Origin of the sequence: Peribacillus sp. NPDC096540 (assembly GCF_050278525.1) — a bacterium.
GTDB lineage: Bacteria > Bacillota > Bacilli > Bacillales > DSM-1321 > Peribacillus.
In genome coordinates this window covers 1-57,671 of sequence record NZ_JBNNTG010000032.1, presented here as the reverse complement: position 1 = coordinate 57,671, position 57,671 = coordinate 1, and the positions used below count along the sequence as shown (strand labels likewise).

Below are 57,671 nucleotides of genomic sequence, written 5' to 3'. Positions count from 1 at the left end.
CCCCCACTTCAGCATAATTAACTCGCATATTCCCCATTAAACCCAAATAGACTTATAAAGATATCTTCTTTCTTTGAGGTGAAGCAATGAATCTAACATTAATCGGACTACTCATTTCTTACAGCATGGCTCTTTACTTATTTTGCACTGCTTATTATGAAGCCATAACGTTCAGTAGGGAAAAAGGGAAAGTGAATGGTACAACGTTTTTATTTAGCTTTACATTTGCTTTGATTTTTACACGGATGACCTATTTGTTCTATCCCTATTAAATAAAAGCAGTAAGTCGGGTTCGACTTACTGCTTTTATTTGGAGACTGCATCTTTTTTCTGCACCTTACTTTTCTTTTCATCCTTTAGGAATATCATCAAGCCGACCAATATGATGGTACCTCCTAAGATTTGCGTCCAGAGTATGGGTTCACCAAGAATGAAGTAAGCTAGAATTGTTGCTCCAATCGGTTCCAGCAGGATTCCCATAGAGATTGTTGAAGTACTTAACCACTTCAATGACCAGTTGAATAACGAATGCCCTAATAGAGTCGGGAAAATGGCAAGCAAAACGAAATAGATCCAGTCGACAGTAGGATATGGTCCAAGTGGCTCTCCCTTAAGGATTACGTAGAAAAACAAAGTAGCTGCACTAATTGCATACACCACAAATGTGTATGTTATAGAAGAGATACGTTTCCGAACATTTTGACCAAATAGTAAATAACCGGTTACTAATGCACAAGCGACAAGGGAAAGAATGTCTCCCCAAAGCGCCATACCACTGATTTTAAAATCTCCCCAGCTGATGACAAGGCTGCCAGCTATCGCGATGATCCCGCTTAATATTGCCTTCATTGAAAATCGTTCTTTAAAAAACAAGTAGGCCCCTGCAAACGCAAATAACGGCTGAAGGGTGACAAGCACAGTTGAACTCGCAACTGACGTGTAATTGAGCGATTCAAACCATAATATAAAATGAAAAGCCAGGAACACACCAGCCGCAATCGAACACAACCAATCCTTTTTCTCAATGAATTTAAGTTCATGGCGGTATTTTATTAAGAAAACCGGCAACATAAGCAGAACGCTAAATAATAAACGATAAAAGGCTATAACACCCGATGGAGCAGATGCTAATTTAACAAGTATGGCCGAAAATGAAACGGATGCCACACCTATCGCCAATGCAAAATAAGGATTAATTTTTGGTATTTGCATTCTTGTTCCTCTTTTCATGTCGAATTACATATCATTGTACTTTATTTTACTATGGTAAAATTATTATAGTGAGTTATTTGAAAAAACGGGTATATTGCACCAAATCATATAATTCTCGATATTCTTTCGGAAGTGGTGAACATAATGGAATGGACATTCGATCCTCAATCAGAACTGCAAATACTTATTAAACTGGGAATCTCAGCTCTCCTAGGATTAATTATCGGGCTAGAGCGAGAAATGAAACGAAAACCCGTTGGATTAAAAACAAGCTTGGTCATTTCCATCGTCAGCTGTTTATTAACGGTTGTTTCCATGGAGTCAGCTTATAAATTCCCTGGAAGTGACGATGTAAATATCACAATGGACCCCTTACGTCTTGCCGCACAGATTGTTTCTGGCGTCGGCTTTATCGGGGCCGGCGTTATTCTTCGCCGTGACAATAACAGCATCTCCGGTTTAACCACCGCTGCCATCATCTGGGGAGCTGCCGGTATCGGAATTGCTGTTGGAGCTGGATTCTTTCTCGAAGCAATTGCCGGGGTCATTCTATTAATCATTAGTGTCGAATTGGTACCCGTGGTCGTCACCTGGCTTGGCCCGATGAAATTACGGCAAAAGGAAATCTTTCTGCAGCTAGTGGTAAAAGATAAAGATGACATCGCTTTAGTTCTCAAAAAAATCAAAGAAGAAAAGATTTTCATCAAAAACCTAAGAATCAAAGATGTTGTAGAAGGCCACCACCTCTTAACACTTAAAGTTTTGGTAGATCATAAAGTTAGAACATCGGAAGTTTATTACACAGTCTCCAACCTTAAAGAAATTGCGCGGGTAGAAATCGAGAATGTTTAAGCGAAAAAACCGTTTGATCCCATCAAACGGTTTTTTCTTACTATTTTGCAAATTTTTTAATTTTATTATTGACTTTCCCTGAAATTTCGATAAAATAATTATTGTACCTTAAATCGGGGCATTAGCTCAGCTGGGAGAGCGCTACGCTGGCAGCGTAGAGGTCAGCGGTTCGATCCCGCTATGCTCCATATAAAAAACCCCACTAGACACAAGGATTAGCGTTGTCTAGTGGGGTTTTTATTTAATTACAATTTTCTTTAATTACGTAATGGTCACATCTTATCTTTTTTTAGATTTTTTTGGGGACAATAACTTTACTAGTATGTTTAGGGAAAAGCATAACTTATTCCAAAGTTACCTAATTATTTTGCTCTTCACCAAACAACATATCTCCGTATTGCTTAGCGGTCTTTTTATAAACATTTGGTAAGACATAATGTGGTATTCTTCATGAGGGCACCTCTTCTATAGTTTGTTAGTCTGCAAACTACATTCTACAAGAAGGGTGTCCTTTTCGGTATGTTTTTTGTTGGATTTTATTGGCTAATCAACACTCGTGTAATTTTATGTAAAAAAAGTTATTTTCATTATTGTAAATCGATTTCTTTTTTAAATAGTAAACCCATAACAATTTGTACAGCAATTGCATCGTCTAGATAGCCGATCGGAAAAATGTAATCCGGAATAACATCTACTGAGATAATAAAATACAACAGAGAACTTCCAATTAAAGCCAGTTCACCCGGAGTACCCTTCCCCTGGAGAAACCTCTCAAATAATTCCTTCAATTGATTAATAAATGGACCAATACTGCCCGTTTTTTGAAGCTTCTCCTCAAAACTCTCAAGAATGCTTTTCTTCCCCTCTTCTGTTTGCGAATATTGTCCATAATTATCCAATTGCTGTTCAACACTTGTGATTGAAAATTTTTTATCATATAAATTAGAGGATTCGAGGAAATTTTTAATCATGTCAACAGACGTATGAATATCTGATTGCAGCTTTTCTTCCTTCTGTTCAATAGGATACCCAGCAGCTACAAATAACTCTGCGATAGGAACGCCAAGACAGTCAGCAAATTTTTGTAAGTGTTCTGGATTTGCTTTTCGTTTCCCGTTTATGATCCTTGAGATCGTAGCTGTGTCGATTGCAGTAAGCTCACTAAGCTTCCGCATGGATAATGACCGTTCCTTCAATAATTCTTTTAACATCAAACCAAGATTTTTTTTTTTATTCCTTCAGACATATTCAATTCTCCTTTCTATTATTAATAAATGAGAATTGTTACAGTTGTATCAAAGCGAAATGAACATACACCCCTAATAAAATTCACATTAATAACCGAGCTATAGAATTTAAATTTATTTTCCGAAAAAAATTGTATAATATTTCCATATAGTTAGAAATTAGGTGTTATAAAAATAATATATATAAGACCATTTTAACATGAATATACTAAATAAAAATGAAACATCCGATTTAATTTACAAATGCGGGGTCCAACTCCACCGTCTTTAGACGGTATACGCTTTTAGCCTTTAACTTATGCGTCCATACTTGAAGTGTGAGGGGAAAGTATGGACGGCTAAAAGTAGTCATGCAGTATATGACATCAAGTTTCATGTTATATGGGTAACAAAATATAGGTATAAAGTGTTGCGAGGCCCAATCGCAGTTAGGGTGAGGAAGTTAATCAGGCAGGGGTGCGAAGCAAGAGGGATCACAATCATGCAAGGAAGTGTCGGAAAAGATCACATTCACTTATTGCTACCATGTCCACCGAGTTTAGCTCCGAGTAAAATCCTACAGTACTTAAAAGGAAGATCATCAAGGTTGCTGCAGGATGAATTTCCCAAGCTCAAGAAAAAATATTGGGAGCAGCACTTATGGGCAAGAGGATATTTTTGCGCCACAGTTGGAACGGTGACGGAAGAAATCATTAGAAACTATATAGCTAACCAATTTAGTGAAGAAAAGAACGACATATTCAAGATTGAAGTGTGAGTTTAGTCTAAATTAGAGTATGCTTCAGCTTACGTGCTTTGAGAAGAACTTCAGTCTTAAAGAACGACTTTAGTCGTAGACATTTATGTCAAAATCCACCTGATTTAGCAGGTGGTCGTTTAACCTTTACCGAGGTTAAAATCGAATTTTCACTGAATAGGAAATTATAGATTTGTAATTTGTGTATAACTTTGTGAGTAATTTATCTGTATCCAGCTCCAGCACCTAGCCCCTCGAAGGCACAAGCTTGTCTAGTTGTGGCTCCTAGGGACTCGATCAAGGCGATTGCGCTTTTGTTCCTGTATCATTTTCATTTCAGTTTGTTCGCATGATTTCCTTAAGGGTTGTGATTATTCGTGTGTTCTGTCCCACAGGGAATTAGGAATGTGACATTTTAAGGTTGTCAATTATATATTTCACAAAATAGCGGAGTAAGAGCAGGGGAAGAATTTTCTTTCAATATTGCTGAAATTCTGAAAAAAAGAATCTAATCCGGCTGTTCTCCCAGCCATTTTCCCAATAAGAAATAGAGGCTTGCGCCAAAAAAATAGGAACTAATGAAGATGATAACTGCGGCTAGATATGATTTGTGGAGGGAGGTGGTCATCAAAGTCAGCATTAAAGACCAGAAAAACAAATCTACTAAAATAAAGTGTCCTGAACATAAAACACTTTTTAGTATTTCTAAATCATCCTCAAGCCCGCGATAATTTGATCTTTTATAAAGAAACCTCATGACAGTTCACCGTCCATCCATAGTACTCAAAATATATGCTGGATAAAGAAGAAATGTAAAAGTTCGCATTCAGGAAGAAGCTGTTGCTCCAACAGCGAAAATACAAATCTCATCATTGAAACTTTTTTTCGAGTTTTTTTCATTGACACTTTGTCAACATTCGGTATCTATGTATCAATACTGTATTATTCTTTCAATATTTTATATAAGACCTTTGTTATAGGTGCTTTTCTTAAAATTTGTTTTTTTAATACCTAAAAGAATGTTCAAAAGTATAAATGTTTAGAAAACATTCATTTTTTAAGAAAAGATGCTCTAGGGGCTTAAGTAATTTCGGAATTTTTAACACCTTCAAATAGCAACTGGTACCATCTTGCATCTTGTTGGTACTAATATTTACGAAAACAGCTTTTCATATGAATATTGTTGTTAAAAAATCCGACTTAACCTTTAGATTAAGTCGGATTTTCAATTGTATCATTTACATTTTCAGTTTGACTAAAGGTCGAATTAATCAAAGAATGCGGCAAATGCGATGACTAATAGTAAAGCTCCACTTATAAGTGTACCGAATTGTCCTACACTAAACTTGCCAATACGAACATTTGCAACTTTTCTTCCTAAAGCAACTCCTACCCAAACTGTTACGAAACTACCGATTGAGGCCGCTATGCATATTGCTATTGGGTTCAAACCAAGCAAACCACCACCTAATCCGTTTGTTAGGGCATTTGCTGAAAGGCCAATACCGAGAAGAATGGATTCTACAAATCCAACACTACCTGATTTTCCAAAGTTTGATGGTTTTTTTATTTTGCTCTTTACATCTGTCTCTGTTGCTGCTTCTTCATATTCGGCTCCTTCTACAGAAGCTTTATATTTACGAGGGACCGCTAATAAAATGATCCGCAGACCAATAACTACCAATAAAAAGGAGCTAATAACAACAGGCATGATTCCTGGTAGAATTTTAGAGAGCCATAGTCCAAAGTATATTCCAACGACACTAAAGAGAAAACAAATAACCGAAATCATCAAATTGGAACGGTGACTAATGCGAATATTACGAATTCCATAAGAAATACCCACACCTATATTATCAATACTAGAAGAGACTGTTAGCGCTAATACCATCAACCACGCTGTCACTTGCAATCATCCTTTCACATTTATCAACACAGTACCTTAGAATATTGTGTTGCATTTTAGTAAAGACATCACGGCATCCAACAACTAATTCTTTAGAAGAGGTAAGCTCATAAAGTGTGTATATGTATGAGAAAGGGAGTTTAACCCACTCCCTTTCTTTTTACCGCATCTTTTTCGGGCTGTATGATTAGCGTTTCATGTTGTGTAAGCAAAGATGACAGCCAACCTGAGCACGATTGGCTCATACTTCTCATCAGCAGGAAATTAAGACCACTCTCTGATTGAAATTCTTTTTTTAAAAACGTGGTAGAGTAAACCATTTCATTAAATTCATTCGATTGGCCTTTCCCTTTTCACGAACGGAACGAAAGATTTCACCTGTAAAAGATCCCATTTTATTAGAAATCTCCTTCTGAATCACTTTATCTTGTGATGCCATTTTTACACTTAGGTCCAATGCCTGTTCAAAATGTTCTAGTGCTTTTTCTAAATGATAGTCAACATCATTTTCAACGATTTTAGGAATCACTTTTTATTTCCTCCTTGTTGTCAAATTCTAGTTCAGAAGTGGGTTCCACTTCACTCGTTACCTCTTGCTCATTCGTGATCTCCTGTGTGCTTGATGGTTCCTGCTCACCCAGGATGTCCTGTTCTACATCGGAAAGTTGTTTATCAAATTGTTTTTGCATTCTGTCCATTTTCGCTTCAACAATAAGATCTTCTACTTCTTCCTTGATTGTTTCAAAGGTAGATTTAACACTTTTTACTCCCGTATCAACAAGAGGAATTAGTTTATTTTTTGCGGCAGGAATTAAAGCGATTGTTGATCTTTTTCTTTCCGCCGTTTGATTTATTTCTATATCGCTCTCAGCAAGTTCTTTTTCAAATTGATTTTGCATTCTTTCTAGTTTAGCTTCAGCAATAATATCCTCCATTTCCTCTTTGATCGTTTCCAAGGTGGATTTAGCGCCCTTTACCCCTGTCGCCACAAGAGGACGAACTGTATTTCTAACTACGGGGAGTAAAGCGGCAGTTGCTAATGCTAATGTAGATCCTATAACAATTCTCCGTATCATTTTCTTACTCCTTTATACTGTTTTTAGTAATGCAGATTCATTAATTACTGGTAGTACTGAATCAGTCGTCTTACGAGAGACTACATTAATAATAGGTTTTGAAAGCTTAGATACCGTCCCTGCTACAAGAATGATAGGTATCCATTGTGTGAATGTTAATGGAACGGTATGGAATACACGAGCTAAAGGTGTAACATAGATGGTCGATAATAAGACGAGCCAGGAAACTACTAGGCTTGAGACAAAAAAGCGATCTTTCGTCCACTCACGAACGGTTTCTTCTGATCCTTCCTGTCTCCAAGAGAAAGTCTGAATGAGTTGGCCTGCAACTAAAGCAGCAAAAGCTGATGTTTGTGCCACAGCAAGAGGAACTCCGGCTGCTAAACTCATGCCAAATAGAGTTAGTGAACCCGTTCCAAGCAGAATTCCACGTGTAACAACCTTTTTATATAATTCCTTATCGACAATATCTTGTCGTTTTGTTTGCTTTGTTTTATTACCAGGATTGACAGCCAAAATCATGGCAGGTAAAGCATCCGTGATAAGATTCATCAATAGAATTTGAATCGGAACTAATGGGATTGGTAAACCAGCAATAACTGCAGCACTAGTAACGAGTACTTCTGCTAAATTACCTGTTAATAGACATCCAACTGCTTTACGGATGTTGCCGATGATCGTTCTGCCTTCTTTTACACCTTTGACAATCGAACCAAAATGGTCTTTTTTTAGAATCATATCTGCTGCTTCTTTTGTTACTTCTGTTCCTGTTTGCCCCATCGCAATACCGACATTCGCTTTTTTAATAGCTGGCGTATCATTGACTCCATCCCCGGTCATTGCAACAATTTGCCCGCCACTTTGAAAGGCAGTAACAATTCGTAATTTGTGAGCAGGAGTCACACGGGCGAAAACAGTTGTATCCTTTACCACTTCATTTAAGTCTTCATCGGTCAGTTGATCGATTTCCGGTCCTGTCAAAACTTTGTCCTGACTATTCCAAATGCCTATTTGTTTCGCAATAGAAATGGCAGTAATTGGGTGGTCACCCGTAATCATTACTGGTTTCACGCCTAATTCAATGGCTTCACGAATACTTTCTTTTACTTCGGGTTTCGGCGGATCGATCATTCCGACCAATCCAACAAAGATTAAATCGTCATCATACACTTTATTTTGTTCCGAATGATTCTGACTGTATGCAAAACCTAATACCCTTAGTGCGCTTTTAGCGAACTCCTCGTTTTGCAGTAAAATCACTTGTTTTTCCTTATCGGATAACGGATAAATTTGGCCGTTATCTTGATACCATTTACAACGGTCAAGAATAGCCTCTACAGAACCTTTGGTAAGCTGGTAAAAATCTTGGTCCAAATTCGTATCTTTACAAACGACACTCATGATTTTCGTCTCAGAATCAAACGGTTCCTCGTGACTTCGCTCCCAGGAGGTCATATCTTCTCGTGATAATCCCGTTTTGGCAGCCAAGCTTAATAAAGATCCCTCTGTTGGATCACCTTTAACGATCCACTTACCTTCTTCTTGCTCTAATTTACTATTATTACAGAGGACACCAATCTGAAGGATACGTGCTAATTCAGGATTTTCTAATGGATTATTTACCTTCTCATTAGAAACGATATCCTCTATTTCTGTATATAAGGCTGCCGCCTCATGAGAGGTCATCTCAGCAACGGTTCCAATTGGTTCATATCCATTCCCTGATACGCTCCATAAACGATTAGGTGTAGCAATGACCTTTACCGTCATTTCATTTTGCGTGAGGGTTCCGGTTTTGTCTGAGCAGATTACTGTTGTTCGACCAAGTGTTTCTAAGCTTGAAAGCTTACGAACAATGGCATTTTGTTTTTGCATACGGAAAATACCAGCACTTAAGGCAATCGTAATCATAATAGGTAGACCTTCAGGGACGGCTGAGGCCGTAATCGTAATCGAAGTCGCGATCATTTGGGCAATCGGCAGACCTCGGAGTAAACCAGCTACGAGTACAAGTCCGCCCGCGACAAATGCCCCCTTGATAAACATTTTACTAATGGAAGTCACCCTTTGCTGTAAAGGAGTGGCCTCCATTTCTTCGCCTTTCATCAAGGAAATCATGTACCCCATTTCTGTACGCATGCCCGTTGTTACTACAACGGCAATGGCTTTTCCACGGGTCACAGACGTACCCATAAAGAGCATATTTTTACGCTCTGCTAATGCACAATCTTGCGGGGGAACATCGGTTGTCTTTTCTACAGGCAGGGATTCACCTGTTAAAGTTGCTTCGTTAATCTCTAAGTTCCAAGAACGAATGATGCGAAGATCAGCAGGTACGCGATCCCCGGCTTCTAGACAAACGATATCGCCTGGAACGAGTTCTGTACCCGGTATTTCTACTTCCTCTTCTCCTCGTATTACTTTACAAATAGGAGCTTGGAATTGATTAAGAGCCTCCGCCACTTTTTCGGCTTTACGTTCCTGGAGCGTTCCAATGACGGCATTCGCAATAAGGATTGATCCCATTGCTAATCCATCGAACACACCTCCGGTAAAGACAGATAACCCAGCTGCCCCAAGCAGAATAAGTGATGTGAATTCTTTAAATTGCCCCATAAACGAAACAATCCAAGGGATGGGCTGTTTAGGCTCGATCTGATTGATCCCGTATTGGTTTCTTAGCACTTTTACTTGGGTCTCATTTAATCCTTGTTGCTCTTGGACTTTAAATAGACTCATAACTTCTTCTTCGGTCATTGCATACCATGGCGTATTCTCCACCATTTTGGCAGGAAGATCTTTAGATGTCCCATCAACCTCAATTAATTGCGAGTCCATCTTTTTCGACAATTCTTTCTGTGAAAAGAGTTTTTCACTTATTCTCTTCGTCCTAGATAAGAATGTTAATGAAAGTGCGTTTGCCATTAAGGCAATAACAGGCGCCGTGAAAACAGACCATACGGCTAAGGTCTCCCCGATCACATTCCACATCTTAGTCATGCGAAAATGTTGATGCACCAACCCATTTATTCGATTGGCATATACCGTAGATTGACGGATACCTGTGACATTATTAAAAGAAACGGTAGGAACTTGGAATGGGAGTGTATCACTAAATTGACTGTTATTCTCTGTTACGAATAACACTTCTTCTCCCCGTGATCGGATGGCTTCTACACGCTCTGATACGAGCCCATTAAGCCAACCTGCATCCACACCACGGTTAGAAAGGGTCTTGCTGCTAATATTTAAACTATTTTGCAAGACACCCACGTTCCACTTGTTCTCAGATAACCAATCAGCTATTTTCATAAATTCAGAGGTGAATTCGACTCTCGATCCAATCAACAAACCCAGGCACTTTTTATCCTTGGCGACGAATTGGACGATGAAACCTTCCTTCTCCATTCTCTTTGCTTCAAGATCATACTCACCGGTATCCACACCGTTTTGCTGAACAAAGCTCTTGCTTCCGGAATAAAACTTGACACCTTGAATTTCACCTTCAATGCCTTGTTCTTCTTCTTCAACACAAAAAGCATTCCGCAATGTTCGTCCTGTATGTTCTGCCTTTTTCATTACTTCTTCTTTCCATGTATGGTCACTCTTCTTCATTAGTGAAGCAACTGTACACCATACTTGATCTTCGCTTCCTTCATGGGAGATACAGTGAATCTCTTTCGTTTCCGCTTGAAAAATACGAGATGTATCATCAAATAAAATCGTTTTTGTCCGAGACAATTGGGATAATGACCCGTCGTTTGGTATCAGGTAACCTCTTTCCTTTGATATAAGGTCAGCCTGACCCCACGCATATTCCGCAGATGTAACAGCTGGTTTCGGATTAGCTGCCAACAGAACAGCCATTCCACGTAGAGGGTGCCTCGTTAAAGCCCAGGTTGCTCCTCCGAGAATCATTCCCCATTTCGATTGTTTCTCACTATACGATTTAATTTCTGGTGAAAGTTGCTGTACTTTGTTATCGCCATTTCTTGCATTCAAGTTGGTCTGACTTTGTTTCCAATTCAGATAGTTTAATAGGCTAAGCCCAGCCAACACAAGGATATTCTCCCGAACGAGAGCCAGAGCAAGTGTACCTACACCAAGCATTAAATCGGGATTCAACTTTTTATTAGCAAACAATTGTTGAAAACCACGTTTTAGAAAGGGGTATCCTGCCAAAACGGATAAAGATCCAGATAAATAAAAGAGACCAGGGCTTCTTGCTAAGACGGATCTACCCATAAATAGTTGTTTGATACCCAAAGCGCCTAACCCAACGACAGAGAGTGTTAAGGGAAGGGGGACCCGATCTTTTGTTGTCTTATCATCCATGTCTTTAAGGATGAATTGGGAATTAACAGGAATTTCTCTAGTGATCATACTAGGTGATTTATTTATTAATTCCCTATTTTCAGTTATTTCAACGGAGGCGGCTATTTCGTTTGCCACTTCTTCATCGGTATGAACAGTCATTCCGCCCGTCACTTGTTCCTCAACAGACTGAATGATTTGGCATATTTTATGTAAAGACGTCTTGCTTTCATCAAAAGTAATAAGAGCTCTTCCAGTATCTATAGAAGGATTCACCTCATAAATTCCTTCTACTTGTCTAAACTGATCCAAGATTAAATTCGCCATGTTCATGTTGTGTTTGAGTCTATAGATTTCAATTCGAATCCTTCCAGATAAGGACCGAATAAATCTAGTTTTGAATGGTTTAGTCTGCATCTTGATTCTCCTTACCGTAAATTAAGGAAATAAATTGATTAATCATTCATTTGCTTAAGCGAACTGCTAGAAGAACTTTCGAAAGCTATCGCTTCCTCCGAATAGTGTTTGTTTTCACCAGAAACCCACTTTTCTCGAAATTCAGAAATGGTATTTTGAACAGCTTCTACGATACCTAAAATAGGTGCAACCGTTTTGACAGCTACTTTACGTACAGCTTCTTTAGCTTTAGGTAATTGTTCTTTCAATTCAGAACCTGCATCCCGGACCTTCTCTTCCTTACCTAGAACGGCCGATATGGTTTTCACAGCTATTTTACGAATACCCTTTCTTGCTTTAGGTGATCCGATAAGAACTGCTGCAACACCAATTGCAATACCAATAGGGGATTTAATAAATCGAAACATCATCATTTCTCCTCACATGAATAATTTTTTGTTTTAGGATTTTTTAAACATTTGAAACCTGCTACTAAACTTGTTGGTAACGACACTTGACATGAGTGTCCATCAAATCAATTTGGACAACACCCCCAAACACCCTTTTTTTGTAAAAAAAGGATAATTATGAATATACTCCTTTATTGACATTTATTCAACACTTTATTTCCATTTTGTAAATTTCATGTTAATATTTTTGCGATTTTACATGTTAAAACAGACACAGTTGTTGAGCATACAAAATAATATAAAAAGAATGTCAGAGAGTATTTACCAATAGTGGATCTTATAAACATAATCATTTCTCACCACATGGGTAAATGGCTACATTTATTAAAATATACAAATATTGATAATCGCATCCATTTTATGTAAAAAAGTATAGTTATAAATATAGACCAATGTTGACACTTATTCAACACCTTATTTCTTTATCGTCAATTTTATGTTATTATTTTTTCAAATTTGTATGTTAAGACAGTCACAGTTATTAAGCAATCTAATACAATATTAAAAACTGTCAAGGAGTGTTTAATATGAGGTTCATGAAACGGGGCTCAATTATGCCTAAAATCAAGTGGAGATCCTTAATGACGTCGGAATTCACCAAGGGTTTGATTAGTATTGTGCCAACACTTGTTGCAACAATCTTAGGAGAAATTGTTATTCTATTATTTCAAGTTTATCTAGTGAAAAGATTCTAAACTGCTAAATTGATAACAATTCTTAAATAAAAATAGGAGGTGAAAAAATACCTACGGAGGTGAAACATAGATGAATAAAGATACAAAGCACGGAATCATTTTTACAGCGATTCATACTGTCTTTTTTTTGAACTTAGCATTTAATTTTATATATTTTTATTAAATCGATACAGTTTATCTTTAAATTAACCATATAATGAGACCACATCCTTTCCTCACTAATCAAAAGAGGAGATCTCTTTGAAAGGCTGGGAGGGTTCATTTTTTGCGCTTCCAAGTTTCCTCTTTATTCGTTCCTCCAGGAAAAAACAACAAACTAATTTGTTCCCAATGGTTTTCTAGCTCGGTGATTGCCAGCAGTCTATATAGCAGTCAGGAGTTCCTTTAGGACTACTGAAAAATTAAATAGAAAAGACAGTAGGAAAAAGGTCATATGTTCAATATCCTTATTCAGGTTAATGAACATATGACCTTTCATTTATTTCCCTTAATATCAATCGCCTATTTATTTATGCCTGATTAAATTAATTACGTAGTTTGAAAGTGAGCTTCCAGGCTGTTGGATGAATCTAACTTTTAATTGAATCTATACGCTTTATTTTCAACTGTTTTTTATAAGATTGACAAGAAGAAAATCGCTTTTTATTTCCTTTTAGCATACTGGCCATCTTTTTGTCGTAATATATAGAAACATTAGAATTACATTATGAGCATGTGAGTTTGTTCATCACTCTGTCTCTTTGTCATCAAGACAGCCATTCCTTAAACTTCACAGCTCCCTTCACCCTACTTTACGACTAGGCTTAAGGGGCTAGAAAAATGCTCCGAAAGCAATCACTAATATTAGTACCCCACTTATTATCGTTCCAAATTGACCTACAGTAAATGAACCAACGTTGACTTTGTCTGAGAATCTGTTTTTTGTCCTCGCACCCCGCCCTTACTGCTATATACCCTAACTTTAGCAGAGATATGATCTTCTTTTACAGCTGATGATGAAGTAGCTGTTGCGCTAAGAGAACCAAAAATTGGATTACTAGCCTTTAATTTGGAAGTACACTTGATTTTTTTCCAGATGTTTCTACTGTGATACCTGCAGTTAGACTGCTAACTTCAGCTAAACTTGATATGTTAGTAACAGTTGTTTCTGATTCTACTTCAGCTGCAATAGCACTATTCCCAATTGATAAACTTGCAAAAATTGTACCTACAACACATAATTTCTTAAGCATGATTACTCTTTCATCTCCTCTAATATCAATTGCCAAAAATTAACATAAATAAAACCATACCATATATTTCTATTATATTCCATAACTTCTATAATTTTCTTGCGTTGTTTCTTTAGAATACTAGTACTATCACCTTTATGGTTTTGGAGAAAGTAAAATGCCCTTTATACCAATAAGCCGGCATAAAGAGCATTCGTATTCTAATATGAATTTCTGAATATGAATGTTCTTGTTCCTATAAATGACGAATTTACTTTCTGAATTTAATATGCAGATTGAATTTAATTCGGAACAAAATAATCAGCATTATTCGTTGGAGACAAATGAGTGAGTTGACATATTAGTTTTCAAAACCATTTCTCTACTACCATCAAATGAATTCTTATTATTTAAAACCCCCACTTCTATATAGAAGTGAGGGATTTTTTTGTTGAAGTTATCTTTTGATTTCAAATGTGAAAGGAAAAGAGCCACTTCATTCTTATTCTTCGCCGTATCTAATGCTTTGACACTACATATATAGCGATTTCTTTTTGGATTTATTCACATACTTCCTACTATTATAGACATACACGGTTGCACCTTCTTCAAGCGGGGCTTGATTGATTAGGGACAGGGGTTATATAATCCGCCACATCTATTTTCGACTAACCATCTTCTTTATCTTTCGAACAACAGGTGACACAATGACTTTATGTGCTTTTGTGAGGGCTAGTCCAATAAACCCTGCTATTACCAGAGCCATTATCAAGCCAATTATCAAACCAGATGTTTCTCTAAGTTCTTCGAATACCGCACCCATTCCTTATCCTCCCCGCCTTACCGATGCCACTTATTTTTACGGCCTTCGCCATTAACTTCCGATCATGTAACAGACACCATTCTTCTTGAGTCAGGTTCATTATATCGTATTGGATTATTATGGTCGAGTTACCACTTTTGAACGCATTCACAATGACTTCATTTTTCACAAGGCTATTTTCTCCTAAACACCTTTCTTCTAGCTTTTCTTTATAAGATGAAATATAAACCTCCCCCTTCTTTTCCAATAAAACATGATGAAATGTAAACCTTTTCATTTGTCCAAAACCGACAAACAAAAGCCAGAATTATTGTTTTTTGAGAACATTGTGAAAATTGTCGAAAAACCGTAATCTTAATTTATGAATACATCTTCTTAGGGGGTGCGCTTTATATGGAAGCCATTACAAGGGACTTTTTCTTATTTTTATCTAAAAATAATCTGCTTAATAATATTGCTAAGAAAAGCGGAGGAAGTTTTGCTGCTGGAAAGATCATTGGGGGAACTGATTTCCAAAGTTCCATTAAATTCATTAAGCAACTTAATAATAGTGGGTTGTCAGTTACAGTCGACCATCTTGGGGAATTCGTAGATTCTGAGGAAGTAACCCGGGAAAGGACTGCAGAATGCATTGAAACCATCGAAATGATCAGCAGGGAAAAACTTGATTCACAAGTTTCTCTGAAGATGACTTCTTTGGGACTCGATATCGATCATAATCTGGTCATTGAGAACATGACAAGAATTCTTGACACAGCAGAAAAAAACAATGTCATGGTAACCATTGATATGGAAGATGAAGTTCGCTGTCAGGCAACAATCGATATCTTTAGACAGTTCAAAGAAAAATACAGCTGCATAAGTACTGTTCTGCAAGCATATTTATTCCGCACAGAGAAAGATTTGGAGGACCTTGCCCAATATAAGCCATTCCTGCGACTCGTAAAGGGTGCCTACAAGGAATCTGCCGAGGTGGCTTTTCCCGAAAAGGATGATGTAGATGAAAACTATAAAAAGTTGATTAAGCAAAGTCTTCTTAACGGTAATTATACGGCCATTGCCTCACATGATGACAAAATCATCGAATACACAAAAGAGCTGGCTAAGAAGCATGGCATCCCAAATACACAATTCGAATTTCAAATGCTTTATGGCATGAGAAACAAAACCCAGTACGAATTGGTCAAGCAAGGTTACAAAATGCGCGTCTATGTACCATATGGTCTGGATTGGTATGGATACTTCATGAGAAGGCTTGCGGAAAGGCCATCCAATATTGCTTTTGCCTTCAAAGGGATGGTCAGAAGCTAAATATAATTCAACATTCTTAATTGCTACAAAAAATCTATAAAAAGGTGTGATTACTAATGATTTCATATAAACACGAACCATTTGTTGATTTTACAAACGAGGAAAACAAAAAAGCATATCAGGAAGCACTTCAAACTGTTGAAGGCTACTTAGGGCAAGACTACCCTCTTTATATCGGGGCAAAGAAAGTGACGACTGATGAGAAAATCGTTTCATATAACCCTGCAGATAAGCAAGAGGTCATCGGCCGGGTATCGAAAGCGAACAGAGATCTTGCTGAAAAAGCCATGCAGGAAGCGGCAACTGCTTTCGAAAGCTGGAAAAAAGTAAAGCCAGAAATCCGTGCTGACGTTTTATTCAAAGCAGCTGCCATCATTCGCAGACGCAAGCATGAATTCTCGGCATTATTAACAAAAGAAGCAGGAAAGCCTTGGAATGAGGCCGACGCGGATACAGCAGAAGCAATAGATTTCCTTGAATTCTATGCCCGCCAAATGTTAACGCTTAAAGATGGTGTACCTGTCCAAAGCCGTCCGGGAGAATTTAACCGCTATGATTACATTCCATTAGGAGTAGGCATCATCATTTCTCCTTGGAACTTCCCATTTGCCATTATGGCAGGTACAGCTGTTGCCGCTATCGTTACTGGTAACACAATCCTATTGAAACCAGCTTCGACTACTCCAATTGTAGCTGCGAAATTCGTTGAAGTGATGCATGAAGCTGGCCTTCCAGCAGGTGTGTTGAATTTCGTTCCAGGAAACGGAGCCGAAGTGGGCGACTACCTGGTTGATCATCCAAAAACACGTTTCATTTCCTTCACCGGTTCACGTGATGTAGGTCTACGCATATACAAACGTGCTTCAGAAGTGAACGAAGGCCAAGTTTGGCTGAAGCGTGTCATTGCTGAAATGGGCGGAAAAGATACGATCGTCGTCGACAAAGAGGCTGATTTGGAATTGGCTGCTCAATCGATCGTGAAATCTGCATTTGGCTTCTCGGGACAAAAGTGTTCTGCTTGCTCCCGTGCTGTAATCGTTGAAGACGTATACGATCAAGTTTTAGATCGCGCTGTTGAATTAACAAAACAACTAACAGTCGGTAACCCTGTGGAAAATCATTTCATGGGACCAGTTATCGATCAGGCGGCCTTTGATAAAATCATGAGCTATATTGAAATCGGTAAAGAAGAAGGACGCATTCTAACTGGCGGAGAAGGAGATAGCTCAAAAGGTTACTTCGTTCAGCCGACAATCGTCGCTGATGTCAATCCACAAGCCCGTTTAATGCAAGAAGAAATCTTCGGCCCAGTCGTTGCTTTTTCCAAAGCGAAAAACTTTGACGAGGCTCTCAAAATTGCCAATAACACAGAATACGGTTTGACTGGTGCTGTTATTACGACAAATCGCTCTAACATGGAAAAAGCACGCGAAGAATTCCATGTAGGGAACTTGTATTTTAACCGTGGCTGTACAGGTGCAATCGTAGGCTACCAACCATTCGGCGGGTTTAACATGTCAGGAACCGATTCTAAAGCAGGCGGACCGGACTACTTGCAGCTTCATATGCAAGCCAAAACAACATCCGAAACGTTCTGATCATGTTCCATTAAAAGCAAAATGAAGTAGAAATGAATACCCTCTTTAGTTAAGTATCTTCTATTCCTAGATACGCAATCAAAACGAGGTTAAATGGAGGAAGTGACAAATAGGTTACTTCCTCTTTTATAACAAAAAATTATATAATTCATCCTGAAGGGAGTCTTCATATGATAGATTATGCATTAATAATTTCCATTAGCATTTATATGGCGGGTATGCTTCTTATCGGATATTTCGCCTATAAAAGGACTTCTAATTTAAATGATTACATGTTAGGCGACCGAGGTCTTGGTGCAGCTGTCACTGCTTTAAGTGCCGGTGCTGCAGATATGAGCGGTTGGCTTCTAATGGGACTGCCTGGTGCCATGTTCGCAACAGGACTCAGTTCCATGTGGATTGTATTCGGCCTGACACTAGGTGCCTATGCAAACTGGCTGTATGTTGCCCCACGATTAAGAACCTATACGGAAGTCGCTAATAACTCCATTACGATCCCGGCATTCTTGGAAAATCGTTTTGGTGAGGGCTCACGGATTCTAAGGTTTATTTCAGCTTTGGTCATTCTGATATTCTTTACCTTTTATGTTTCATCTGGAATGGTATCCGGTGGAGTCTTATTCCGGAGTACATTTGGCCTTGATTATCATACAGGTTTATGGATCTTAACAGGTGTTGTTGTAGCCTATACTTTATTTGGCGGATTCCTGGCAGTAAGCTGGACTGACTTTGTACAAGGAATCATCATGGTAGTTGCCCTGATCCTTGTACCAATCGTTACCCTTTTCCATGTTGGTGGTTTCGGCCCTTCCATAGACACAGCACGTTCAATCAATCCCGACTTATTGAATATTTTCACTGGTACGAGCTTTTTAGGAATCGTCTCATTATTTGCATGGGGACTAGGTTATTTCGGACAGCCGCATATCATTGTCCGCTTTATGGCGATTAGTTCTATTAAAGAAATCAAAAAAGCCCGTAATATCGGTATGGGCTGGATGATTTTCTCCAGTATCGGTGCCATGCTGACTGGGTTTATCGGAATCACCTATTTTTCTCAAAACAACCTGAAGTTAGATGACCCTGAAACCGTTTTCATGGTTTTAGGCGAAATACTATTCCATCCCCTTATTACTGGTTTCTTAATTTCTGCAATACTGGCAGCCGTCATGAGCACAATTGCTTCTCAGCTACTGGTAACAGCCAGTTCCTTAACAGAGGATATATATAAAACTTTCTTCCGTCGGTCTGCCTCTGATAAAGAGCTTGTCTTTTTAGGCAGGTTATCCGTTCTGGTCATATCCATTATCGCCCTTACTCTCTCGTGGGAGAAAAATGATACGATTCTTGGACTCGTCGGCTATGCATGGGCAGGATTCGGTTCTTCATTCGGTCCATTGATCTTGCTCAGCCTCTTCTGGAAGCGAATGACAAAATGGGGTGCTTTAGCAGGGATGATCGTTGGTGCTGGGACTGTTATTTTCTGGTCGATGGCCGGATTATCCAAAATGCTTTATGAAATGATCCCTGGGTTTGGCGCAAGCTTGATTGCCATCATCGTGGTCAGCCTGCTTACAGCCAAGCCATCTAAAGAAGTCGAAGAGAAATTCGAAGAATTCGAGAGAATATTAAAAGAATAAAAGATACCCTAGAAGGACCGGTATATGAAAGTTTTTTCATATACCGGTCCTTCTTTGCGCTTGCCTCTATACACTTCATTCGTTTAAAAGTATTATTAAATAAAGCTGTCATTCATTTCAAAAACAGGGGGCCATATATGTCATTAGAAAAAATTCTAACTCTCACAAACATTAACGATATTACAGATATGGTCAGCACTTATTTAAAAAAACCAGTCGTCATTGAAAATGACCAATTTTTATTGCTGGCATATAGTTCATATTATATCGAACACTTCGACCAAGCCAATCAGCAAACCATCTTCACAAAGCATTGGCCGATTCCAATCTTGGAGAAATTCATGGATGAGGGCATTGTCGAACAGCTTAAAACGGTAGAGCATCCATTTAGAGTGAAACAAATCGAGGAAATCGGTTTAAATCAAAGAGTTGTTGTAAGCGCTGTCCACAAAGGGCAGGTCTTCGGATTCATTTGGGTCCAAGAGACGGAAGTGATGCCTGATTCCGATTTGGAATTTTTACATGAGGTTTCCCATCATATCGGCAAGCTCCTCTATCAGAAAAAACAGATAAACATGAAAAAAGATGAAGAAAAAAATGAGTTTTACCAAAAGATCATTGACGAAGTCTATCAAACTGAAAACCAAATAAAATGGGAAGCGGCCAATATGAGTCTTCTCATTCCGGAAACTTTCCTTGTAAATGTCTTTACCATCGCTCAATCCGATGCGGAACATTTCGATGAATTAACGGATACAGTCAGTCTATTCGCAAATGCATTGAATCATTTTTCCCATGTATTCACAAACCAATTGAAGATCATCGTCTTAATTGGCAGCAACGGAAAAGGGAAAGACCTGCTTTCTGATAGCGCTACTGATTTAACGAACACGGTTCTTTCCCAATTCAATGGCCAAAAGGTGTTCTCAGGAATCGGAAATGAGTATTCGTCGATTCTTCAATTAAGAAAATCGTATCTTGAAGCATTAGAAGTGATCAATGCAGCCAAGTTCATTGGTAAACCTGAACAGCTTCCTTTTCAATATAGCAAACTTGGTATTTTCCGTTACCTCGAAATGATCTCCAATCAACATGGTAAAACGAATTATATCAATATGGATTTACAGATTCTTCAAAAGAAGGACCAAGAAAGCCAAACCAGATTACTTCAAACACTAGAAATATTTTTGCTAAACAATTGCCGGATCAAACCAACAGCTGAACAGCTATTTATTCACACCAACACGTTAAAATACAGAATGAACCAAATAGCTGATCTTACCTCTATTGATTTTGATGACTTTCTTTCGCGAATACAGCTATACATCGATTTACAGCTAATAAAGCAGAAAACATGACTTTCAAGTATCCTTTAAATCAGCTAAGAAATAAATAACACAACAACGGTTCGATTCCGCTATGCTCCATCTTTTAAAGCCCTTGTAACAAGGGTTTTTTCTTTTTGTCCATCACTCCATTTTGATGCCCCGCTAATCAGATTTAAACTACACCTTATTGGTCCAAAAGCATCATGATAATTCTATTTACTATCACGGTAAATCCATAGAACCAAGCTAATTTTAGTTTTTAAGGGACAGAATTAACCCTACCGGAACCAGGAACATCAATGCTTCCAGTATCAAATGAAGTTGTGCTGATAGTTCTATGCTGACCTTAGGGGAACCAAATATCCCCCAAACGACCGCTATTCCTATTGGGATAACAATGCTTAAAAAAACCTTTCATGATGCCGGTATTTCCTACTTTAAAACCCCAATAACCGTATACAGCAAGTGCAAAAATTTCTAATAAAAATCGAACGGATAAGTTTACCATTTGCAAGACAGCCAGAAAGCCCATTTTAACCTTCCACCAGATCATATTTATCTTTATTTATAACTATTGAATGGATTCCCTCAATATAAGTATTTAGCAATATAGAAAAACTCTTATCGATATCAATCGGCATCCCAAACCCACCCATTTTTTCAATTGAAGTAAATCCATGTAAAATACTCCTTAATCCTCTCACCAAGTGAATCGCCATTTCTTCCTTCAAATTATAGGCTTGTAGTACCTGGACAACAAGCTCTACAACTGATTGCTGTGCTTGCTGCAATTCCATGTCTTCAGAATTTGGAAAACGGGTGGTGGCATCATAAAGCCCTGGATGAACTCTAGCAAATTCAACATATGCCTCACTAAGTGCCCTGATTGCATCATCACCGGAGCGTCCCACTGCTGCTTGAAGCATGTATTCATAAAGTTTTTTAACTCCATTTACTGCTAGTTTCTGTTTTAATCCATTTAGGCCGTCTAAATGGTTATATAATGAGGGGGGCCGTATTTGTAATTTTTCAGCCAACTTGCCTAACGTAAGATGATCAAGACCGCTTTCATCAGCTAGTTCTGTTGCTTTTTGTAAAATGATAGACAAATCTACCCTTATACGTTGTGACATCTCATTTTCACCTCCTATTTTCATTGTTGAAATTTTAATTCTGCTTCAACTATTGCTCTGTCTATAGAATTCCCAGGGTGTTCTAGCATCTTCCCATGACCTACAGCAAGTAAACTCGGTTTATAACTTCTTAATTTCTTTGCACTTTCAAGAGCGATGAGTTTATCCCATGTGGCAAAGGCTGGGAACGGAAATAAAGGTTTAATCATGCCAGACACCGCCGTTCCACCTCTAGTCTGTAAGGCATCCCCAGCAATTAAACTATGATTCCGGGTGTCAAGAAGAGAGATCGAACCAGGGGTATGTCCAGGCGAAAAAATAACTTCCAATGATCCAATACGGTCGCCCTCTTTGAGTAATAAGTCTGGTTTAGTTTGAATATTTTTAGGGACTCCTCCGCGGATTGGAGAGTTTGTTTCATTTTGCAGGAGGGTAGAATCGCCACCCAATAATAATGCATCCCTAACAGAAATACTCACTTGTAAATCAGGGATTAACGCTTTAAGCCCGTCTAATGCACCAACATGATCATCATGAGCGTGAGTAACTATTATTCTTGTTATCCGTTTCCCAATAATTCGCGCCGCATTCATTATACTTTTTGTGCTGTAGGGTAAAGCTGCATCTATTATTGTAAGGCTATTCTCTTCTTCTACGAAATAACAGTTCACCGGAAATACACGTGGCATAAAAGATAGTTGATATACTGTACCAACCTTAGTCATTTTCATCTTTAATCAAACTCCTCCCCCAAAAACTAATGTAATTAATATTATAACTAATATGATTAGTTTTTCAATAATATTCCATCTTAATGACTTAAAATATATGAAAATAAGTAATCTTTTTTAGATAAATACGAATCAACATAAAAAAAACCTTCTAAGTAAACAATATCGCTCTTACTGAGCTTGTTTATCTAAAAGGGTTGCCGTTCTGTTAAAAATGAGGGTTTTACAATTTTTTTACTAGACTATGATTTCTTCTTTTGATAGTTTGCTAAGACCTAATTTATCAATTGTCCTTCCAGTTTGCGGGATGCCACCAACAAGAATTTCACCTAATGTGATCATCGAATCCATCACAATTTCTTGAGCTAGCTTTTCTAACATAATACCCCCCACCTTAATTCTCCACTGAAATATTTTATTTTCTTTTTATATTACACTCCCTTTACCGGGTTACCAATTTACAGAAACTAAAAAAACCAGTTCGTATTAAACTTGAACTGGTTTATGATGAAAAATGATTTATTTTTTACATAATAAAATTAACTCTATAAATATTCATGACACATTTTCCTTGTCACTAACATATTCATGCTCCCAAAAATCAGCATTTTTAATCCCCAACGATTTTGGATCGAAAACGGGATCCAAACCTTTTTTCTTCTGCTTCTCGTAATCTTTTAAAGTTATCAAGGCTGGCTTAGCAAGAATTAAAATGGCAATAACATTAAGCCATACCATAATCCCTAATCCCGCATCACCTAACGCCCAAGCCAACTCTGCTGTTCGAACAGTTCCATAAAAACTAGCCGCAAGTATGACTAGTTTCAATGTAAGCATAGCCCATTTACTATTACGATTACGCATTAAATAGGCGATATTTGTCTCTGCAATATAGTAATACGCCATGATAGTTGTAAAGGCGAAGAAGAAAAGAGCAACAGCAACAAACCCAGCTCCAAAGCCTGGTATAATACTATCAATCGCAGCTTGTGTATACCCAGGACCAGGTGTTACTTTTCCTAAATTATTGACAATATATGATCCATTTTCTGCTTGTGTATTATACATGCCTGTGAATAAAATCATAAATGCTGTAGCGGAACACACGAACAATGTATCAATATAAACAGAAAACGCTTGGACAAGACCCTGTTTTGCTGGATGTGATACTTCTGCTGCAGCGGCCGGATGAGGGCCTGTACCTTGACCTGCCTCGTTTGAATAAACTCCACGTTTTACTCCCCAGGCTATCGCCATACCAATAAGCCCGCCAAAAGCAGAATCCATCCCGAAAGCACTTCTAAATATTAATGAGATAACATTGGGTAATTCAGCAACATTGAAAAGAATGATTACAACTGATAATAGAATATAACCAAGAGCCATAAATGGAACAATTAATTGCGCAGCATTAGCTATCCGTTTTACACCACCGAATATAATAAATCCTAGTAGAAGGACGACTATTATTCCGGTGATTGCCGGCTGAATGCCAAATGCATTTTCTACTCCTGCAGCAATTGAATTTGCCTGAACACCAGGCATAAGAACTGCCATAGCTATTAGTGCAGCGAATGCAAAAAGAACAGCAAACCACTTCCAACCTATTCCTTTTTCAATATAATACGCAGGACCACCTCGATATTGACCATCTTGTTTGACTTTGTATATCTGAGCTAAGGTAGATTCTACAAATGCACTAGATGCTCCAATAAAGGCGATGGCCCACATCCAAAAAACAGCACCTGGACCACCAAAAGCGATAGCTGTTGCTACTCCTGCAATATTACCTGTACCGACCCGACCCGAGAGCGCAATTGATAGAGCCTGGAATGAGGAAACCCCTGCTTCTGAACTTTTACCTTGGAACATCAAAATGATCATTTCTTTAATATGCCGTACTTGTAGAAACCGAGTTAAAATCGAAAATAATAACCCTACTCCCAATAAAATATAAATGACTGGTGTACTCCATAAAACTCCATTTAAAGCAGTTATAAAATCAGACAATAAAACTCCCCCCTTCATATAATTAGAAAATTCAAAATATATTGCTTAAATAATTATATTTCATCTTAATCATTTAAACAATATTAATTACGTTAGAAAAACTAACATACATAGAGTGAAAATAGTTAATTTTCTATGAAGGTGGGATTGTTCATTTACAAGCATTCTATCATTAAATACGTAAAAGATGAGCTGCATTGCAACTCATCTTTTACTCACACATCTATAATTCGAATAAACTCATGGAAAATAAGAGGAAACGCCAGCATAGCCGCTGGCGTTTAATCGTTTCAGGTATAAGTTAAGATACTCTAATAGCACCAAGTATTTCCTGTTCCAATTGGTTTGTTCTTTCCGTTTTTGTTGATTCCGTCCATCCAAAAAATTCAGCCATATAATTAATCACTGCACTTTTATGTGTTTGGACTAAATCGATATCAAATAATAGGGTACCGGTTCTGCGGAAGAAGAAATCAACCGGAGTTGCGGCCATTTCATGGTCTAATGCGTATTGCAACTGTACGAACAATTTCTGTGGGAGGCCGATGCGCGTTCCCACGTCTCCTTCACTTTTGGCAATATTGAACAAAACCGCGGCGTTTGATCCGTACATTGCCAATAATTCTTTGGAATCCTTAGCAGTGAGTCCTGAGTCAATCCCTATTTGAATATGTGTCTGGATATAATCAGAGAAATTGCTTGATCCTCCGACATCCCCTCCAGAAATCGGCATTTTTTTGGTACTGCTATTAGGGTAAGATTTATTTGATTGCTGGGAAAGCTTCTCGACTACAAGGTCGACTGTCGTTTTTGCCATTTTGCGATATCCCGTTAATTTTCCTCCGGCAATCGTGATAAGACCAGATTCGGACTCCCATATTTCATCTTTTCTTGAAATTTCAGAAGGGTCTTTTCCCTCTTCTAGAATTAACGGTCTCACTCCAGCCCAGCTTGATTCGATATCTCCATCCGTAACTTTCACTTCTGGAAACATATAATCAATCGCCTTTAATAAATAGGCACGGTCTTCTGATGTAACGGTAGGGACTGCAGGATCGCCGTCATAGAAGGTGTCTGTGGTTCCGACGTACGCCTTACCGGCTCGCGGAATAGCAAAGATCATCCGGCCATCGGGAGTATCAAAGTAAATCGCCTGCTTCAAAGGGAATTTCGATTGGTCGATTACGACATGAACACCCTTTGATAACTTCAGCGTTTTCCCTTTTTTCGATTTGTCTTTTTCTCGGATCGAATCAACCCATGGACCTGCGGCATTGATAACTTTGTCTGCATATATTTCATACTGATTGCCTGATAGTAAATCATTGACCTGGACGCCTATTACCTTGCCATTTTCATACAACAATTTTTCTACCTTTGTATAATTTATCGGTGTCGCGCCTTTATCAACAGCCGCCTTCATCACTTCAATCGTCAGACGTGCATCATCTGTCCGGTATTCAACATAATGGCCTCCGCCTTTAAGTCCTTCTTTCTTTACAAGGGGTTCCATTTTCAGTGTTTCACTAACCGATAGCATTTTCCTTCGTTCGCTTTTTTTAACGCCTGCTAGGAAATCATAGACCCGGAGTCCGATGGATGTACTGAATTTCCCGAATGTGCCGCCTTTATGCATCGGGAGCAGCATTCTTTCTGGTGTAGTCACATGTGGCCCATTTTCATAAACAATCTCTCTCTCTTTTCCAACCTCAGCAACTATTTTTATTTCAAATTGCTTAAGATATCGCAAACCACCATGGACAAGCTTTGTTGAACGGCTTGATGTGCCTGCCGCAAAGTCCTGCATTTCCACCAATGCCACTTTCATTCCTCGAGTCGTTGCATCCAGGGAAATCCCTGCACCTGTAATTCCTCCACCAATGACTAACACATCATATTTTTCTTTTTTCAGAAGCTCAATTGTTTCTTCTCGATATATATTTGAAAACCTCATGCCTAACTCCTCCTTTAAGTAATGCCTTCCATTGTCGATTAGCCTGTTTTTACTCGTGAATTCGCACTGTTTACTCGTGAATTCGCACTGTTTACTCGTGAATTCGCACTGTTTACTCGTGAATTCGCGCTGTTTACTCGTGAATTCTGCATGTTTACTCGTGAGTTTGGCCCTTATATTCAATTGGTTCATTTGTTCTCATAGTGTCCATATAGATATTAATTACCCTAATCTGCCAATAAAAACAAAAAAAGAGACCATAAATGCACATTATCGAATTCTCGATAACGCATTCATGGTCTCTCCTGTTCTCCGGCCGATTTATTAACTTGATTTTAGTATATCATACTCTAGCTCATATTAAAAAGACTTCGCTTTGTTTTTATTTATGCTGTGTTAAATATGCTGTTCAACTAAAGGCCCAGGTGAAGTAAAAACAAGGAAAGATGATTCCTATCATATGCCGTATAAGACACATTATGTGCAACAAAAAGAGTGAATTATTATCAAATTCACTCTTGAAAAATTTTTTATCTTTTTATCGGACGTTCTAGAGTTAATATTTCATCTTCGAGTGAAGAAAATTGCTGTTCAACTACATGTTTAACATCTAAGACAGCAGCGTTATAGAAATGAGGAGCAAGTGACTCCTTAATGAAATCTAATACTCTTTCTGCAGCAAATTCAGTTATTTCTTCATCTCTTTCTTGTGAAAAAAAATATTGAATGTCAGAAATCATTAATTGTTGTTGGTCTTTTGTAAGTTTTAAAAACAAGTAGAACACTCCCTAATAAAATATATTACAGCTAACTATACATGTGAATTTCAATAAATTACAGGCTATATTTTCATGAAATATTATGTACACGATGGAGAAATAAAGACCCTTTATTATGATTAGTTGAAACTAGATTTAATGCAGATGAGCATTCTTTGACATTGTTTGGTTTAGGCTTTCTCGAATTAACTCTTTTATCATACCCGTATATTTATATTAGATTATCAGTTTTATTAGGAAAAAAAGGAGAGTGAGTTTAAACTTGATTATAGTTAATAAAAATAGAAATTTATTGAGTTGAAACTAAGTTGACTGGAACGGAAGGCACGAGACTCCTGCGGGAAAAGCGCGTCTAGGGGAGACCCCACAGGCGCAAGCCGAGGAGGCTCCCGGACCGCCCGCGGAAAGCGAGTGCCCTACGTTCCAATCAACGTTCAAATTGTACAAGCCATAAAAAGACTGTAGGCAAACTCGATTTTCATCGAGTTTGTCTACAGTCTGAGAAGACCACTATAAGTGGTCTTCTTTAGTTGTTCAATTTAGTGTTTAGCAGAGCGTTTATTTAAAAGCCATTGCTGCTTGAACAGCTTTTTTCCATCCGTCATATAATTTTTCACTATCCTGCTCATCCATGGATGGATTAAAGGTTTTATCAATTGCCCATTGCCGGGCAATTTCCTCCTGATCTTTCCAATAGCCAACAGCTAGTCCAGCCAAATACGCTGCCCCGAGTGCTGTCGTTTCGTTTATAGTCGGTCTTTCAACAGGGACACGTAATAGATCGCTTTGGAATTGCATTAGGAAGTCGTTCTTAACTGCACCGCCATCCACTCTCAATGTCTTCAGCTCAATGCCTGAATCTGCCTCCATTGCATCAAGTACATCCTTCGTTTGATATGCAAGTGATTCAAGGGTAGCACGGACAAAATGCTCTTTAGATGTTCCACGAGTTAAGCCAAAAACTGCACCTCGTACATCGCTGTCCCAATATGGAGTCCCAAGCCCAACAAAGGCCGGAACAACATAAACTCCATCAGTACTTTCTACACGTTTTGCATAGGCTTCACTGTCCTCGGCATTTTTAAGCATCCGTAAACCATCGCGCAGCCATTGAATTGCTGATCCTGCTACAAATATGCTGCCTTCTAATGCATATTCAACCTTGCCATTCAATCCCCAAGCAAGAGTTGTCAATAACCCGTGTTCGGAACTGACAGCCTTGGCTCCTGTATTCATAAGCATGAAACAACCTGTTCCATACGTGTTTTTTGCCATTCCTTCATTAAAACAAGCTTGGCCAAATAATGCCGCCTGTTGGTCACCCGCTGCTCCTGCGATTGGAATCGACTGGCCGAAGAAATGATATTCGATCGTATGAGCATACACTTCGGAAGAAGGTCTAACCTCTGGTAGCATCGATTTTGGAACAGTCAATATCTCTAGCAGCTCCTCATCCCATTTAAGCTCATGAATATTATACATTAATGTCCGTGAAGCATTAGAATAGTCTGTTACATGGGCTTTGCCTCCTGATAGCTTCCAAATCAGCCAGGTATCAATGGTTCCAAATAACAACTTGCCTTCATCTGCTTTTTGTCGAGCTCCTTCCACATTATCGAGGATCCACTTCACTTTTGTACCGGAAAAATAGGCATCTATTAACAATCCTGTTTTTTCTCGGAACAGATCGTTAAGACCTCTTCCTTTCAACTCATCGCAAATTTCGCTCGTTTGTCTGGACTGCCATACTATCGCATTATACACAGGGGTTCCAGTTTCTTTATCCCAAACGACTGTCGTTTCACGCTGATTAGTGATTCCAATACCGGCAATTTGCTCTGGCTTTACACCTGATTCCGATAGTACACCAGCAATTACCGCTAAAATTGATCCCCAAATCTCATTGGCGTTATGCTCTACCCAGCCCGGCTTAGGGAAATGCTGAGTAAATTCCTTTTGGGACGAGTGGACGATCTCGCCTTTTTCGTTAAACAAAATCGCCCGTGAACTAGTTGTTCCTTGATCCAATGATAAGATATATTTTTCCATACTGTGTTTCCCCCCTTTTTAATTTAACTAGCCATGTTGCTAATATCTAACTCACTTGATTGCTTTTTTCCAAAAGTATACGCTAACACCAATATTATCAGGCTTGCTCCTAAAACAGCCCAAAAGGCTGTCGTCAATTCACCTAAAAAGACCGCTTTATAGAAGACAGCTCCAAGTGCTCCACCGACAATCGGACCAACAACCGGAATCCAAGCATAGCCCCAATTTGATTTTCCCTTACCCGGTATCGGCAGCAGGAAGTGAGCAATACGAGGTCCAAGGTCACGGGCAGGGTTTATGGCATAGCCTGTTGTTCCTCCTAGCGACATCCCGATAACAACAATCAATAAACCGACAGCAAATGGGTTCAGACCTTCTGTAAACTCGCCGGCTCCAATAAACAATAAGCCAAGAACAAGGATGAATGTACCAATCATTTCACTTAATAGATTTGAAAAAGTATGTGGGATAGCCGGTGAGGTTGAAAACACACCAAGCTTTGTACCTGGATCCTCCGTAGCTTTCCAGTGAGGCAAATAATGCAGGAATACAAGAGTCGCACCTATAATTGCCCCTATCATTTGGGCCATGATGTACCCTGGCACATCAGCCCAAGGAAAATCTCCATTGATAGCTAATGCTACTGTAACAGCCGGGTTTAAATGTGCTCCGCTTATGGAACCCACTGCAAAGACACCCATTGTAACAGCCAGTCCCCACGCAATCGTGATGACAATCCAGCCAGCATCTTTGGCATAAGATCCCTTTAAGGAAGATCCCGCCCCAATACCTGCACCAAATAAAATTAAAATCATCGTGCCTACTACTTCTCCCCAAAATGGAGTCATACATAACCCCTCCTCTTATAGAATGATGCCTTACCAACAAATAAAAGGAGATTCACAGCAGAAATATCCTCATAATAATAATGAGTATGTCTGTTGTGAATCTCCTAATCTCCGTCACATGTATTAACTTGTAATGTAAATATACTAGGTAGTGAAAACGCTGTCAATTAATTTGTATAAAAATAAATGATTTTTCCTGTATTTTTTTTCCTCTATAAAACAGCAATCTCTATCTTTATTAAAACATCTCCCATAATTCAGTTTTTGAAGTCGTGATTGCCGAAGCTCCTGCCTCAAGGGCATTCAAGACTTCATCTGAAGAACGTATGAGCCCGCCAGCAAAGATAGGAGTTTGTAAGCGCTCCTTTACCTCTTTAATCATCCAAGGCATTGCGCCCGGCAAAACTTCGATATAATCAGGCTTTGTTTTCTGTACCAGCTTATAACTTTTCTCTAACGCATGTGAGTCAATTAAAAAAATTCGTTGAATGGCAATAACACCCTTTTGCTTCGCTTTCAAAATCACGCTGGATTTTGTCGAAATCAGACCATATGGGCAATACTCCTGGCAAATAAATTCTGTAGCGTATTCGTCACTTTTAATACCATGAATTAAATCGACATGATAAATCATTTTTTTATTATGCTGCTTTGCCATCATACTTACATTTTTCAATTGTGATATATGCAAATCAAGAAACACACCTATTTCATAGGAACTTTCTAGAAATCTTTCGAAATCCTTCATGCTTGCCGAAGCAGGCAAAATTTTCTGGTCCATTCATTTTCCCCCTTATCTGCCGGAAAAACTCAAAACTTCAAGTTATTTAGTATATTTTAAAGAGCTTGATTTATCAAACACAATTTTTCTTATTGAAGAAACGTCCTTTACCATATCCTTACACTAACATACCTGGTGTCCCCTTTAAAATAATACAGGTAAGAATGCTATGTAAACATTTCCTTCAATGATTACCTTTCTTCTATTATCATAAAGAAAGTTTCATTTTTAATGCACCTTCGACCAACTCATACGATTTAATAGTGCCCACAGGTATTCTCTTCACAATGTTCCAAGCATTAAAATTCATTTTGATTATTCTATTTTCAAATTCGAAAAATGGCGGTCTGTTAAATATCTTTTGGTTAATAAAATTCCTATCAATAGGCTTCATTTCTATTAATTCAAATGAAATCGTTCTTTTTTCCACCTGAACCGGTTTTAAAGTAATACGGAAAGGGACGTTTTTCTTAAACATCATTTTTTTCACTTCCGTCGTTCCGATAAGCACTATATGTTCTGGCGTAATCTCGACTTTAACATCCTGCTCACCAGACTTCATCTTTATAATCCGCTCTAACATAGTTGCAGTTATCGTTATCGGTAAACCATTCTCGATAATATTAGATGGATCGAATGTATTCATTATGGTTTTCCTCCTCCAACTTAACTCTCAATAACTGACATTCCATATGGAACGTCAGTTATAGCGTATGCCGGCTTCAAGAATGTAGTTAACCTTTCATAAACATGCAAGGTCCTGATCAATAATCCGTATATTATACATGTGCTAATGCCGTTCCAAGGGAGTTTGCTTAATAACTTGCAATGGCTTGACCAACACCTGCTGCAACAATACCTAGATTAGCCGCACTAGAACTTATACCTGAAAGCATGATCACAGTGGCTACCCCTTGAAAGTGTCAAAAAGTTTAAGAAGTTCCCCTACGTCGTTACCCTATTCTATTTCATCCAAGCACAAAAAAAGAACGAGCATCATGCACGTCCCATTTTATTTGCAGCTATCTTCATCATCCTTTTTCTTAACGAATATATCGTCTGTTACTTTATCTTCAAGTTGGTTCTTCAACGCCAGTTCTGCAGCTTTCCCATCACTTGGCGTTCCATCTGCAAAATACATCGGAAACAAGGAAAAGAACATAATATAGAAGGAAAAATAAATGAATTGATACCATATTACCGAGCTTTCTAAGACGCTTTGGTAAATCAAGCTGTATATGAATAGCATACTGACTAAATTAAAGATAGAGCCCCCTAAATAAATCAGCATATTCGTCAAACGATTATCATGTTTCAATCCCTTAAACTCGCAAGTCCCATTCCAAAAATAATATTTCCTTACCTCTATGTTCCAAAAGGTGAAAAGTTTATTACCACAACCGATCAAGATTTTCTTTTCTGATCCTCCGAAGATCGAAACAAAGAAGATATGCCCGCTCAAATGTATAAGCGTAACGATTGGCATAATCAAAAAAAAGGAAAACAGAAATTTAATGATATCAGGGAGACCAAAGATTATAATCATCCTCCTTACCAGAGCTATTTTCTTGTAATTCCTTTGTTGAAGGATGATACTCTGATACCCGGTACACGCTAGTTATAACTGGTAATTTTTCACAGAGTTGATTTGTTAATTCTCTTCATGGATAAAAGAACAATTTTGGCCTTTCTCCTACTTAATTCGTCCTTTCTCCCAATTAATTCGACCTTCCTCCATTTAATTCGACCTTCCTCCGCTTTATTCGTCCTTATAAATGTTGCAGCACTATGGGTATAGGAGTATTTACGTCATCACAGCGAAGATCGAATTCAAAAAAATTAGGCTATCACTCTCCAAAAGATTTTGGAAAAGTGACAGCCTTAATATATATATCATTTTAGCTTGGTCAGTTTCTTTATTTAGCGATTAAAGGTGCGGAGAACTTCTTCATTACTTTGTCCCGGCTTCAGCCCTGTATGTTTATAATGAGGAGTAAAAACCGATGTTTTGATTGGACAGGCAATTTGCTTCTGGATGCTTCCTTTTCCGTCAGGTACTTCAACAATCATGCCTCGCTCCTTAAGTTGGGGATGATTGGTCGCTTCGGTAAAGGTCAGTACTGGTTCTACACAGGCCTCAGAATCAGCAAATATTTCTTTCCATTCATCAAAGTTCTTTTCAAGAAAAGCACGTTGGACTGCTGTTTTAAATCTACTTCCACTCTCAGTATCTGTGCTCAAGCTTAGTGCATACAATTCAGGCTTGCGGATTGCTTCACATAGAGCTTTACGGAATGGAGGCTCCAGGCTTCCTACCGAAAAATAACGTCCATCTTTTGTTTCGTAATAGTCATAAAATGACCCTCCGTTTAACATCAATTTCTCTGGCTCCAGCTCCAAGCCACGTTGTAAATTCAGAGGTGCAGATATGGCATTTAAAGCGAAACTGCAGTCGGTCATGCTGATGTCGATGGATTGGCCTTCCCCGGTTCTGTCCCTGTAAATGACTGCGGACAAAATACCGATAACAGCATGCATTGACCCTCCTGCAAGATCGGCAATTTGCGTTCCGTTCTTTGCTGGGCCGTCTTTTTTCGTACCGGAATAGCCTGCTAACCCTGCAATCGAAATATAATTGATATCATGACCCGGGCGGTCTTTGTAGGGACCGGTCTGGCCAAATCCTGTGATTGAACAATAAATTAACTTCGGATTGATTTGTCTTAAAGTCTCGTACCCGAGCCCTAGACGCTCCATGACACCTGGCCGGAATTGTTCAAGGACGATATCGTATTCTTTCACTAAATTTTTTACGGCCTCGATGGACTCCGACTGTTTTAAATCAAGTGTAATCGATTGCTTTGATCTGTTAAGATATTGATTCACACCCCATGAATCCCCTGCCGCCGGCCTTTCTACCTTCAAAACATCTGCTCCTAAATCAGCTAGCATCAAAGTGGCAAATGGTCCGGGCAGTAGCGTTGAAAAGTCCAATACTTTCAAATTAGTTAATAGAGTCATAAGCGCACACCTTCCTTTTCTAGCGATTAGATACTTCAAACGGTTAAAGTCTGGCTTTCTCTTCTCAAAGATGGCAATTACCCCGTCATATTAGCATGCATTCCTTTGATTTTTTTAAAAAATTTGAAAGAGATTAGAATGATACATATAGTCTCCTTTAGCTAATTTTATAGAAACACATACATAGAGATTACGTTTATCATATAACATCCGCCTTTAAATTTGTATTAATTTCCATTTAACACAAATTAAAAAGCCAGGAATCCCGCTCCCGGCTTTGAATAAGAGTTTTGAATGGCGAAGGTAAATAAACCTACATGCACATAGCGGTTTACATTTAGACAAGTAAAAGCCGGACAACTTAAACAACATTGTCCGGCTGATTTTACTTTATGCATTTTCATTCGTATTTTTTGTCAAAGTCAAACTCTACTTCTTCAAGTTTAACGAATTTAGTTTTCCTTACCAGTTTATATCCAAGCCATAGACCAAGGAAAAGTGGGATTCCTAGGTATGCAGCTATTACACTGCCCCAATCAATGTGGTCTGAAAAAAACGCTTGAAAATTCTGAGATAGAATAACGATTAAGCCAATCAAAATAGCAAAAATCGGTCCAATCGGAAACCATAATGCCTTATACGGCAGCTTATCCAATGAATGGCCTTGAGCTATATAAGCTTTACGGAAACGATAATGACTGATAGAAATACCCAGCCAGAAGATAAATCCTGTAATACCAATAGCATTCATTAACCATATATACACTTTACCATCACCAAATATAGAAGCTAAAAATGCAAGCATACCGATGGCACATGTCAAAATCATTCCCGCAACCGGCACTCCGCGTTTGTTAAGTTTTGCAAAAATGCGTGGTGCTTGCCCATCTTTAGCCATTGAATATAACATACGTGTCGATGCATATAAACTAGAGTTACCTGCTGACAATACCGCTGTTAAAATGACTGCATTCATGAGCGAAGCTGCAAAAGCAACTCCAGCCTTTTCAAATATAAGCGTGAATGGGCTGACCATAACATTATCCCCTTGTAAACTTTCGCTTGTATAAGGGATAAGTAGCCCTATCACAAAGATTGCCAATACGTAAAAGAGTAGGATTCTCCAAAAAACGCTTTTAATAGCCTTTGGTATATTTTTGGCTGGGTTTTCGCTTTCACCAGCAGCCACACCGACAATTTCTGTACCTTGAAAAGAAAAGCCAGCTGCAATAAACACAATGAAGACACCCATAAAACCACCCGGAAAAGGCGCGTCATCGACTGTGAAGTTCTTAAAACCTACTGCTTCGCCACCCATGATGCCGAAAATCATTAGGATTCCAACGATTATAAAAATAACGATGGCCGTTACTTTTATGAAGGAAAACCAGTATTCCCCTTCACCATATCCTTTAACGGATAAATAGTTTAATAGGAAAATGAGTACCAAGAATGATGAACTCCACAACAATGATGGACTATTTGGAAACCAAAATTTCATAATCATTGTTGAGGCTGCCAACTCCGCCGCTATGGTCATCGACCAATTGAACCAGTACGTCCATCCCAAGGCAAATCCAAATGCCGGATCGACGAATTTCGTTCCATAGGTACTGAATGAACCGCTTGTCGGCATAAAGGCTGCCAGTTCCCCTAAGCTGGTCATCACGAAGTACACCATTGCCCCAACTAAGGCATAAGCAAGTAATGCGCCGCCTGGCCCAGCTGTATGGATAGCTGCCCCGCTGCTAAGAAACAGCCCGGTGCCAATAGCCCCTCCAATAGAAATCATCGTTAAATGACGGGATTTTAAACCGCGCTTTAATTCTTGTTCTTCTTGCTTTGGAGGATGCTGAAAGATGTCGTTTTCTTGTTTTGGTATCATAAATTTTCATCCCTTTCTATATAAGCGCTTTCATTTATAGTGAAATCCATTTAATAAATTTTCCTATTTCATCGACTTTCAAATAGAGCTAATTTACAATTCGAATTCCTATTCTGAATATATGCAATTTTCATGCCAGATTTACAAAACCGCAATATTCAACAAATTATTTTAAAAAACGCTTTCAATAGACAAAATATTTTGCACTTTACGCCATGTTTTTTTGCACTTTATGCCAAGTTTTTTTGCAGCCTTAAAAAAGTTGAATTTATAAAATACTAAGCTCCTTTTTCATACGCCCTCCAAATATTACTAGAAGAATATTTGGAAAGAATACTTCTATTAAAAACCATTTTTCTCCATTTTATTCCTTTAAATGTCATATTTTTTCGTATTTTCTCCATTTTATAATAATATGAAATGGTGTAAAAATGAGGTATTCTCATGAAGGAGTTGAAAGGTTATGAAAGGTAAGGTATTTTTAGGAACTGCACTATCTATCGGTCTACTATTTTCTGCTATTCCCCAACAAGAAGCTTTAGCGGCAAAAAATGTGTTAAGCGTTGAAAAATATAATAAGCATAGAGATTCGCTAGAATTCAAGTCTGGGAAACTCACAGAACCTTCAAAGCAAACGGCTGAAGATATCATTCTTACCTTTTTTGATAAAAACACAAAGTCTTACAAGTTAGAGAAGCAAAAGGCTAAAGACTCCTTCATTATTCAAAAAGAAAGTAAAGATGAACTTGGCAATACTGTTCTAAGATTGCAACAAACTTATAAGGGCGTACCTGTATGGAATTCTACACAGGCAGTAATAATTGACGCTCAAGGTGTTTTAACGGTCGTGTCCGGAACGGTTGAAGCCAATTTAAACACTAAATTAGGGAAAAAGGCTAAAAAAGGCATCAGTAAATCAGAAGCAATCAAAATTGCCGAAGCAGATATTGGATTCACTCCTTCCTACGAAAATTCTCCTGAATCAGAGCTATATGTTTACGCCAATGAAGGAAAGGCCGACTATGTATATAAGGTCAATTTAAATTTCTTAGATCCGGAACCAGGAAACTATAATTATTTCATTTCAGTTAAAACAGGTGAAATCTTGAATAAATATAACACCCTTGATGAAGTGACGGGAACCAATTCCGTCGGTACTGGAACCGGAGTCCTAAACAATACCGTATCGTTAAACACTACCTTATCCAGCGGCAAATATTATCTACAAGACAATACACGTGGCAAAGGCATTTTCACCTATAATGCTAATAACCGGTCAAAATTGCCTGGTACACTCTTATCCAATACAACCAACGCTTTTACTTCTTCTACCGATAAAGCTGCAGTGGATGCTCATTTTTATGCTGGTAAAACCTATGATTATTACAAATCCACGTTTGGACGGAACTCTTATGATGGAAATGGAGCCATCCTGAAGTCAACCGTTCATTATGGGTCGAGATACAATAATGCTTTTTGGGATGGCACACAAATGGTTTACGGTGATGGGGACGGCACGACGTTCATCCCATTGTCAGGCGGTTTAGATGTTGTTTCACATGAATTGACACATGCAGTAACTTCTACGGAATCGAATTTGACCTATCAGAATGAATCGGGTGCTTTGAATGAAGCGATTTCTGATATTTTTGGCACGGTTGTTGAATTTAAGAATGAAAGTGAAAAAGCGGACTATCTGATAGGAGAAGATATTTACACACCTAATATTTCCGGTGATGCTCTCCGTTCAATGGCCAACCCAACATTGAATGGTGACCCTGACCATTATATGAACCGCTATACAGGAACGGGCGACAATGGCGGCGTCCATACGAACAGCGGAATCATTAATAAGGCAGCCTATCTTATCTCCGCGGGCGGCACTCACCATGGCGTGACCGTGGCTGGAATTGGCATTGATAAACTAGGAGCCATCTTTTACCGGGCCAACACGACTTACTTAACTTCTTCATCTGCTTTTTCACAAGCCAGAGCAGCAGTCGTACAATCTGCCGCTGATTTATATGGCTCAAGCAGTGCAGAAGCCACAGCAGTCAAAAATGCCTTTACAGCTGTCGGTGTGAATTAAGAGATCAACCCTATGATTTTGCTAACCTTATAAGTGAGACAAACTTAACACCTCCCTAAATGTACAGAAAATGTACATGTTAGCTGAGGTGTTTTTTTAAAAGTATTAAGCAACAACCAGCACCCAAACCTGAGTACCTCGGATTTGGATATAGAAGAAGATAAAGGCATAAAAAAACAGTCACTTTTGGAAAGAGACTGTTTTTCATTAAATCTTTGAATACCTATTTTTAATTTGAATGGAAGTGTTATTACACATATAACAATCCCTTCTTTTTCATTTGAAAAAGATTTATTCCCTAAAATAGTTGCTTTTCTTCTTATTAACTGTCAAGCTTAGATGATCTAGACTATAAAGAATAGAACAAGTAGGTGACGAACATGATTGAAGTTAAAACTTCCACACTAAGTGATGGTGAGTTCAATAGAGGCGTATTCGCTACACAAGACATTAAAAAAGGTGAGCTTTTACATGAAGCACCTGTTATTGCTTATCCAAACGAAGAGCATGTTTTCATAGAAAAAACATTGCTTGCAGATTATGCTTTTGAGTATGGAATTAACCATACTGCCATGCTTTTAGGATATGGCATGCTGTTTAATCACTCTTATACTCCCAATGCTACTTATGACATAAACTTTAAGAACCACACGTTTGATTTCTTCGCTTACACCGACATAAAAGCAGGAGAAGAAATTCTTATTAATTATAATGGTGAAGTCGATAATGAAGATCCTTTATGGTTCAATAAAGAAGATAATGGTGAAGATGAAGCTGAGTAACAACACCAGGTAATACATTATTAATAAGAGCGATTGAACCAGACAACAAGGTTCAATAAAAAAATCCCCATTAGAAGGATTGTGGCAATTACACAATCATTTAAGGGGATTTTTTTTACTTAATGAGCTGAAGGGTTTTTCGATTTTGACTTTGTTAAGGATTGGAGTTGGCTCTTAACCTTATCAATGGTTTCTGGAGTCGCTAGAGATTTTATTTGACTCATGGTTTTTTCACGAGTTTTTTTATTGCGCATTAAGTATGCTGCTGCTCCTATCACGACGGTCCCAATCATTTTATTTGATGGCATATGAGTTTCCTCCTTGAAGTAGGTTATATTATAGTATTCCCTCTATCGGTTGATTTAAACAAAGCCGCAACTTCAGACTGTTATGAACAGACTGGTAAAAACCCTCAATCGATCGGTGAATTCCAAAAACCCCTCGCTGTTTTATTTGAGCGAGGGCTAAGCTTTGATAGTTGATTTTCCTTTTATTTCTCCAAGTTCAGACTGTTAATATACTCTAAGCTTTCAGGACTTTTCACCACTTTTGCAGCTTGACCTGGATCTACCTTTGTTTGCTTCATATTGTAGAGTTTATAGGTTAGAACTCTTTTCGTTGACTCGTTAATTCGCTCCATAGGAACTTCTCCTGCTTTCACCGCTTCAAGTAAACCGTTATATACCTCAAGCTCATGCGAATATTCATGACAGACCAATAATAAATCCGCTCCTGCAAGGATTGCTTCTTTCCCCATATCTTTATAGGAAAAATACTTATTCACTGCGCCCATTTCCAAATCATCCGTGACGACAAGCCCTTCAAATCCGAGTTTTCCCCGAAGCAAGTCTTCAATGATAACCTTGGACAGGCTTGCCGGTTTTTCTTTATCATAAGCTGGATATTTAATGTGGGTCACCATAACGAAAAACTTTTGGTTATCCATTTCACTAATAATTTTCTTGAAAGGATAGATATCCGAGTTTTCCAGATCGAGCTGGTTTGCTTCCACAGAAGATGTTTCGACATGCGGGTCAATCTCGCTGCGTCCGTTTCCTGGAAAATGCTTCAAAGCTCCTGTAACGGAAGCATCGTTCAAGCCTTGAATCGCTTTCGTTCCGTATTGATAGACCTTTTTTGGATCTTTTCCCAGTGAACGGTTGTCCGTCTTTGATAAATCCAGAACAGGAGAAAAATTTATATTAATCCCCATAGAGTTCAGTTCTGTCCCGTTCAATTTTGCCACCTTGTACATGTCTTCAACAGAAGCATTTTCCCCAAGTTCCTGTTGCGAAGGGATTGGCGATACTCGTTCCCTCATTCGGATTATGTCTCCGCCTTCCTGATCGACGGCTACCATAAGCGGAAGCGAATGCGAACTGCGATCAGCCGATTGCTGAAGCGAATTGGATAACTTCGCCACTTGTTTTGGCGATTTCATATTGCGGTCAAAATAAATGACGCCCCCTATATGTTTTTGTTCGATAAGCTCCGTAATTTCACTGCTCTTCTCAGTTCCCTTGAAACCGACCATCATTAGCTGTCCAATTTTTTCTTCAAGCGTCATGTTTTCAAGCAATCTCTCTATTTTTTTATCAGTATCTGTGATGACATTGATGTCGGTTTCTTCCTCACCGCCTTGCTCTTTTTCTTTATCTGCTGTGTTTTCTACCTTCTCGGTTTCTTTGAATTTCGTATCCATATTTATTTGAACGAGCACCACCGTTAATAACGAAATGATAGCAATGGAGAGCAGTACGATATACTTATTTTTTTTCTTCATTGTACTTTTTTATCCTTTAGTTCCATATCAAAATCCGCAAGCTTCCTTCCGGAGATTCTCTTCATTAGATACCCATCGCTTCCCCATATATGGACTAACGTTTCGCCCTCCTTACAGTCCTCGTTGAAAATATCAAAAGATACTGTCGTTTTACTATTCTTCATTAATTCGCCTTTTACTAATGACACTTCATCACTCATATTGTCCGTCATTCCTTTTCTGCAAAATTTATTTTTCTTTTTCGACTGTACTGCTTAAATCGTAATTTCTATTTGTTCTCTCTTAATAATGTTCATAAATGACCTATTCTATTTCTTCCTTAGGGATTTATTGCATAAAGCATAAGCCACGTACCCCATACTATACATACCCCAATACAAAGGAGATACAAACCCTTATGGACGGAATCTTAAAGAATCTTGCCGATACTATCAGTCATGCAGTTGATTATGCAAAAGAAAAAGTAACAGACATCAAAGGATCAACATCTGTTACGATTTTGCAGTTGAGTGAGCATATAATGAATCAGCCTGAAACTAAGCAAATTGAAAAAGACCTTTTAGGAATGGTTTATTCTTTTTATCATTTACAAAAAAAAGATGTTACGTATTATTTGGAAATGAAAAGCTCACATATTCTACAGTTGGACGTGTATTCACACGACCAAACGATTGTTTCTTACCGGTCTTATCGCGATCATTTTAGCTTACCCGCTCCAATAAAATTCCCAAAAACCTTTTTATCCGAATGAATATCCTGAATCGTTTCAATATACTATCCACAAATCAACAACACACAGAATCAGAAGCTAAGGTAAATCAAAAAGCTGATATCCCCCACATTGGGGATATCAGTTTTTTTAAATTTTATTTGAATTGTGCACTAAAAACAACAAGCTACAAAGGTAAAACAGGATAACTATAGTGAGAAAAACTGATCTCTTTCTCTGGATATCCAATTCTCAGCATCTTCAATATCCTTTTTAACTAGTCGGTTAACGAGGATATCATGCCAAATATAGTTTTCTAAAAAGTTGATATGAACCGGATCATCTGTGTAAAACGCTGTTTCTCTTTCTTCAGAAGACGGGCCGTAAATTGTCTCCTTGCCATCAATGGATAAGATAAACCATTTGTTCTCTCCAATATTGTCTACATAACTGGTTTTACGATGAATATCTATCCCTGGTAATGGGTTGTCCACCTGAAAAACAATTCCTTTGAGATTACAATACGCTGCTGTATCTTTTAGCTCTTGTTCAAGTTTCTCATACATCTTATCCCATATGGAAACAACTACTCTTTTCTCAGCTTTTTGTAATAAAGTACGACAAAAGGATAGAATATGACGTTCTCCTTTAAGAGTCATTACACGGTTATCGGAAATGGGCTCTGTTTTTTCAAATTGCTTTAATGTATCACTTATGGATTGATAGGTATTGTTCCATTTTGTTTGAACTGATTCTAAAAATACATCGACAGGTAAAGGTGAATATTGAACCGAATCATTAATTTCCTCTTTTAACACGATTCCCTCTTCTTGGAGCCCATTTAAAATTTCATAGATACGTGCCCTTGGAATTCCTGATTCCTTACTTACTTGATAGGCACTTGTTGGTCCTTGACGTATCAAAGAAACATAAGCTTTTGCTTCATATTGACTAAATCCTAGAGACTGAATTTTTCGAATGATATCTTGCATAGTACCTCCTAATGCAATGAGTAAGTTATATCTATAATACCAAATCTCTATTTGAAAAGTTAAGAAGTTATAAAATCGTAAATATCTTATTTACAGGGGGATATTCATTAGTTACTATTAAAGTAGTAACTAAAAAATGTCTTACTCTAATTTTTTAGTAAAGTAGATAACTTTGGATTAGGGAGTCTCCATCAGCGAGTGATTCATCCTTAATTCGGATTGATACGGAGGTTTCTTGGATGGAAGATATTAATATTTATACACTTTTGTTGTTAGTATGTTTCGGATTTCTGGCAGCATTTATTGATTCTGTAGTCGGAGGCGGAGGTCTAATTTCTATACCTGCTTTATTATTTTCAGGTCTCTCCCCTTCAGCGGCAATTGCTACAAATAAATTGGCCAGTTCAATGGGATCTTTAACAAGTACCATTGCCTTTATCCGTTCAGGAAAAGTCGATTTTCAATTAGTAGCAAAGTTATTTCCTCTTATTTTCACAGGGTCCTTATTAGGTGCCTGGGTAGTCAATTTTGTCTCATCCGAATTATTAAAGCCATTGGTATTAGTTCTCTTAATAGCCGTAGCTATTTATACCATTCTAAAGAAAAACTGGGGACATGATTCGACATACCAAAAACTCTCTTTGCAAAAAGCCTTTCTATTTTCATTTACTATATTTGCAATTGGTTTTTATGATGGATTTTTAGGTGCTGGAACAGGATCCTTTATTTTGTTTGCCTTTTTGATTATTGGCTTCGATTTTTTACACTCAGCGGGTAACGCAAAATTTCTAAACTTCGGAAGTAATATTGCGGCGCTCATCATGTTCATTTTTCTTGATGCGGTCAACTTTTCCTATGGGATACCGATGGGGATATCTATGATTGCAGGAGCTCTAGTAGGTTCTAAATTTGCCATTAAGAAAGGAGTAGCATATGTGAGAGTGTTATTTATCTTTGTTACTGTTTTCTTAATCATAAAAAATATTATTGATTATATAAAAATTTTGTAACCGTTTAAAAGCCAGCTTCCCCTTAGGTTAAATCAGACATAACATGTTTTCCGATTTGATTACACTCTTTCACATCTATAAATGTGACATACAGGAATTATTTGGGTATATGATAGGTATAGAATGTGTGGAAAGGTGTGGTTGGCGATGAGTGAAAAGTGGAATGGTGATGGAATGGTAGATGTATCTGGGAAAACGATTGTGATTACCGGAGCTAATAGCGGTATTGGTTTTGAAACAGCCATTGTGCTAGCTAGTAAAGGGGCAGAGATAATTCTTGCTGTTCGGAATGCTTCAAAGGGTGAAAAGGCAGTCGAACGAATTACCTCCGTTTACCCTAAGGCGAACGTACGCGTGATGCAGCTCGACTTAAGTGATTTAAGCAGCATTCGCCATTTTTCTGACTCCTATTTAGAAAACTATGACTCACTCTCTGTTCTTATCAATAATGCAGGTGTAATGATCCCGCCTTACAGTAAGACGAAGGACGGTTTCGAGCTACAATTAGGAAGCAATCATCTCGGTCATTTTGCTTTAACAGGTCTGCTTCTTCCTCATATTCTCTCTACACCAAAATCCAGGGTTGTCACATTAAGCAGCTTAGCCGCCATCAATGGATTTATTGACTTCGATAACTTAAATGGAGAAACTAATTATAAACCCATGAAATACTATGGGCAAAGTAAGCTCGCCAATCTTCTCTTCGCCCGCGAATTACAGAACAAGTTCAATCAGCACCAAGCCGACTCGATTAGTGTTGCCTGTCACCCTGGTCTTGCTCATACGAATCTTATGTCACGCGGATCAGGAAAACCGGTAAATAAGTTCGTCCACTTTCTTTCTAAAACTATCACTCAGCCTGCAAGCATGGGGGCGCTTCCTACTCTTTACGCCGCGACTGAGCCTGCCTTAACAGGCGGGGAATACATTGGACCCGATGGAAAGAAAGGCAGAAAAGGCTTTCCAAAAGAAGACGATATTATTGATACTTTATATAATGAGGAAACCTCGAAGAAATTATGGGATATTTCGGAAACTATGACAGGTGTCAAATATAGTTTTACTGCAGATATGTACAATAAATAGTCATCGAGTCAATTACTTATGAAACATTCGTTAAAAGAGCAATTTTCAATGCTCTTTTTTTATATTCCCCTTTTCAAAAGAATAGCTGAAGCCACATGGGTTTTAAGACAAAAGAAAGAGGTAGCATAATGCTCCCTCTTTCTACATCCATTATTCAGCGTCAAAAACTTCGACTTTCTCCATTTTGTCGCCATTTTTCATAGCTTTAGCAGTTTCAAGACCAGATGTTACTTTACCGAATACCGTATGGACACCGTTAAGATGTGGTTGCGGTTCGTGAACGATAAAGAATTGGCTTGAGCCAGTGTCTTTTCCAGCATGTGCCATAGATAGGCTGCCTGCTTCATGTTTATGAGGATTTCCTAATGTTTCACACTTGATTTGTGTGCCGCTTCCGCCTGCACCTGTACCTGTTGGGTCTCCACCTTGGCTTACGAAACCTGGGATAACGCGGTGAAATACTACACCATTGTAAAATCCTGTGTTCGCTAAGTTTTCAAAGTTAGCTACTGTGTTTGGTGCTTCGTTCGGGAAAAGATCGAATTCGATTTTTTCTCCATTTTCCATAAGTATGTATCCTTTTTTAGCCATGTAAAACATCTCCTTTAATATGAACTGAATCAAACCTTATAGTAACATTTTTAGAAGAAGAAAGAAAAGATAGAGACATTATTTACGAATTCAATTATTATACAACTTACCTTCTTTTCTTTTATAATTAGGTAGATTTACAATCAAAGGGGGAACTTATGATGCAACGATTTGATGCATTAGTCGTTAACAAGCAAGAGGACCAATTTTCCGTTAGCATTCAACAACTAACACTTGATGACTTACCTCAAGGCGAAGTGCTCATCCGCGTTCATTATTCAGGTGTGAACTATAAAGACAGCCTTGCTAGCATCCCGAATGGAAACATCGTTAGCAACTATCCAATTGTTCCGGGTATTGATTTAGCTGGTGTCGTCGTTTCATCAGAGGATACTCGTTTTAAAGAAGGCGACGAAGTCATTGCGACATCCTATGGAATCGGCGTCTCTCAATCCGGGGGCTATAGTGAATTTGCCCGCGTTCCTGCAGAGTGGATTGTTCCACTTCCTGAGGGCCTTACATTGAAAGAAGCGATGGTTATCGGGACGGCTGGTTTTACTGCGGCCTTATCGGTTCTCCGTCTAGAAGAAAATAACCTCACTCCTGATCAAGGAAGTGTTCTCGTCACAGGTGCAACTGGTGGGGTCGGCAGCTTTGCGGTCTCGATACTTTCCAAGCTTGGCTATTCGGTTGAGGCGAGTACAGGAAAAGAATCAGAACACGGGTACCTAAAGAAAATTGGTGCCTCAACGATTGTATCACGTGAAGATGTCTACAATGGCAAGCTTCGGGCACTAGGCAAACAAAAGTGGTGTGCGGCGGTTGACCCAGTTGGCGGAGAGCCACTTGCTTCTGTCCTTAGTCAAATTCAATACGGAGGTTCTGTTGCGGTAAGTGGATTAACAGCAGGTACCAATCTACCAACTACTGTCTTTCCATTCATCCTAAGGGGTGTTAATTTACTCGGAATTGATTCAGTAAATTGCCCAATGGATACGAGATTGAAGGTTTGGCAGCGCCTCGCTACCGATTTTAAGCTTGAACATTTAGAACAGCTCATACAACAGGAAATCAACCTTAAAGATTTACCGGACGTCCTTCCTACCCTTTTAAAAGGGGAAGCAAGAGGCAGAACAATCGTTAAACTATAAACCAAAAAGTGACGAGAGCATTGGCTTCTCGTCACTTTTCATTGTGAATTTTTATCGATAGGGAGAATGATATCAACGATGGTTCCTTTTCCTACTTCACTACTGAATTGGATTTCCCCCTTATGCTCATGGATGATTTTAGTACTGACCATGAGCCCTAATCCTGTTCCTTTTTCTGTAGTACTATAAAAAGGCTGTCCTAGGTGCTTTATGCGCTCTTCTGAGATTCCACTGCCCTGATCAATAAAGGAAATAATTATGGATTCCCCATCATATATTAACTGAATATGAAGTTTTCCTCCTTTAGGCATTGCTTCTATCGCATTATTAACGACATTAGTAAACACCTGTTTTAGCTGAATAGGATCACCTAGGACCCATGCAAAATTCTTTTTATATTCTTTGATAATTTCAACATCATTTATTATCGCCTGATACTCGGCTAACATAATCACACTGTCTAATATATCGGTAAGCTGAATTGATTCCCAAACCTTCGCTTCAGGATCAGCTAAACTCAAAAATTCATTCGCTAAAATTTCAATTTTCTCAACTTCACTTATCGTCATTTCAAGATAATCCTTTTTATCAGGGTTTTCCCTCAACAATTGTAAAAATCCTTTAACCGTGGTTAACGGATTTTTTATTTCATGTGCCATGCCCGCAGCCATCTGCCCCAACGCAGATAGCATGTTAGATTTACAAAGTATTTCTTCGGTTTTCTTACGTTCGGTAATATCTCTGCAAAACACCTGTATGGCTGGTTGGTCCTTATAAATAATCGGAAGGCCAAGTGTTTCTCCATAAAAGACTTGGCCGTCAGGTCTAATGAACTTTTGCTCCAATAAATCAACCGCTTTATAATCGTCTCTCATTATCTTTATTCGTTTTTTTACAGTTTCCCGAGAATCAGGGTGAACGAACTGAAAAACGGACATGCCAATAATATCATCCACACTATCCATACCTAGCATTTTTGCCCCCATAGGATTCATATACTCAATGACCCCATTACGATGCACAAAAATCGCTTCAGGCGACACTTCCACTAAACTGCGATACCTTTCTTCACTTTCCTTCAAGGCAGCTTCAGAAAGCTTTTGATCCGTGATGTCCCGATAAACGGATGCCAATGCACTCGACTCATTTTTATTGTCTCGAATAGTAAAAAGGGAGAGGCTCACATTGATTAACTGGCCATCTTTTCTTTGTCTAACCGTTTCAAATCCTTTCTTTTGTTCCCCTGCCCTAACCTGGCTATACAATTCATTTACTGACTCCTTCAAGAATTCAGGAATAATTGGAAACGGCTTACCTATTATTTCATCATTTGTCCAACCAAAAAAATCTTCAAAAGCAGAATTAACTTGAAGGGTTTTTCCTTCCAGATCAACGATAGAAATGGCGTCCGCATTATGCTCCATGAAAGACTTAAGCTGCTCTGTGATATCCTCCGACTGTTCTCCCATTTGCCTTTGTCCATAATTAATAAGCCTTTTACTCATCAATTTTTTTATTCCTTTCTTATCCGGAAATTTACTGTCTCAATTTTACAGTATCAGTAAATCATTTGCCAGTTTTATCATATGATATTTCGATTACATGCTTGACACACAAAGAGGCCAAACCTCCATATAAGGTTCAGCCTCTTTCCTAAAATGTATTATAAATATTTTCACATTCTGCACCTGTTGGTTCATAAAAACAATGAAGCTTAAAACGCCCTACTAAAGGCTGGTTATACCAGGTTGCCGGACAATCTCCCGGTGGCCTGAAGTACCATAGGCTAAATTTCGAGGGCCATAGCCTTTCACCATTTAGACTGCGATTTGCAAGCCTTATTTCCCTTTCCCTTGCTCGTTGATAAAAATACCCCTTCTGCACAGCTTCAAAGGCATGTTCCTGATAAACCATGTCTGGAACCGTCCTTAATCCTATAAAATCGGAACAATTCGACCTAATCCGATTGATCCCTACATTCCCGATCATCAACATGCCTTGATCACCTTCACCCTCGCCTTCAGCTCTAAGCAATCTTGCCAATAAGGCACGATCGGAAGCAGTGTTCTTTACAACAGCCATCCTATCACCTCCACTTTTTTATCCTATGCCCCAAAGATGGAAAAATACTCCGTTTTTTCACAAAACCTTCATATTAAGTACACGTCCCATCAATAATAAAACACTATACTTAAGTAAGGCTGGGTAGCACGCGTGGCTATCATGGTATTTGGCGAAGGCGGGGCCAGTACTTTTTATACATAAAAAAAAGACGACACCTAATGTGCCGTCCTTTCTATTTAACCATCAATCCTGAGGATCAAAAGCTGCTTCAAACGCTAAGGATACCTTTTCGAACTCCTCGTCCGTTTCGATATCGATAAGCTCTCCTTCACCTTCGACTCTGAAAAAGAAAATATCGATATCTTCCTCCGTATCTTCTTCAATGTCTTCAAGTAAGCCTACAGCTACATATTCTGTTCCTTCTACATCTAATGATCCTAGAACTTCAACTTCATGGCCCTCGTCATTGTCATCAGTAAGGGTGAAAACTTCACCTTCTCGAATTTTTCCCATAATATCTCTCCTCTCATATCCATTAATTATAACGGCGTTGTTTCCAAGTATATCTACTATTTCATTTAGAAACAAATTTTTGCTTACAAAAAGATAAATTCTTCCCTTTATGAAATATGTTATTAGAGCCTCAATATATTTTTTCGTATTTCTCTGTCGTTAACAACTGACTTCTTCACTATATATGTATAAACAATACTTTTCTTCATTAAATATTGTCTATTGCTTCATCAATCATTTTTTAATAATCAGAAAAACACTACCCCAAATTGTTATTTTATTACGAATAATGTTATATATACTAATATTTTCATATTGTACCTAAACAGAATTAGGAGGAAGTTCCTTGGCTATAAAAAGAGTCGATCATATCGGAGTTGTTGTAAGAGATCTTGAAGAATCCATAACCTTTTATCAGGATGTGTTAGATTTAAAAGTGAAATCGCGGGTGCTACATACTAATGGTGTAATCCAACTAGCATTCCTTGGATACAATAATTCAGACGAAACAGAAATTGAATTAATTCAAGGTTATAGCGACACGCTGCCATCCGAAGCAACAATTCATCATTTTGCCATCAGTGTCGATGATATAGAAGAAGAATATGCTCGAATTATAGGCTTTGAAAACGTTGAGCTAATTGATCAGGAAATTGTTACCCTGCCCAATGGTTATCGCTATTTCTACATATATGGACCAGAAAAAGAATGGATTGAATTTTTTCAAAGATAAAATTTGATTAATAAAAAAGCAGAGTTGATGAAACTTCTGCTTTCTTTACGTTATCTTACCTTACCTAAACCGAACTGATTTCTCACGATCCCTTTTCGTGCATTAATCTCTACCCGCTTCTCATTAATCCATGATTCTAGCTGTGCAAATACATCCTTTAGACTCATTTTTGCTACACTCATAAGTATGACATCTCAATTGTTAATATTTATTTTTAAGTTATTCAAAAAAATAGGAATTACTAAGAAAAGATAAACAATTAAAAGCTTTACAATAAGTGAATTTACGGATCATATTTTTTCAATATAAGTGTCCATTATTATGGCTTCATACAATGCAGTGAAAAAAATATCACATCTTCTTTTCTGCCAACCACTTATTTTTCCTTCTCTTATCGAAAAGCCATACACCTCCTTTTACGCTAGGCTAAGACATGAAGCAGCCCTTGGTTTATCAAGGGCTCTTTTTCTCATGAGCGATTGCTCTTTGTAACTAACAAAAAATCATACCTCCTACTTCTCAAATTGTCTTATTAAACGAATTTAATATTATATATAATAGAATCTAATGCCTATCCTCTGACTGCTTAAAGCTTTCCTTTTCAAAATAAAAAGTTGATTCAAGGGACCTTCCCCCTGAATCAACTTTGCTTTTATCCCCGATATTACCAGCTTGCCTTTTTGACACCTGGTAGATGCCCTTTATGAGCTAGTTCTCGAAAAACAATCCGTGACATGTTGAACTTGCGCATATATCCACGCGGTCTTCCTGTTACTCCACAACGGTTGTGAAGGCGTGTCGGTGAAGAGTCCCTTGGGAGTTTGGCCAATGCTTTATTATCCCCTTTCTCTTTCAATTCCCTACGGATTTCGGCATACTTTTCTACCATCGCCAACTGTTTTTGTGCTTTTACTACTTTGGATTTTTTGGCCATTTGATTCTCTCCTTTATTAAAATATAGCGAATGTTATTTAAGTTATATAATTCTATAAACTGTTCACGATTCGTTCTGCTGCCTGTCTTGCTCCCGATATATTTCTAGCAATCGGTCCCATTTCAAGTTCAGCCAATGCTCCCATAACATATAAACCAGGTGCCCACTGCAACGACTGCGATATAATCGGATAACCACATTCTGCGCAGCGTAAATCATACGACTGGATGACCGGCAATAGCCACTCTTTTCCCGGCAGTGATGACTTAAAGCCGGTAGCTAAAAGGATCGTCCCTGTTTGTTGAACAACCTGCTCATATTTGTCCACCAGGCTAATATGTCCGTCTTTCCACACAGCGCTTATCACTTCAACATCCATTACACACAATAATCCCTGTTTAACCTGATTCATCAGCGCTTTATGTAAGTCAGGTGGAATGGACCCCTTATTACGGGCCTGGATAATCGTGTCACGTCTTCTTTGATAGCTTGTTATTGCACGGAAAGGACGCTGATTTTTCGGCCCCAACCAACCAGGATCACTGTCGAAATCATGAATTCTAAACGGATGCCGCTTTAGTAAAGTTACTTCATTGGGATAGATCTTACTCAGCTTTAAAGCAAGATGGACAGAAGATATGCCTCCCCCAATGATAGTGATGGGTCCTTGTAATTGTGTCATCTCCGGAATATTTTCATCGAATATATGAAAAATGGAACCTACATGCTCTTGTTTCAATTGCTGTGCCCAATCCGGCAAATGAAGCTGCTCACCTACCCCTATTGAAATTACAAGTTTGCAGCCTTTGAGTATTGACCCATTTTCCAATTGAATTTCCCAGCCTTTTTCTATTTGACTGGCAGAGATGACTTTTCCACGCACCCATGCCTTCTTAATAGATAAATTATCTGTAACGTGATCACAATGTTTATTGAAGAATTGTAGGGATGGCCGCTTATATTGGCCGTAAAAGTTATTGTTCCAGTCAGCTTTTCCCACATATTTCTGCAGGCTGAATGGATTCACATCCAGATGATGTACGGATGGCGAACGTAAATATGGCATTGAAATCACTTCCGTACAATGCTTCCACCTCGCCAATGGTTCCTCATTTCTATCCACTATCGCCAGCTGATCCACTGTTGTTTTTCCTGACTTTAGTAAATATGCGGCCATCGTCGTACCTTGAATTCCTCCACCAATAATGATCCATTCCAACATGAACTTCCCTCCTTTACATCCATTCTCTTCAATAAAACATAATCATTACGATTTAAACCTCAAAATTACTTCGTTTCACGGTGAAGCGTGTGTTTCTTTAAACGCGGGCAATATTTTTTCAATTCGATTCGATCCGGGTTATTCCGCTTGTTTTTCGTTGTGATATAATTTCGGTCCCCTGTTTCTGTGCATGCTAAAGTAATGTTTACTCTCATCTTTGTTCCTCCTAAGTTTTTTAATGAACTATTTCCGTAAATGCAGGTAATGGATCTTCATACTGAGACCAATCCTGCTGCAACTCTATTTCCGTCAATAAGCATTGATCTAATTCATTTTCGATTTCCTGTTGATTCATTTGAATGCCAATCATCACTAGTTCCGTCATCCGGTCTCCGTAAAGATCATCCCAGCGTTCCAATAATTCAGGTTCATCCTGCAGTATCTGCTGTTGTTCATCTTTAGGATAAGCAGCAATCCATTTACCTGCTCCCTGAATCATTAATGACGGTCCAGCCTGTGATAGCAGGCCTGCTGTATCATTTCTAGATGCCAACCAAAGAAAGCCTTTTGCCCGCACTACTTCCACCGGCCAACTTTCTAACCACGTCATCAGCCGCGATGGATGAAATGGCTTTTTCCTTCTGTAAACGAAGGAGGCAATTCCATATTCTTCGGTTTCTGGAATATGCTCTTCATTCAATTCCTTTATCCAACCAGCTCCTTGGCTTGCCTTTTCAAAATCAAACAAATACGTGTTCATGATTTCTTTTAGCGGCACCTGGGAATGACTCGTTTCAATGATCCGAGCATCAGGATTTATTTTTTGAAGTACCGCGTTCAATTCCGCAACTTCATCAGCTTTCATTAAATCGACTTTATTTAATAGAATCACATTGGCGAACTCAATTTGATCAATCAATAGATCAACCACTTCCCTCTGATCGGCCTCATCGGTTGCCTGCATTCGATCAATAAGAGTTTCCCCTGAAGCGTAATCCTGCCAAAAGTTCCTCGCATCAACAACGGTAACCATCGTATCGAGCCGACAATATTTTGATAAATCAATTCCCACGTTTGCATCTACATACGTGAAGGTTTGAGCGACCGGAACGGGTTCACTGATGCCAGTCGATTCAATCACAATATAGTCGATATTACCTTGTGTGGACATCTTTTCCACTTCAATCATTAAATCCTCACGAAGTGTACAGCATATGCAACCGTTCTGCATTTCCACTAACTTTTCATCTGTCCTTGTAAACCCTCCCTGTTTGACAAGGGACGCATCAATATTGACCTCACTCATATCATTGACAATGACGGCAACCTTCAGATCATTCCGATTTTCAAGGATATGATTCAGCAGCGTCGTCTTTCCCGCACCAAGGTATCCACTCAAAACCGTAACGGGGATTTTCTTATTGCTCATTCACAAACACTCCTTAAACATATCTTCTTTTTAAAACTATGCACAAATCAACATCATTACGATTTACACAGTGGAATTATTTCCTGTTTAAAACCACCCCTTTATATTAAAACGTAATCATTACTATTTGCAAGTTTTTTTCAATAATTTTATATGATTGCATTTTTTACTTCTATTACACCTTTTTAATTTAAGTTATTTTAATTAACGCATTGAAGTAACATAAATTAAGTACTGACATTCTTCATAAACAAAAATAAATGGAAGCCCAATCACACATAACTGTATGTGTAAAGAACCTCCAGTGCGTTTTTTAAAATTTATTGTACTCTCATATCCCTAATTTTATTGATTATATGCTTATTCCGCCATTTCCCACCCTGAAGATTTTACTGTCTTTTGTTCAAAAGATTCAATCTCTCTCTGTTTCGCCAGTTTAGAAGCTTGTGACACGGACCACGTTAAATTCCCAAAGGCAATCACTGTCCCGACCGAGATAACTAACACCTTTTTACAAAGTATTTTCTTCAATAGCAACCTCCTGAAAATGTATTGGAATACTTCAAATATAAGCCAACAATGTTAAGCTAACATCAAGCAACTGTAAATGTACGGACTTATTTTTGTACATTTGGTGTATCAAAAAAAAGCTGATTGCATATGCAATCAGCTTCTTCATAGGTGGTACTTATTATTTATAAAACACTTTGTCAACATTGTATTTTGCATGAAGTTTATTGATCATGTACGTTTCATAGATTTCGCGTTCCATAGCGTCTTCGACTAAAAGAATGTCAATTTTCTTGACTTCATTACGATGCTCTTTAATCGGAGAAACATTATCCTCGAAATGCTTCTTGACCCTTGGTCTTAATTTACGAGCTTTACCGACAAAAATCAGCTCATCGTTTTCATTGTAAAACAAGATGATGCCGCCTTTATCACGGGGAATTAAATGAAAATCAATGAATCCGTAAATTTCCGGGATGATCGCTTCGTCTCCCTCTATTACTTGTTTCCTTTGTTTAATGCTTATATCCGCTGCAGGGATTTCAATATTTATCATTAAAAATCACGTCCTCTATTTGTGTAAAGTAAACTTCCAACAGTGGGGTTATTTCCCCATTGATGGTTAATATGCACAAGGCCAAAATTGCTGCGTCCTGTGTCAACGCCTGGCAGCTTACGGCCTGGCTCTGCTTTATTCCTAAAGGTAAATGGTATCATAATTATGATGGAAAAGCCATGCATGCCTTTTTTAACGATCAACGAATATAAAATGCATTCACTGAAATCAGCAAAAGAACACATATAAAAAAACTATATCACGGTCCTAAGATATTTTATCCCAACATATAAAGAAGAAGACCCCTTAAGAGTCTCCTTCTTTATCAGAAATATCCGTTACCACCTGTGAGCCTTTGCATTGCTTCTTAGTATAATGTTTGTTTGTGATTCCACCGTATGGCCATTTACTTGAGAATTGGAACGCTTAGGTCTTGTCCAATTATGGTGAAACTTTTGAGAATGTGGATCTAATTGATCTTTATAACTCATTCTGTATCACCTCAGCAATAGGATTTGGATATTCTGTACAAGCGATAGGTCATCCCTATCACATGTCCTAGTATTTGATTTTTGCAAGGCATTCATACACCACTATTATTAAAAAGAAAATTCCATGGACTTGCCTTTTGAAAGGACCGTCCCTTCACTATCAACCGCATCACCTGTCATCAAGGATATTTTCTTCGCATCTTTAGCACTTAGAATGAAACCAATGTTCCCCTGCTTTGAACCATTTCCTTCTATCTCCCCATTCAGCTCTTCTAAGTAGATGTCATCTTCCCATGTCATATGTTTCCCACTGTCAGTTTCCAGAAAAGCCACCGGGGAAAACTTAATGTTTTTATCAGAAGTGTTTTTGATTTCAACATTCACTTTTACGATATCGAATTCGTCATCATGTGTGTATCCATGAAAGAAATCAATCATACTGTAATCCGGGAAGGCATGCATCACCTTCATATCTTTGATTACTAACTCAATCGGACCGACCTTTACAGTCTCATTTGCCTTATTATAGGCCTTTAATGTTAGTTCACCTTTTGCATCGGAAACCGTTTGGCCGATTTGGTTCAGGTTAATATCATCAGGAAGTTGTGGATTCGGAACATAGACATCCTTTTTCACCAATGGTTGTGCAACTTCCTCCGTTTTTTCTTTCCCTTTTTGTTCGTTAAAAGCTGGTTGAGTGTTAAGAGCACCAAATGTGGTTAATAAAAGGGCACCAATAATTAGTTTGTTCACGGAATCCCTCCCAGAATTCATTACCTTTTCTTTAATAAATCAAAGATGATCTTAGCTTGGTCTGTATTATCAACTTGGCCCGCAAAGCGCTCTTTATATGGACCGTATGCATAAACCGGTACATCTTCACCTGTATGGCCGCCGGTTGTCCACGCGGTATTAGTTCGATTATCAAATATTGCTTCTATAGCATTATCGATGTTCGTCACATTTTTTGTTTTAGCCGCATCTGAAACCGTTTTGATTTCATCTGTAGTTAGCTTGACTTTATTTTGATCGATATATTGTTTTAAAGTCTTTTCTACATCCGCACCTTTTACAATCGCATCAGCCATAAAGTCAGGTGTACGTTTAGCAGCCTTAATTGGCTCACCGAACCAGTTATAAATCCCCTTTGCTCCAATCGAGAATCCACCTGTAGAATGGTCAGCAGTCGCCACAACCAAGGTATGCTTGTCTTTCTTCGCAAATTCAATGGCTGCTTTGTATGCTTTTTCAAAGTCCTCCATTTCACTCATCGCACCTACAATGTCATTATCATGTCCAGCCCAATCAATTTGGCTTCCTTCAACCATCAAGAAGAACCCATCTTTATCTTTGTTCAAACGCTGAATGGCTGAATTTGTCATATCTTTCAAAGAAGGAGTTTCGCTTGGACGATCAATCATTTTCGGAAGTCCTTCTGAAGCAAACAAACCAAGAACCTGTTTATTTTTATCCTTTAACATTTGATTTTTATCAGTTACATAACTATAGCCATCTTTTTTGAAGGCTTTCGTCAAATCAATATCCGGTCGGACAAAATTGGATTTCCCACCACCTAGCAGGACGTCAATTTTATGTTTGCCATTAATTAATTCATTATAATAATCATCTGCAATAGCATTCATGTTTTTCCGGTTTTCATCATGTGCACCAAAAGAGGCTGGTGTGGCATGAGTGATTTCCGAAGTCGCAACAAGTCCAGTCGCTTTTCCTCTTTCCTTTGCAGCTTCCAACACCGTTTTGACCTCGGATTTATCATTATCAACAGCGATTGCAGCGTTATAGGTTTTCACACCTGCAGACATCGCCGTTGCTGCTGAAGCTGAATCCGTTATGTTTTGTGCAGAATCCTCAGGGTATGTCATCTGCTGACCAACCAAGTATTTATCAAACTCTGTTCTTTCTGCCACTGAAGTAGCAGGATTATCTTTTAAATACCGGTAAGCGGAGGTATAGGAAACACCCATGCCATCACCTATCAAGAAAATGACGTTCCTAATTTCTGGTGATTTTTGTGGTTTTTCCTTTGCAAACGCATCTTCATTAGTTGTGGACCATGTTAAACTTCCAATTGCTAATGCAGAAACGAGGGTAATAGGCAAAAATCTTTTACTCAATTTACTCTTCAAAAAAATGACCCCCTTAAATTAGTTCGAATATTTAATTAAACTATAAGGGAAGAAGATGAACCTAGTGTCAAGGAAATGTAAAAATGTAGCAGTTTAATTGTTAAGACAGAGTAAATACAATTAGGAAAAGACGGAGTCACTGTCAATACGGTTCCAAGTGGACTGCTTCAACAAACGGATGCCAGTTCTGCTACTTCAGATGAGGTTTTCCAGATTATAAGAGAAAGTACTCCACTCCAAAAAGTGACTGCCCCTAAAGAGGCAGCCTATGCTGTGTTATTCTTTACATCCCCCTGGAGCCCGAATGTAACCTAACGACTCGGAACTTAAGAAGATTATTTTGCTTTCACCACAAGCTGTTTTTGATGGCACATTGGGTGAAGTAAAACCTACAAATGAAAAAATCGAACAACTTGTTGAACCACTTCTTAAAAAGGGAAGCTATTATTAAATTGCAATAGAAAACGATAAATTAATGGGCTGGATTCTTATAGGGGCAAGTAAAGACCAATTTACTGATAAGTTTAATGGATTTATTTATGAACTATTTGTTATAGAAGAATATAGAGGGAATGGAATTTCTAAAAGGCTTATGAGAACTGCCATTGACCTTCTAAAACAAAATGGATACTCAGAAGTCCGACTAAGTGCTTTTGCAGAGAACCAAGCTATTAAACTGTACGAAAAAATGGGTTTTAACATAAGAACAGTTACAATGAGTTTGCCGTTTTGATGAAAGATTAACTTACTTTGAAAAATAATAAGAATTAGATGGTAATTCCTTAATGAACTCCCTCAGTTTAATAGATAATGCTCACGAATACTCGCTTATTCGCAGGATTTCAAACCACATGGTATAGGTTGCTTTAGATG

57 protein-coding genes, 1 tRNA gene and 2 pseudogenes are annotated in these 57,671 nt (G+C 38.3%); 18 read left to right on the top strand and 42 right to left on the bottom strand.

Features of this window, described 5'->3' with window-relative positions:
- The first annotated feature begins 86 nt into the window (after positions 1-86).
- The gene (locus tag ACQKMR_RS22420) at positions 87-272 is read left to right on the top strand and encodes a hypothetical protein (protein ID WP_427699296.1); all 186 of its coding nucleotides are present in this window, start codon (positions 87-89) and stop codon (positions 270-272) included.
- A 34-nt stretch (positions 273-306) separates the two neighbouring features.
- On the opposite strand, the gene ACQKMR_RS22415 is transcribed toward ACQKMR_RS22420, so the two are convergent.
- Complete coding sequence (locus ACQKMR_RS22415) at positions 307-1,212, bottom strand: DMT family transporter (protein WP_427699295.1); 906 nt, start codon at positions 1,210-1,212, stop codon at positions 307-309.
- A gap of 144 nt (positions 1,213-1,356) precedes the next feature.
- Here ACQKMR_RS22415 and ACQKMR_RS22410 point away from each other — a divergent pair, with 144 nt between their 5' ends.
- Positions 1,357-2,064 carry an MgtC/SapB family protein gene (locus tag ACQKMR_RS22410; protein WP_427699294.1) on the top strand — a complete coding sequence of 236 codons (708 nt, stop codon included), beginning with the start codon at positions 1,357-1,359 and terminating at the stop codon, positions 2,062-2,064.
- 115 nt (positions 2,065-2,179) lie between these two features.
- Positions 2,180-2,252 (top strand) — tRNA-Ala (locus ACQKMR_RS22405).
- A gap of 399 nt (positions 2,253-2,651) precedes the next feature.
- Here the strand turns inward: ACQKMR_RS22405 and ACQKMR_RS22400 are convergent.
- A complete protein-coding gene (locus tag ACQKMR_RS22400; RefSeq protein WP_427699293.1) occupies positions 2,652-3,239 on the bottom strand; it encodes a DUF1232 domain-containing protein in 588 nt (195 codons plus the stop codon).
- Positions 3,240-3,609: 370 nt separating this feature from the next.
- Here ACQKMR_RS22400 and tnpA point away from each other — a divergent pair, with 370 nt between their 5' ends.
- Complete coding sequence (tnpA, locus tag ACQKMR_RS22395; RefSeq protein WP_427699292.1) at positions 3,610-4,068, top strand: IS200/IS605 family transposase; 459 nt, start codon at positions 3,610-3,612, stop codon at positions 4,066-4,068.
- Positions 4,069-5,314: 1,246 nt separating this feature from the next.
- Here the strand turns inward: tnpA and ytaF are convergent.
- From ytaF to ACQKMR_RS22370, 5 genes are all read right to left on the bottom strand, one after another.
- Positions 5,315-5,953, bottom strand: a complete 639-nt coding sequence (gene ytaF / locus ACQKMR_RS22390; RefSeq protein ID WP_427699291.1) for a sporulation membrane protein YtaF — start codon at positions 5,951-5,953, stop codon at positions 5,315-5,317.
- A gap of 295 nt (positions 5,954-6,248) precedes the next feature.
- The gene (locus ACQKMR_RS22385) at positions 6,249-6,482 is read right to left on the bottom strand and encodes a hypothetical protein (protein WP_427699290.1); all 234 of its coding nucleotides are present in this window, start codon (positions 6,480-6,482) and stop codon (positions 6,249-6,251) included.
- Positions 6,472-7,029 carry a hypothetical protein gene (locus ACQKMR_RS22380; RefSeq protein WP_427699289.1) on the bottom strand — a complete coding sequence of 186 codons (558 nt, stop codon included), beginning with the start codon at positions 7,027-7,029 and terminating at the stop codon, positions 6,472-6,474. The genes ACQKMR_RS22385 and ACQKMR_RS22380 overlap by 11 nt, the downstream gene beginning before the upstream one ends.
- A 12-nt stretch (positions 7,030-7,041) precedes the next feature.
- The gene (locus ACQKMR_RS22375; RefSeq protein ID WP_427699288.1) at positions 7,042-11,760 is read right to left on the bottom strand and encodes an HAD-IC family P-type ATPase; all 4,719 of its coding nucleotides are present in this window, start codon (positions 11,758-11,760) and stop codon (positions 7,042-7,044) included.
- A 38-nt stretch (positions 11,761-11,798) separates the two neighbouring features.
- Positions 11,799-12,167 (bottom strand): YtxH domain-containing protein, encoded by a 369-nt coding sequence (locus ACQKMR_RS22370; protein WP_427699287.1) that lies wholly within the window; start codon positions 12,165-12,167, stop codon positions 11,799-11,801.
- A gap of 596 nt (positions 12,168-12,763) precedes the next feature.
- On the opposite strand from ACQKMR_RS22370, the gene ACQKMR_RS22365 reads away from it, so the two are divergent.
- A complete protein-coding gene (locus ACQKMR_RS22365) occupies positions 12,764-12,904 on the top strand; it encodes a hypothetical protein (RefSeq protein ID WP_427699286.1) in 141 nt (46 codons plus the stop codon).
- Between the two features lie 1,043 nt (positions 12,905-13,947).
- On the opposite strand, the gene ACQKMR_RS22360 is transcribed toward ACQKMR_RS22365, so the two are convergent.
- A complete protein-coding gene (locus ACQKMR_RS22360) occupies positions 13,948-14,136 on the bottom strand; it encodes a hypothetical protein (protein WP_427699285.1) in 189 nt (62 codons plus the stop codon).
- Positions 14,137-14,773: 637 nt separating this feature from the next.
- On the bottom strand, positions 14,774-14,938 hold the full coding sequence (locus ACQKMR_RS22355) for a hypothetical protein (RefSeq protein WP_427699284.1): 165 nt from the start codon (positions 14,936-14,938) through the stop codon (positions 14,774-14,776).
- A gap of 393 nt (positions 14,939-15,331) precedes the next feature.
- On the opposite strand from ACQKMR_RS22355, the gene ACQKMR_RS22350 reads away from it, so the two are divergent.
- The 4 genes from ACQKMR_RS22350 to ACQKMR_RS22335 all read left to right on the top strand — a co-directional run bounded on the left by ACQKMR_RS22350 (position 15,332) and on the right by ACQKMR_RS22335 (position 20,845).
- Positions 15,332-16,249 (top strand): proline dehydrogenase family protein, encoded by a 918-nt coding sequence (locus tag ACQKMR_RS22350; protein WP_427699283.1) that lies wholly within the window; start codon positions 15,332-15,334, stop codon positions 16,247-16,249.
- Between the two features lie 56 nt (positions 16,250-16,305).
- Positions 16,306-17,847, top strand: coding sequence for an L-glutamate gamma-semialdehyde dehydrogenase (pruA, locus tag ACQKMR_RS22345; RefSeq protein WP_427699282.1), 1,542 nt, complete (start codon positions 16,306-16,308; stop codon positions 17,845-17,847).
- Positions 17,848-18,017: 170 nt separating this feature from the next.
- Complete coding sequence (gene putP, locus ACQKMR_RS22340; protein ID WP_427699281.1) at positions 18,018-19,487, top strand: sodium/proline symporter PutP; 1,470 nt, start codon at positions 18,018-18,020, stop codon at positions 19,485-19,487.
- 137 nt (positions 19,488-19,624) lie between these two features.
- The gene (locus ACQKMR_RS22335; protein ID WP_427699280.1) at positions 19,625-20,845 is read left to right on the top strand and encodes a PucR family transcriptional regulator; all 1,221 of its coding nucleotides are present in this window, start codon (positions 19,625-19,627) and stop codon (positions 20,843-20,845) included.
- 222 nt (positions 20,846-21,067) lie between these two features.
- On the opposite strand, the pseudogene ACQKMR_RS22330 reads toward ACQKMR_RS22335, so the two are convergent.
- The 15 genes and pseudogenes from ACQKMR_RS22330 to ACQKMR_RS22260 form a co-directional block, all read right to left on the bottom strand.
- Positions 21,068-21,217, bottom strand: a pseudogene (locus ACQKMR_RS22330) (DUF2568 domain-containing protein); the annotation flags it as partial.
- On the bottom strand, positions 21,162-21,323 hold the full coding sequence (locus ACQKMR_RS22325; RefSeq protein ID WP_427699298.1) for a YrdB family protein: 162 nt from the start codon (positions 21,321-21,323) through the stop codon (positions 21,162-21,164). The pseudogene ACQKMR_RS22330 and the gene ACQKMR_RS22325, both read right to left, overlap by 56 nt.
- A gap of 25 nt (positions 21,324-21,348) precedes the next feature.
- Positions 21,349-21,948: a WHG domain-containing protein gene (locus ACQKMR_RS22320; RefSeq protein WP_427699279.1), complete on the bottom strand. Its 600-nt coding sequence runs from the start codon at positions 21,946-21,948 to the stop codon at positions 21,349-21,351.
- 20 nt (positions 21,949-21,968) lie between these two features.
- Positions 21,969-22,679, bottom strand: coding sequence for an MBL fold metallo-hydrolase (locus ACQKMR_RS22315; protein ID WP_427699278.1), 711 nt, complete (start codon positions 22,677-22,679; stop codon positions 21,969-21,971).
- A gap of 237 nt (positions 22,680-22,916) precedes the next feature.
- On the bottom strand, positions 22,917-23,060 hold the full coding sequence (locus ACQKMR_RS22310) for a hypothetical protein (protein WP_427699277.1): 144 nt from the start codon (positions 23,058-23,060) through the stop codon (positions 22,917-22,919).
- A 174-nt stretch (positions 23,061-23,234) separates the two neighbouring features.
- The gene (locus tag ACQKMR_RS22305) at positions 23,235-24,689 is read right to left on the bottom strand and encodes an alanine/glycine:cation symporter family protein (protein WP_427699276.1); all 1,455 of its coding nucleotides are present in this window, start codon (positions 24,687-24,689) and stop codon (positions 23,235-23,237) included.
- Positions 24,690-24,990: 301 nt separating this feature from the next.
- Positions 24,991-26,643 (bottom strand): glycerol-3-phosphate dehydrogenase/oxidase, encoded by a 1,653-nt coding sequence (locus tag ACQKMR_RS22300; protein WP_427699275.1) that lies wholly within the window; start codon positions 26,641-26,643, stop codon positions 24,991-24,993.
- 530 nt (positions 26,644-27,173) lie between these two features.
- Positions 27,174-27,419: a DUF2164 domain-containing protein gene (locus ACQKMR_RS22295; RefSeq protein ID WP_427699274.1), complete on the bottom strand. Its 246-nt coding sequence runs from the start codon at positions 27,417-27,419 to the stop codon at positions 27,174-27,176.
- A gap of 561 nt (positions 27,420-27,980) precedes the next feature.
- Positions 27,981-29,471, bottom strand: a complete 1,491-nt coding sequence (glpK, locus tag ACQKMR_RS22290; protein WP_427699273.1) for a glycerol kinase GlpK — start codon at positions 29,469-29,471, stop codon at positions 27,981-27,983.
- A gap of 23 nt (positions 29,472-29,494) precedes the next feature.
- Positions 29,495-30,319, bottom strand: a complete 825-nt coding sequence (locus ACQKMR_RS22285) for an MIP/aquaporin family protein (protein ID WP_427699272.1) — start codon at positions 30,317-30,319, stop codon at positions 29,495-29,497.
- Positions 30,320-30,557: 238 nt separating this feature from the next.
- Positions 30,558-31,100 carry a glycerol-3-phosphate responsive antiterminator gene (locus tag ACQKMR_RS22280; protein WP_427699271.1) on the bottom strand — a complete coding sequence of 181 codons (543 nt, stop codon included), beginning with the start codon at positions 31,098-31,100 and terminating at the stop codon, positions 30,558-30,560.
- 208 nt (positions 31,101-31,308) lie between these two features.
- On the bottom strand, positions 31,309-31,746 hold the full coding sequence (locus ACQKMR_RS22275) for a hypothetical protein (RefSeq protein WP_427699270.1): 438 nt from the start codon (positions 31,744-31,746) through the stop codon (positions 31,309-31,311).
- Positions 31,747-32,112: 366 nt separating this feature from the next.
- Positions 32,113-32,646 carry a hypothetical protein gene (locus tag ACQKMR_RS22270; protein ID WP_427699269.1) on the bottom strand — a complete coding sequence of 178 codons (534 nt, stop codon included), beginning with the start codon at positions 32,644-32,646 and terminating at the stop codon, positions 32,113-32,115.
- A gap of 374 nt (positions 32,647-33,020) precedes the next feature.
- On the bottom strand, positions 33,021-34,121 hold the full coding sequence (locus ACQKMR_RS22265) for a CaiB/BaiF CoA transferase family protein (protein ID WP_427699268.1): 1,101 nt from the start codon (positions 34,119-34,121) through the stop codon (positions 33,021-33,023).
- A gap of 400 nt (positions 34,122-34,521) precedes the next feature.
- Positions 34,522-36,006 carry an amino acid permease gene (locus ACQKMR_RS22260; protein ID WP_427699267.1) on the bottom strand — a complete coding sequence of 495 codons (1,485 nt, stop codon included), beginning with the start codon at positions 36,004-36,006 and terminating at the stop codon, positions 34,522-34,524.
- Positions 36,007-36,469: 463 nt separating this feature from the next.
- Between ACQKMR_RS22260 and ACQKMR_RS22255 the strand changes: the two genes are divergently transcribed.
- The gene (locus ACQKMR_RS22255; protein ID WP_427699266.1) at positions 36,470-38,095 is read left to right on the top strand and encodes a M4 family metallopeptidase; all 1,626 of its coding nucleotides are present in this window, start codon (positions 36,470-36,472) and stop codon (positions 38,093-38,095) included.
- A gap of 380 nt (positions 38,096-38,475) precedes the next feature.
- The gene (locus ACQKMR_RS22250; RefSeq protein WP_056523115.1) at positions 38,476-38,877 is read left to right on the top strand and encodes an SET domain-containing protein; all 402 of its coding nucleotides are present in this window, start codon (positions 38,476-38,478) and stop codon (positions 38,875-38,877) included.
- A 119-nt stretch (positions 38,878-38,996) separates the two neighbouring features.
- Here ACQKMR_RS22250 and ACQKMR_RS22245 read toward each other — a convergent pair whose 3' ends face one another.
- The 3 genes from ACQKMR_RS22245 to ACQKMR_RS22235 all read right to left on the bottom strand — a co-directional run bounded on the left by ACQKMR_RS22245 (position 38,997) and on the right by ACQKMR_RS22235 (position 40,860).
- Positions 38,997-39,185 carry a hypothetical protein gene (locus ACQKMR_RS22245; RefSeq protein ID WP_427699265.1) on the bottom strand — a complete coding sequence of 63 codons (189 nt, stop codon included), beginning with the start codon at positions 39,183-39,185 and terminating at the stop codon, positions 38,997-38,999.
- A gap of 182 nt (positions 39,186-39,367) precedes the next feature.
- Entirely contained in the window at positions 39,368-40,660 is a 1,293-nt protein-coding gene (nagZ, locus tag ACQKMR_RS22240) for a beta-N-acetylhexosaminidase (protein WP_427699264.1), read from the bottom strand.
- The gene (locus ACQKMR_RS22235) at positions 40,657-40,860 is read right to left on the bottom strand and encodes a hypothetical protein (protein ID WP_427699263.1); all 204 of its coding nucleotides are present in this window, start codon (positions 40,858-40,860) and stop codon (positions 40,657-40,659) included. Before ACQKMR_RS22235 ends, nagZ begins: the two co-directional genes overlap by 4 nt.
- 197 nt (positions 40,861-41,057) lie before the next feature.
- On the opposite strand from ACQKMR_RS22235, the gene ACQKMR_RS22230 reads away from it, so the two are divergent.
- Positions 41,058-41,411 carry a hypothetical protein gene (locus ACQKMR_RS22230; protein WP_427699262.1) on the top strand — a complete coding sequence of 118 codons (354 nt, stop codon included), beginning with the start codon at positions 41,058-41,060 and terminating at the stop codon, positions 41,409-41,411.
- Between the two features lie 167 nt (positions 41,412-41,578).
- On the opposite strand, the gene ACQKMR_RS22225 is transcribed toward ACQKMR_RS22230, so the two are convergent.
- Positions 41,579-42,361 carry a TrmB family transcriptional regulator gene (locus ACQKMR_RS22225; RefSeq protein ID WP_427699261.1) on the bottom strand — a complete coding sequence of 261 codons (783 nt, stop codon included), beginning with the start codon at positions 42,359-42,361 and terminating at the stop codon, positions 41,579-41,581.
- Positions 42,362-42,600: 239 nt separating this feature from the next.
- Here ACQKMR_RS22225 and ACQKMR_RS22220 point away from each other — a divergent pair, with 239 nt between their 5' ends.
- Both ACQKMR_RS22220 and ACQKMR_RS22215 read left to right on the top strand, forming a co-directional pair.
- Positions 42,601-43,371, top strand: coding sequence for a sulfite exporter TauE/SafE family protein (locus tag ACQKMR_RS22220; RefSeq protein WP_427699260.1), 771 nt, complete (start codon positions 42,601-42,603; stop codon positions 43,369-43,371).
- Positions 43,372-43,518: 147 nt separating this feature from the next.
- A complete protein-coding gene (locus tag ACQKMR_RS22215) occupies positions 43,519-44,457 on the top strand; it encodes an oxidoreductase (RefSeq protein WP_427699259.1) in 939 nt (312 codons plus the stop codon).
- Between the two features lie 150 nt (positions 44,458-44,607).
- On the opposite strand, the gene ACQKMR_RS22210 is transcribed toward ACQKMR_RS22215, so the two are convergent.
- Positions 44,608-45,048, bottom strand: coding sequence for a peptidylprolyl isomerase (locus ACQKMR_RS22210; RefSeq protein WP_427699258.1), 441 nt, complete (start codon positions 45,046-45,048; stop codon positions 44,608-44,610).
- A 158-nt stretch (positions 45,049-45,206) separates the two neighbouring features.
- Here ACQKMR_RS22210 and ACQKMR_RS22205 point away from each other — a divergent pair, with 158 nt between their 5' ends.
- Positions 45,207-46,199: an NADPH:quinone oxidoreductase family protein gene (locus ACQKMR_RS22205; RefSeq protein WP_427699257.1), complete on the top strand. Its 993-nt coding sequence runs from the start codon at positions 45,207-45,209 to the stop codon at positions 46,197-46,199.
- 38 nt (positions 46,200-46,237) lie between these two features.
- Here the strand turns inward: ACQKMR_RS22205 and ACQKMR_RS22200 are convergent, their stop codons facing one another.
- The 3 genes from ACQKMR_RS22200 to ACQKMR_RS22190 all read right to left on the bottom strand — a co-directional run bounded on the left by ACQKMR_RS22200 (position 46,238) and on the right by ACQKMR_RS22190 (position 48,776).
- The gene (locus ACQKMR_RS22200; protein ID WP_427699256.1) at positions 46,238-47,704 is read right to left on the bottom strand and encodes a PAS domain-containing sensor histidine kinase; all 1,467 of its coding nucleotides are present in this window, start codon (positions 47,702-47,704) and stop codon (positions 46,238-46,240) included.
- Between the two features lie 148 nt (positions 47,705-47,852).
- Positions 47,853-48,281, bottom strand: coding sequence for a cell wall hydrolase (locus tag ACQKMR_RS22195; RefSeq protein ID WP_427699255.1), 429 nt, complete (start codon positions 48,279-48,281; stop codon positions 47,853-47,855).
- Positions 48,282-48,506: 225 nt separating this feature from the next.
- Positions 48,507-48,776, bottom strand: a complete 270-nt coding sequence (locus ACQKMR_RS22190) for a DUF1292 domain-containing protein (protein ID WP_056523102.1) — start codon at positions 48,774-48,776, stop codon at positions 48,507-48,509.
- 346 nt (positions 48,777-49,122) lie between these two features.
- Between ACQKMR_RS22190 and ACQKMR_RS22185 the strand changes: the two genes are divergently transcribed.
- Positions 49,123-49,509, top strand: a complete 387-nt coding sequence (locus tag ACQKMR_RS22185; RefSeq protein WP_427699254.1) for a VOC family protein — start codon at positions 49,123-49,125, stop codon at positions 49,507-49,509.
- 50 nt (positions 49,510-49,559) lie between these two features.
- On the opposite strand, the gene ACQKMR_RS22180 is transcribed toward ACQKMR_RS22185, so the two are convergent.
- The 10 genes from ACQKMR_RS22180 to ACQKMR_RS22135 form a co-directional block, all read right to left on the bottom strand.
- On the bottom strand, positions 49,560-49,691 hold the full coding sequence (locus tag ACQKMR_RS22180) for a hypothetical protein (protein ID WP_427699253.1): 132 nt from the start codon (positions 49,689-49,691) through the stop codon (positions 49,560-49,562).
- Between the two features lie 482 nt (positions 49,692-50,173).
- A complete protein-coding gene (gene rpsN, locus ACQKMR_RS22175) occupies positions 50,174-50,443 on the bottom strand; it encodes a 30S ribosomal protein S14 (RefSeq protein WP_427699252.1) in 270 nt (89 codons plus the stop codon).
- A gap of 52 nt (positions 50,444-50,495) precedes the next feature.
- The gene (locus ACQKMR_RS22170) at positions 50,496-51,665 is read right to left on the bottom strand and encodes a hypothetical protein (protein ID WP_427699251.1); all 1,170 of its coding nucleotides are present in this window, start codon (positions 51,663-51,665) and stop codon (positions 50,496-50,498) included.
- Positions 51,666-51,730: 65 nt separating this feature from the next.
- Positions 51,731-51,880 (bottom strand): 50S ribosomal protein L33, encoded by a 150-nt coding sequence (gene rpmG, locus ACQKMR_RS22165; protein ID WP_053348792.1) that lies wholly within the window; start codon positions 51,878-51,880, stop codon positions 51,731-51,733.
- 20 nt (positions 51,881-51,900) lie between these two features.
- Positions 51,901-53,094 (bottom strand): GTP-binding protein, encoded by a 1,194-nt coding sequence (locus ACQKMR_RS22160; protein ID WP_427699250.1) that lies wholly within the window; start codon positions 53,092-53,094, stop codon positions 51,901-51,903.
- Between the two features lie 360 nt (positions 53,095-53,454).
- Positions 53,455-53,625 (bottom strand): hypothetical protein, encoded by a 171-nt coding sequence (locus ACQKMR_RS22155; protein ID WP_427699249.1) that lies wholly within the window; start codon positions 53,623-53,625, stop codon positions 53,455-53,457.
- Positions 53,626-53,785: 160 nt separating this feature from the next.
- Complete coding sequence (locus ACQKMR_RS22150; protein ID WP_427699248.1) at positions 53,786-54,160, bottom strand: nucleotide excision repair endonuclease; 375 nt, start codon at positions 54,158-54,160, stop codon at positions 53,786-53,788.
- Between the two features lie 338 nt (positions 54,161-54,498).
- On the bottom strand, positions 54,499-54,651 hold the full coding sequence (locus tag ACQKMR_RS22145) for a YpzG family protein (protein ID WP_283899230.1): 153 nt from the start codon (positions 54,649-54,651) through the stop codon (positions 54,499-54,501).
- A 108-nt stretch (positions 54,652-54,759) separates the two neighbouring features.
- A complete protein-coding gene (locus ACQKMR_RS22140; RefSeq protein WP_427699247.1) occupies positions 54,760-55,404 on the bottom strand; it encodes a DUF4352 domain-containing protein in 645 nt (214 codons plus the stop codon).
- Positions 55,405-55,424: 20 nt separating this feature from the next.
- Positions 55,425-56,798 (bottom strand): alkaline phosphatase, encoded by a 1,374-nt coding sequence (locus tag ACQKMR_RS22135; RefSeq protein WP_427699246.1) that lies wholly within the window; start codon positions 56,796-56,798, stop codon positions 55,425-55,427.
- Between the two features lie 114 nt (positions 56,799-56,912).
- Here ACQKMR_RS22135 and ACQKMR_RS22130 point away from each other — a divergent pair, with 114 nt between their 5' ends.
- Together ACQKMR_RS22130 and ACQKMR_RS22125 are read left to right on the top strand one after the other, a co-directional pair.
- Positions 56,913-57,113, top strand: coding sequence for an SDR family oxidoreductase (locus ACQKMR_RS22130; RefSeq protein WP_427699297.1), 201 nt, complete (start codon positions 56,913-56,915; stop codon positions 57,111-57,113).
- A gap of 19 nt (positions 57,114-57,132) precedes the next feature.
- A pseudogene (locus ACQKMR_RS22125) lies at positions 57,133-57,531 on the top strand (GNAT family N-acetyltransferase).
- The last annotated feature ends 140 nt before the right edge of the window (positions 57,532-57,671 follow it).

What these genes read in the sequence shown, in the direction of transcription:
- ACQKMR_RS22170 (WP_427699251.1), bottom strand. Translation starts at nt 51,665, where the DNA reads ATGTTGGAATGGATCATTATTGGTGGAGGAATTCAAGGTACGACGATG.
- putP (WP_427699281.1), top strand. Translation starts at nt 18,018, where the DNA reads ATGATAGATTATGCATTAATAATTTCCATTAGCATTTATATGGCGGGT.
- ACQKMR_RS22200 (WP_427699256.1), bottom strand. Translation starts at nt 47,704, where the DNA reads ATGAGTAAAAGGCTTATTAATTATGGACAAAGGCAAATGGGAGAACAG.
- ACQKMR_RS22210 (WP_427699258.1), bottom strand. Translation starts at nt 45,048, where the DNA reads ATGGCTAAAAAAGGATACATACTTATGGAAAATGGAGAAAAAATCGAA.
- ACQKMR_RS22355 (WP_427699284.1), bottom strand. Translation starts at nt 14,938, where the DNA reads ATGGGTGCGGTATTCGAAGAACTTAGAGAAACATCTGGTTTGATAATT.
- ACQKMR_RS22235 (WP_427699263.1), bottom strand. Translation starts at nt 40,860, where the DNA reads ATGAGTGATGAAGTGTCATTAGTAAAAGGCGAATTAATGAAGAATAGT.
- ACQKMR_RS22245 (WP_427699265.1), bottom strand. Translation starts at nt 39,185, where the DNA reads ATGCCATCAAATAAAATGATTGGGACCGTCGTGATAGGAGCAGCAGCA.
- ACQKMR_RS22250 (WP_056523115.1), top strand. Translation starts at nt 38,476, where the DNA reads ATGATTGAAGTTAAAACTTCCACACTAAGTGATGGTGAGTTCAATAGA.
- ACQKMR_RS22255 (WP_427699266.1), top strand. Translation starts at nt 36,470, where the DNA reads ATGAAAGGTAAGGTATTTTTAGGAACTGCACTATCTATCGGTCTACTA.
- ACQKMR_RS22420 (WP_427699296.1), top strand. Translation starts at nt 87, where the DNA reads ATGAATCTAACATTAATCGGACTACTCATTTCTTACAGCATGGCTCTT.
- pruA (WP_427699282.1), top strand. Translation starts at nt 16,306, where the DNA reads ATGATTTCATATAAACACGAACCATTTGTTGATTTTACAAACGAGGAA.
- ACQKMR_RS22350 (WP_427699283.1), top strand. Translation starts at nt 15,332, where the DNA reads ATGGAAGCCATTACAAGGGACTTTTTCTTATTTTTATCTAAAAATAAT.
- ACQKMR_RS22380 (WP_427699289.1), bottom strand. Translation starts at nt 7,029, where the DNA reads ATGATACGGAGAATTGTTATAGGATCTACATTAGCATTAGCAACTGCC.
- ACQKMR_RS22145 (WP_283899230.1), bottom strand. Translation starts at nt 54,651, where the DNA reads ATGAGTTATAAAGATCAATTAGATCCACATTCTCAAAAGTTTCACCAT.
- ACQKMR_RS22180 (WP_427699253.1), bottom strand. Translation starts at nt 49,691, where the DNA reads ATGAGTGTAGCAAAAATGAGTCTAAAGGATGTATTTGCACAGCTAGAA.
- ACQKMR_RS22365 (WP_427699286.1), top strand. Translation starts at nt 12,764, where the DNA reads ATGCCTAAAATCAAGTGGAGATCCTTAATGACGTCGGAATTCACCAAG.
- ACQKMR_RS22325 (WP_427699298.1), bottom strand. Translation starts at nt 21,323, where the DNA reads ATGGTAAACTTATCCGTTCGATTTTTATTAGAAATTTTTGCACTTGCT.
- ACQKMR_RS22215 (WP_427699259.1), top strand. Translation starts at nt 43,519, where the DNA reads ATGAGTGAAAAGTGGAATGGTGATGGAATGGTAGATGTATCTGGGAAA.
- ACQKMR_RS22275 (WP_427699270.1), bottom strand. Translation starts at nt 31,746, where the DNA reads ATGAATACATTCGATCCATCTAATATTATCGAGAATGGTTTACCGATA.
- ACQKMR_RS22310 (WP_427699277.1), bottom strand. Translation starts at nt 23,060, where the DNA reads ATGTTAGAAAAGCTAGCTCAAGAAATTGTGATGGATTCGATGATCACA.
- ACQKMR_RS22375 (WP_427699288.1), bottom strand. Translation starts at nt 11,760, where the DNA reads ATGCAGACTAAACCATTCAAAACTAGATTTATTCGGTCCTTATCTGGA.
- ACQKMR_RS22205 (WP_427699257.1), top strand. Translation starts at nt 45,207, where the DNA reads ATGATGCAACGATTTGATGCATTAGTCGTTAACAAGCAAGAGGACCAA.
- ACQKMR_RS22285 (WP_427699272.1), bottom strand. Translation starts at nt 30,319, where the DNA reads ATGACTCCATTTTGGGGAGAAGTAGTAGGCACGATGATTTTAATTTTA.
- ACQKMR_RS22320 (WP_427699279.1), bottom strand. Translation starts at nt 21,948, where the DNA reads ATGTCACAACGTATAAGGGTAGATTTGTCTATCATTTTACAAAAAGCA.
- ACQKMR_RS22265 (WP_427699268.1), bottom strand. Translation starts at nt 34,121, where the DNA reads ATGACTCTATTAACTAATTTGAAAGTATTGGACTTTTCAACGCTACTG.
- ACQKMR_RS22195 (WP_427699255.1), bottom strand. Translation starts at nt 48,281, where the DNA reads ATGGCTGTTGTAAAGAACACTGCTTCCGATCGTGCCTTATTGGCAAGA.
- ACQKMR_RS22360 (WP_427699285.1), bottom strand. Translation starts at nt 14,136, where the DNA reads ATGCTTAAGAAATTATGTGTTGTAGGTACAATTTTTGCAAGTTTATCA.
- ACQKMR_RS22225 (WP_427699261.1), bottom strand. Translation starts at nt 42,361, where the DNA reads ATGCAAGATATCATTCGAAAAATTCAGTCTCTAGGATTTAGTCAATAT.
- ACQKMR_RS22400 (WP_427699293.1), bottom strand. Translation starts at nt 3,239, where the DNA reads ATGCGGAAGCTTAGTGAGCTTACTGCAATCGACACAGCTACGATCTCA.
- tnpA (WP_427699292.1), top strand. Translation starts at nt 3,610, where the DNA reads ATGCGTCCATACTTGAAGTGTGAGGGGAAAGTATGGACGGCTAAAAGT.
- ACQKMR_RS22315 (WP_427699278.1), bottom strand. Translation starts at nt 22,679, where the DNA reads ATGAAAATGACTAAGGTTGGTACAGTATATCAACTATCTTTTATGCCA.
- ACQKMR_RS22150 (WP_427699248.1), bottom strand. Translation starts at nt 54,160, where the DNA reads ATGATAAATATTGAAATCCCTGCAGCGGATATAAGCATTAAACAAAGG.
- ACQKMR_RS22410 (WP_427699294.1), top strand. Translation starts at nt 1,357, where the DNA reads ATGGAATGGACATTCGATCCTCAATCAGAACTGCAAATACTTATTAAA.
- ACQKMR_RS22230 (WP_427699262.1), top strand. Translation starts at nt 41,058, where the DNA reads ATGGACGGAATCTTAAAGAATCTTGCCGATACTATCAGTCATGCAGTT.
- ACQKMR_RS22300 (WP_427699275.1), bottom strand. Translation starts at nt 26,643, where the DNA reads ATGAGGTTTTCAAATATATATCGAGAAGAAACAATTGAGCTTCTGAAA.
- glpK (WP_427699273.1), bottom strand. Translation starts at nt 29,471, where the DNA reads ATGGAAAAATATATCTTATCATTGGATCAAGGAACAACTAGTTCACGG.
- ACQKMR_RS22270 (WP_427699269.1), bottom strand. Translation starts at nt 32,646, where the DNA reads ATGATTATAATCTTTGGTCTCCCTGATATCATTAAATTTCTGTTTTCC.
- ACQKMR_RS22280 (WP_427699271.1), bottom strand. Translation starts at nt 31,100, where the DNA reads ATGGACCAGAAAATTTTGCCTGCTTCGGCAAGCATGAAGGATTTCGAA.
- nagZ (WP_427699264.1), bottom strand. Translation starts at nt 40,660, where the DNA reads ATGAAGAAAAAAAATAAGTATATCGTACTGCTCTCCATTGCTATCATT.
- ACQKMR_RS22160 (WP_427699250.1), bottom strand. Translation starts at nt 53,094, where the DNA reads ATGAGCAATAAGAAAATCCCCGTTACGGTTTTGAGTGGATACCTTGGT.
- ACQKMR_RS22260 (WP_427699267.1), bottom strand. Translation starts at nt 36,006, where the DNA reads ATGATACCAAAACAAGAAAACGACATCTTTCAGCATCCTCCAAAGCAA.
- ACQKMR_RS22220 (WP_427699260.1), top strand. Translation starts at nt 42,601, where the DNA reads ATGGAAGATATTAATATTTATACACTTTTGTTGTTAGTATGTTTCGGA.
- rpmG (WP_053348792.1), bottom strand. Translation starts at nt 51,880, where the DNA reads ATGAGAGTAAACATTACTTTAGCATGCACAGAAACAGGGGACCGAAAT.
- rpsN (WP_427699252.1), bottom strand. Translation starts at nt 50,443, where the DNA reads ATGGCCAAAAAATCCAAAGTAGTAAAAGCACAAAAACAGTTGGCGATG.
- ACQKMR_RS22335 (WP_427699280.1), top strand. Translation starts at nt 19,625, where the DNA reads ATGTCATTAGAAAAAATTCTAACTCTCACAAACATTAACGATATTACA.
- ACQKMR_RS22415 (WP_427699295.1), bottom strand. Translation starts at nt 1,212, where the DNA reads ATGCAAATACCAAAAATTAATCCTTATTTTGCATTGGCGATAGGTGTG.
- ACQKMR_RS22370 (WP_427699287.1), bottom strand. Translation starts at nt 12,167, where the DNA reads ATGTTTCGATTTATTAAATCCCCTATTGGTATTGCAATTGGTGTTGCA.
- ACQKMR_RS22190 (WP_056523102.1), bottom strand. Translation starts at nt 48,776, where the DNA reads ATGGGAAAAATTCGAGAAGGTGAAGTTTTCACCCTTACTGATGACAAT.